The organism is Mesorhizobium argentiipisi (SeqCode) (assembly GCF_037179585.1).
In the GTDB taxonomy this organism is placed as follows: Bacteria; Pseudomonadota; Alphaproteobacteria; order Rhizobiales; family Rhizobiaceae; genus Mesorhizobium; species Mesorhizobium argentiipisi.
Map to the genome: position 1 here is coordinate 1 of NZ_JAPYKO010000030.1, position 57,262 is coordinate 57,262.

Here is a 57,262-nt window from a genome sequence, read left to right on the forward strand (position 1 = left end):
GGAAGGGACCGGGCCATGCCACGGCCTGTCCGAAAGGACGACCAGGATCCACTCGGTCTCCTTCCCACTTCAACCATACACCAGAACCAACACACAGGATTCTATGGTCTGCGCCGCGTCGCTTCGCTCCTTGCTCCGCTATAGAATGACGACACGATAGGCGGTCAGGCTATTCACCGAAGTATGTAGCCGCCAACACAACATGCGGGCCATCAAGACCTCAAGCCGAGGCACGCGACGGCTGGCTGGCACGTGACAGTCCGGTGGCCCACTTGTTCCCGTTGCCTTGCGCGAAAGCGCGCCTAGGTTGGTAGCCAAAGCGGCTGCCCGATTTCAAAGGCAGCCGAAGGGCCGCACCATGCATCTTGCCGTTTCGCTCAACATCGCCGCCGCCGACGGACAAGACATCCTGGACTTCGGCCGGATCAGCGCTTTCGTGCGGAACCTGGAAGCGGCGGGCGTCGACATGGTCATCATCTCCGACTCCGCGGATGCGCCATCGAGCAGCCCGTTCGAAGCGACCACGCTGCTGGCCGCGCTGGCGACCGTGGCCGAAAAGATCGGCCTCGTCGCAAGCGCCTCGACGCTCGCCCACCAGCCCTACAATCTGGCGCGCCGGTTTGCTTCGCTCGACATCATCAGCCATGGCCGCATCGGCTGGAACGCGACGCTCAGGCAAAATCCGCGCGAGGCGGCAAATTTCAGCCGACCCGAGGGTTTCTCGGATGATGATTTTCGCCGTCGCGCGGAAGAATATATCGACATCGTCCAGGGCCTATGGCGCGGCTGGGATGCCGACGCCTTGCTGTTCGACAAGGCGGGCGGGAGGTTCCACGATCCCGACAAGATGCATGTTCTCGACCATAAGGGCGAGTTCTTCGCGGTGCGCGGGCCGCTGAACATCGCCCGCTCGCCGCAGAACACGCCAGTGCTGGTCATGTCCGCCTCAGGCGGAGCCGATCGTGATTTTGCGAGCCGTGTCGCCGACGTCATCCTGATCGAGGAACAGTCGATTGAGGCTGCCAATGCTGTTAGCGCCGAGCTGAGACGCCGGGCGCTTGCCGCAGGCCGCAAACCGGCGACCGTGAAGGTGCTGCTGACGGTCGCCATTGGATCCGAGCCCAATGTCGACGGCCTTCGAACCTTGCTGGGCTCGAGCGGTTGTGACGGCCTCCATCTTGCTTTGCCGGCTGACCTTCAGGGACCTCAGAGTTTTACCGACCGCGTTTTGCCGGAGATCCGCCGCTACGAACTGGCCGGCCAGAGCCGGCAAGGCGCGACGCTGCGTGCCCGTCTCGGGCTCGGCGAAGGGGGCGTAAAATGAGCGCGCGCCAGATGAAGCTCGGCCTGTTTTTGTGGGCGACCGGCCATCACATCGCCGCCTGGCGTCATCCGGACGCGCATGTCACGGCCGGCATCGACATCGGCCACTACATACAACTGGCCCGCACGGCCGAAGCGGCGAAGTTCGACATGGTGTTCTGCGAGGACGCCGCCGGCTTGCGCGAAGCCAATGTCCAGATCGCCAGCCAGACGTCGCGCTCGATCGGCTTCGAGCCGATCAGCCTGCTTTCCGCCCTTGCCATCCAGACCGAGCGTATCGGCCTCGTTTCCACGGCATCGACCAGCTACAACGAGCCCTACGGCCTGGCGCGGACTTTTGCTTCGCTCGACAATCTGAGCGGCGGGCGCGCCGGCTGGAACCTTGTCACCTCGGCGAGCCCAATCGAGGCCGCGAATTTCGGCGCGACGGGCCTCAGGCCGCATGCCGACCGCTATGCGCGGGCGCGCGAGTTCGCCACGGTGGTCACCGGCTTGTGGAACCGGCGCGCAGCCGGCCATGATGGCGAGAGCTTCTCGGTGCGCGATCCGCTCGACATTCCGCCCTCGCCGCAGGGCGCGCCGGTGATGGTGCAGGCCGGCGCCTCCGACGACGGCAAGGACCTTGCCGCCCGCACGGCCGATGTCGTGTTCTCGGCGGCGCAGACTTTCGACGAAGCCAAGGCCTTCTATGGCGATCTCAAAGGGCGGCTCGCCGCTTATGGGCGCCAGCCGGACGATGTGAAGATCATGCCCGGCGTGGCGCCGATCGTCGCGGCGACGAAAGCCGAGGCGCAGGCCAAATACGATGCGCTGCAGGAAATGATCCCTGACGATGTCGGCGTGGCGCTGCTCTCCAGCTATCTCAGCATCTCCGATCTCGGCCGCTACCCGATCGACGGGCCGTTGCCCGAACTGCCGGAGAGCGAAGGCATGAAGAGCCGGCAGGCGCTGGTGATCGAGCAGGCGCGCCGGGACGGGCTCTCGATCCGCGAGCTTGCCCGTTACTTTGCCGGCGCGCGCGGCCATTGGCGCGTCGTCGGCACGGCCGAGCAGGTCGCCGACGAATTGCAGGCCCGTTTCGAAGGCGGCGCGGCCGACGGCTTCAATGTGATGCCATCCTGGTTCCCGGGCGAGCTCGACGCCTTCGCAACGCTGGTGGTTCCGGAATTGCAGCGGCGCGGCCTGTTCCGCAAGGACTATGAGGGCCGCACTTTACGCGAGCATCTCGGCCTCAAGCGGCCGGTTAAGGGCTTTAATCCATCAGCCGCGCTGTGCCGGACACCCTGATCGAGCTGCCGGGCGACGGCGGAATGTCGGCATGAAGGCGCGAGCGCATGCCCATGTCTTCGCCCTGGACGATGTCGATCGCGCCGCCATGCGGCCAGCCGAGATCACGCAGATAGCCGGCAAAGGCAGCGGTCGCGGCACCCGTCGCCGGGTTCCTCGTAGACGCCGCCGGACGCGAAGGGATTGCGCGTGTGAAAGAGGCGCGGTGTCTCGGCATAGGCGAGCAGGATGGTGACCAGGCCTTCGCGCCGCATGAAGGTCTGGCCCTGCTTGAAGTCATAGGCCATGGCGGCCAACGCCTCGCGCGACTTCAGCGCCAGCACGAGATGATCGGCGCCGCCATGGATGAGCGCCGGTGGAAGGGCAGGATCAAGATCGCCCGGCTCATATCCAAACAAGGCGAGAGCCTCCCCGACCAGTTCGGCCGACGCAGGCCTGCTGCGCGTCGGTGGCGACTGCAACGCGGCGGCGAAGTTGGCGCCATCATGAAACCCTTCGACGGTGATGTCGGCCTGGTTGAGGGTCAGCTTGAAGACGCCGTCGCCGAACTTTCTGACCAGCGCCGCGCCGAGCGCGATGGTGGCATGGCCGCAGAACGGCACTTCCGACTCCGGCGAAAAATAGCGCACGCGCCAGCCGTCGCCCTCGGGCGCCGCGAAGGCAGTTTCGGAAAAACCGACTTCGGCCGCGACGCGCTGCATGTCGACGGCGTCGGGCAGCGTCTCGCCGATCACCACGCCGGCGGGGTTGCCGCCGGTGTTCCCGTCCGAAAAGGCTGCGATCCTCGATACGTCCATGTTCCTGGCCTCGTTGTCCCGTGAGGCGCAACAAACACGTTCGAGCCGTTTTGGGAAATGAAGAAAGCGGTGAGCAGCGGTGAGCGCCAGTCACACCTGCAATCGGAGTGGTGCGCTCCAATCTGATGCGGAACGAAATTCGACCCACCGCCGTTTTGACGGTTGGCGGTCATTCAGGCCGCCTACCAGCTCTCAGCCAATCGATGCAGCCGCGACAGGAGCCGACCATGGATGCCATCGTCACCAAGAACGACCTTAAATCCGATGCCAAGAAGGAATCGATCGATCTGCTCAACGCCAGGCTTGCCGACGCCATCGACCTGGCGCTGATCACCAAGCAGGCGCATTGGAACGTCAAGGGTCCGCAATTCATCGCCATCCATGAGATGCTGGACGAATTCCGCGAGGAGATCGACGGCCATGTCGACATCATCGCCGAGCGCGCCGTGCAGCTCGGCGGCACCGCGCATGGCACCTCGCAGGAGGTGTCGAAGGCGACCAGGCTGAAGCCTTATCCGACCGACATCCACAAGACCAAGGATCATCTGGCGGCGTTGATCGACCGCTACGCCACGGCCGCCAAACTGACCCGCGAAGCAATCGACGAAGCCGACGACGCCGGCGATCGCGATACGGCGGACATCTTTACCGCCTATTCGCGCTCGCTCGACAAATTGCTGTGGTTCCTCGAGGCGCACACGCAGGAAACGGAATAGCCACGCGGCTTTCCGGTTCTCACAGCATGGTCGGCCAACTTAGCCGGCCATCGCCTTGTCAGCGCCGGCCGAGCTTGGCGCTTCCGTGGCGTGCGACACCAACGCCGTCATGATCTCGGCGGCCGCAAGTGCTGCAATCACCGGCGGGCGCTTGTCATTCACCGCATTGCCGCCGATCGGCGAGACGAGCCGGCCGAACTGCGCTTCGCTGCCCTCGGCGGATTTCAGCAACCAGTTCCTGAAGGTTGCCTTCTTGGTCTTCGAGCCGATCATGCCGACATAGGCGCTGTCCTCGCGCCTCAGCGCCTCGGCGACGATCAGGAAATCCAGCGCATGGTCGTGGGTCAGGATGGCAAAGGCCGAGCCCGCCGGCGCCTCGCGCACCACGGCTTCGGGCATTGGCGTCAGCCGCGTTTCCACCGTCTCCGGCATGCCTTCCAATGCATCGGATCGGGTCTCGACGACGACCACATGGATCGGCAGCAATGCCAGCGACGCGGCCAGCGCCTGGCCGACATGGCCGCCGCCGAAGAGATAGACATGCGGCAGATGCGCTTCTTCCGATTCAGCCTTGGCGATCAGTTGCTGCTCCAGCGAAGCGTCGACGAGGCGGATCAGCACCTCGACGCGGCCGCCGCAGCATTGGCCGATTTCCGGCCCGAGCGGGACGTCAAGCGTGGCGCAGACTTCATCAACCTCGATGCGGGCTTCATTGGCGGGAGATCGCGGCCGCGACCTTCCACCCAGAATCTGCCGCGCCTTGTCGATCGCCATGTATTCGAGCTGGCCGCCGCCGATCGTGCCGAAAATGGCCGATGCCGAGACAAGCATGAAGGCGCCAGCCTCTCGCGGGGTCGAGCCTTTCGTGGCCGCCACCTCGACGAGGGCGACCCGGCCAGCTTGGCTGAGAAATACCTTCAGGCTTTGCGCTTTCGAGTTCATCGTCTGCATTCCTAGACCGTGATGGCATTTCGTTGAATCGCCCTCACGATCTAACTCTTTGTTGGAGCATGATCTTTCTCCGAAACCGGTTCCCACTTTTCGGGATCATGCTCTAGCGCCGAAATATAGTGTTTTTCGGCCCGAATTGCACGTTTCAAGCCGGATTCGCGGCTTCCCGCTTCAATCGCTCGATCGCCATCAGCACCCGTTCCGGCGTCGCCGGAGCATCGAGACGTGGACAGATCTTGTGATCCGCGACGCTCGCAACCGCGTCCGACAGCGCATGCAGCACCGACATGCCGTGCGGCAGCGGCGGCTCGCCGACAGCCTTGGAGCGGTGGATGGTCGGCTCATAGGCCGACGACCAGTCGGTCAGCTTGACGTTGAAGATCTTTGGCCGGTCGGAGGCAAGCGGGATCTTGTAAGTCGACGGCGCATGCGTGCGCAGCCGGCCGCTATTGTCCCACCAAAGCTCCTCCGTCGTCAGCCAGCCCATGCCCTGGATGAAGCCGCCCTCGACCTGGCCGAGATCGATCGCCCGGTTCAGCGAACGGCCGGCGTCGTGCAGGATATCGGTGCGCTCGACGACATATTCGCCGGTCAGCGTGTCAACCGAGACTTCCGAGCAGGCCGCGCCATAGGCGTAATAGTAAAAGGCATGGCCGCGGCCCTTGCTGCGGTCCCAATGGATCTTGGGCGTCTTGTAGAAGCCGGCCGCCGACAACTGGATACGGTTGATATAGGCCTGCTTGACCAAGTCGTTGAAGGCCACTTCTTGATTTCCGATGCGCACGCGGTTGGGCAGGAACACGATCTGGTCGTGCGGCACCTGATATGTATCGGCGGCGAAATCGGTCAGCCGCTTGCGGATCTGGCGGGCGGCGTCCTGCGCTGCCATGCCGTTGAGGTCGGCGCCGGAAGACGCGGCCGTCGGCGAGGTGTTCGGCACCTTGGCGGTGGTGGTGGCGCTGATCTTGACCCGGTCGAGGTCGATCTGGAACTCCTCGGCCACGACCTGCGCCACCTTGAGATGCAGGCCCTGGCCCATCTCGGTGCCGCCGTGGTTCATATGGACCGAACCGTCGGCATAGACATGCACCAGCGCGCCGGCCTGATTGGCCTCAGTCTTGGTGAAGGAGATGCCGAACTTGACCGGTGTCAGCGCCAGGCCGCGCTTGATGAAGCGGCTGTTGTTGTTGAAGGCGCTGATCTCACGGCGGCGGCGCGCATAGTTCGCGCTTTCCTCCAGCTCGGCCACGATGCGCTGGATGATGCAATCCTCGACCTTCTGGTGGTAGGGCGTGACGCTTCGCTCGCCGATGGCCTCCATCGGATCGTAGAAATTGAGCTTGCGGATTTCGAGCGAATCCTTGCCGACGGCGAAGGCGACCTCGTCGATGACGCGCTCCGCGCCGACCATGCCCTGCGGCCCGCCGAAGCCGCGGAAGGCGGTGTTGGAAACTGTGTTGGTGTAGAGCGGCGCCGACTTCGCATGCACAGCCGGATAGAAATAAGCGTTGTCGCAGTGAAACAGCGCGCGGTCGCCGACGGGACCAGAGAGATCGGCGGAGAACCCGCAGCGCAGCGCGTAGGTGAAGTCGACGCCACGGATATTGCCCTCGTCGTCGAAGCCGACCTCGTAGTCGATGGCGAAATCATGCCGCTTGCCGGTGGCGGTCATGTCCTCGTCGCGGTCGAGCCGGATTTTCACCGCGCGCTTGAGCTTCTTGGCGGCAATGGCGGCGATCGCGGCGCACTGGTTGGCCTGGGTTTCCTTGCCGCCGAAGCCGCCGCCCATGCGGCGCACTTCGACTGTCACCGCATGGCTCGGAACGCCGAGCGCATGGGCGACCAGATGCTGCGTCTCGCTCGGCCCCTGCGTCGAGCAATAGACGATGACCTCGTCGTCCTCGCCGGGAATGGCGAGCGAAACCTGGCCTTCCAGGTAGAAATGGTCCTGTCCGCCGAGCCACATGCGGTTCTTGATACGGCGCGGCGCGGCGGCAATCGCCGCAGCCGCATCGCCCCGCTTCAGGATCAGCGGGGTGGTGACCTGCTTGTCCTTGACCGGGTCGAGGTTCCAGATGTCGATGACGGCCGGAAGCTCGTCATACTCAATCCTGGCCAGGCGCGCCGCGCGGCGCGCTTCCTCGCGCGTCTCGGCAACCACGGCGAAGATCGGCTGGCCGTAAAACTGAACCTTGCCTTCGGCTAACACCGGATCGTCATGCATGTTGCTCGGCGAAACATCGTTCTCGCCGGGAACGTCGGCATAGGTCAGAACGTCGACGACGCCCGGGGCTGAGCGCACCGCCGACAGGTCGACGCTTTTCAGCGTGCCATGCGCGATTCTCGACAGGCCAAGGCCGACATGCAGCGTGCCGGCAGGCTCTGGCATGTCGTCGATATAGACTGCGGCGCCGCTGACGTGTTTATGCGCGGAATCGTGCCGCTGGTCAGTAGCGACGCCGCCTGCGATCTTTTCGGCCTTGAGGTTAGGAGTGGCGTGCTTGTTCATTCAGCCTCCTTCCCTTCTCCCTGTTCACGGGGAGAAGGTGGCCCGAAGGGTCGGATGAGGGGCACCGCCGACGTCGACGAGTTTGCAGCGACTAGCCGGAGTCGGCGCCGCCCCTCATCTGCCTGCCGGCATCTTCTCCCCGTCAACGGGGAGAAGGGCGCTACCGGCGACCGTTTGCTCGCGTTGATTTGCATCAGGCCGCCTCGTCGCGCGAGACCTGGAACGGCGCCTTCGTTCCGGTCGTCTCGATATAAAAGCGCAGCAAGAGGTTCTTTGCCGCGAGCGCCCGGTATTCGGCGGTCGCGCGCATGTCGGTCAGCGGCGTGAAGTCCTTGGCGTATTGCGCCATCGCGGCCTCCACCGTCGCTTCATTCCAGGCCTTGCCGATCAGCGCCTTCTCGACCGCCGCGGCGCGCTTCGGCGTCGCCGCCATGCCGCCATAGGCGATGCGGATGTCGGCCACCGTGCCGTCCTTAGCCAAGGTCAGGTAGAATGCCCCGAGCGTCGCGGTGATATCCTCGTCCCGGCGCTTGGTGACCTTGTAGACGGCAAACTTCGTTCCTTTTTCCGGCACCGGCACATGCACGGATTCGACGAATTCGCCGGGCTGACGGTCCTGCTTGCCATAGGCGATGAAGAAGGTTTCGAGCGGTATCGTGCGGCGGACTTGACCTTTGCGCAAGGTGAGCTGCGCGCCGAGCGCGATGAACGGCGGCGGCGTGTCGCCGATCGGCGAGCCGTTGGCGATGTTGCCGCCGATCGTGCCCATGTTGCGCACCTGCGCGCCGCCGATGCGGTCGACGAGCGGTCTCAATGCCGGGATACGCTTTGACAGCGTCTCGAAGACTTCGGTGTAGGTCACGCCAGCGCCCATGGTGATGATGCCGTCTTTCTCCGAGGTGGTACGCAAGCCGTCGAGGCCGCCGATGAAGATCGCCGGCGAGATGTCGCGCATGTTCTTGGTGACCCACAGGCCGACATCGGTCGAACCGGCGACGATGGTGGCGCCCGGTTCCCTTTCGAGCAAAGCGGCGAAATCGTCGACGTCGGCCGGCACGATCAATCGCGCCTTGCCCGACCCGATCTCGACCCTAGCGCCATCGCGCAGTGCCTTCAGCCGTGCCGTGATGCCCTCGCGCTCCACGGCCAGCGGATCCTTAGCCGACTTGCCATAGCTCGAAATGGCATGCGCGGCGCGCATGATCGCCTCATAGCCGGTGCAGCGGCAGAGATTGCCTTGCAGCGCCTTTTCGATCGCGGCGTTGGACGGATCGGGAGTCTTCATCCACAGGCCGTAGAGCGACATGATGAAGCCCGGCGTGCAGAAGCCGCATTGCGAGCCGTGAAAATCGACCATTGCCTGCTGCACGGGGTGCAACTTGCCAGGCTCGCCGCGCAGATGCTCCACGGTGACGACATGCGTGCCGTCGAGCGAGCCCATGAAGCGGATGCAGGCATTGACGCTTTCATAGACGAGACCTTCGGCGGAGAGCTTGCCGACCAGCACCGTGCAGGCGCCGCAATCGCCCTCGGCACAGCCTTCCTTGGTGCCGCGCAGCGAGCGGTTGAGCCGCAGCCAGTCGAGCAGAGTCGCATCGGGCGCGACATTGGTCAGCGCCACGTCGGCGCCGTTCAGGATGAAGCGTATCTCGTTGCGGATCTCTGGCATGTCTCAGCTCCCCCGATAGGTCGAGTAGCCATAGGGCGAAATCAAGAGTGGGACGTGATAGTGCCGTTCTTCCGCCATGCCGAAGCGGATCGGCACGATGTCCAAGAAAGCGGGCTCAGGCAGGTTGATGCCTTGGCCGCGCAGATAATCGCCGGCGGCGAAGACCAGCTCATATTCGCCGGTGCGGAAATCGGCGCCGGCAAGCAGCGGCGCGTCGCAGCGGCCATCGTCATTGGTGGCGACCGTCTTAAGATGCGTGCGGTTCTGGCCCTCGATGCGGAAAAGCCCGATCGACAGACCCTTTGCCGGCCGACCGGTCGCGGTGTCCAGCACATGGGTCGTCAGGCGCCCGCCATCGGCTTTCGACGTTTCTGCCACTGGCCGCCTCCCATCCCAGGTTCAGTTCAGGTCAATTGTGCGCCAATTAAAGGCGATGCATAAGCCCGGGTCGAGCGGAGTGCGGCAAAAAGCACTTTCAAAAATTTTCGGGGGAATGCAGCAGCACTCCTTTCGATATCTTCAATGCAGCAATCGGGCAGGAGCGGCAATGCGTTACGAACGGGACATGCGCGGTTACGGGGCCAATCCGCCGGATCCGAAATGGCCGGGCGGGGCCCATGTCGCGGTGCAGTTCGTCGTCAATTACGAAGAAGGCGGCGAGAACTGCGTACTACATGGCGACAAGGCTTCGGAGGCTTTCCTGTCGGAGATCGTCGGCGCGGCGCCCTGGGTCGGCCAGCGCCACTGGAACATGGAATCGATCTATGAGTACGGCGCGCGGGCCGGCTTCTGGCGGCTCCACCGGCTGTTCACCGACGCGCAGGTGCCGGTGACCTGCTATGGCGTCGCCACCGCGCTCGCGCGCTCGCCCGACCAAGTGGCCGCCATGCAGGAGGCTGGCTGGGAGATCGCCTCGCATGGCCTGAAATGGATCGACTATCGCGACCACTCGGCCGAGGACGAGCGGCGCGATCTCGAAGAGACGATCAAGCTGCATTACGAGGTGACCGGCGCGCGGCCGACCGGCTGGTACACCGGCCGCACTTCGGTCAACACGGTGCGGCTCGTCGCCGAGGAAGGTGGCTTCGACTATGTCTCCGACACCTATGACGACGAGCTGCCCTATTGGTTCGACCGCGACGGGTTGCAGAAGCCGCAGCTCATCATCCCCTACACGCTCGACGCCAACGACATGCGCTTTGCCACACCGCAGGGCTTCAACTCCGGCGACCAGTTCTTCGCCTATCTGAAGGACAGTTTCGACACGCTCTATGCCGAGGGCAAGGCGGGCAGGCCGCGCATGATGAATATCGGCCTGCATTGCCGGCTGGTCGGCCGTCCCGGACGGGTCGCGGCGTTGAAGCGCTTCGTCGACTATGTGAAGTCGCACGACAAGGTTTGGCTGACGCGGCGCATCGACATCGCCAAACACTGGCGCGAAACGCACCCCTACGAGGCGCCGGCGCTGCGGCCGTCGCGGATGGGGTTCGAGGACTTCGTGCATGCCTTCGGCGGCGTTTTCGAGCATTCGCCCTGGATCGCCAAGCGCGCCTACGAACTGGAACTCGGCCCTGCGCATGACAGCGCGGGCGGCCTGCACAACGCGCTCTGCCGTGTCTTCCGCGCCGCGACGGAGGCCGAACGGCTTTCCGTGCTCAACGCCCATCCGGACCTTGCGGGCAAGCTGGCGGCAGCCAAGCGGCTGACGCCGGAATCGGCCAAGGAGCAGGCCTCCGCCGGGCTCGACGCGCTGACCGACAAGGAGCGCGAGCTGTTCTCGAAACTCAACGCCGCCTATGTCACCACCTTCGGCTTCCCCTTCATCATCGCGGTCAAGGGCAAGACCAAGGACGAAATCCTGGCGGAGTTCGAGGCGCGGATCGGCAACAGCCGCGGCACCGAGTTGGAAACCGCCTGCAAACAGGTCGAGCGCATCGCACTGCTTCGCCTGAAAGACATGCTCCCGCAATAACGCCAGGGATCCCCATGGATATGATCAAGACTGCCGAGCGAACCTATTACTCACCGCATGGCGGCCATCCCGGCCAGAACGAACTTTTGACCGGCCGCGCCGTCTTCACTGAGGCCTATGCCGTCATTCCCAGGGGCGTGATGCAGGACATCGTCACCAGCCCGCTGCCCTTCTGGGACGAGACGAGGGCCTGGATCATCGCAAGGCCGCTCTCGGGCTTCGCCGAGACCTTCTCGCAATATATCGTCGAGGTCCTGCCGGGCGGCGGCAGCGACCGGCCCGAACTCGACGCCGGCGCCGAGGGTGTGCTGTTCGTCGTCGAGGGCGAGCTCACCGTTTCGCTTGCCGGCAAAAAACATGTGCTTGCCCCCGGCGGCTTCGCCTTCCTGCCGCCGTCGAGCGGCTGGACGGTGCGTAACGAGAGCAGCACTGCTGTCCGCTTCCACTGGATCCGCAAGGCCTATGAGGCGGTCGATGGGCTCGACGCGCCGGAAGCCTTCTTCTCGAGCGACCATGACGTGGCGCCAAGCCCGATGCCGGGCACGGAAGGGCGCTGGGCAACGACCCGCTTCGTCGACCCGGCCGACATGCGCCACGACATGCATGTCACCATCGTGACGCTGAAGCCGGGTGCGGTCATCCCCTTCGCAGAGACCCATGTCATGGAGCATGGGCTATATGTGCTGGAAGGCAAGGCGGTCTACCGCCTCAACCAGGACTGGGTCGAGGTCGAAGCCGGCGATTTCATGTGGCTGCGCGCCTTCTGCCCACAGGCCTGCTATGCCGGCGGCCCCGGCAATTTCCGCTACCTGCTCTACAAGGACGTCAACAGGCACGCCAGGCTTGGCGGCTATCTTGGGGGCAAGGCACGGTGAGCCGCATCGTCGCCCGACCGCTGACCCGCGAGAACTTCGCGCCCTTCGGCGACGTCATCGACATGGGCGGCGACAACCGCTACCCGATCAATGGCGGCAAGGCGATGCGTTATCACGACCTCGCCACCGCCGAGGCCGCAGGCCCGAATGCGCGCGTGCTGATCTCGATGGTGCGCGGCACGCCCTATGAGATGCCGCTGAAGCTCACCATGGTCGAGCGCCATCCGCTCGGCAGCCAGGCCTTCATCCCGCTGTCGCCGCGGCCTTTTCTGGTGGTCGTCTGCCATGACACGAAGGACGGCCCGGGTGAACCGCATGCCTTTCTCGCCGGCCCCGGACAAGGCATCAACTATCGCCGCAACCTCTGGCACGGCGTGCTGACGCCGATCGGCGAAGAACAGGATTTCCTCATCGTCGACCGCGGCGGCGACGGCTCCAATCTCGAGGAATTTTATTTCTCGCATCCATACGAGATCCACCTCTCCTGAAAGCTTACGATTTCATGACCGACGTTTCGCTGATCGACCGCCTGCTCGATGTGATCGAGCACGACATCGTGCCGAAGACGGCGCAAGGCGTTGCCCACGGTAACAAGCTGTTCGGCGCCGCGATCCTGCGGAAGGACGACCGGTCGCTGGTGCTGGCCGAGACCAACAACGAAATGGAAAATCCGCTGTGGCATGGCGAAGTGCACTGCTTGAAGCGTTTCTACGAGATGCCCAAGGCCGAGCGCGTCGATACAAAAGATGCGCTGTTTATCGCCACGCACGAGCCCTGCTCGCTCTGTCTGTCGGCGATTACCTGGACCGGCTTCGACAATTTCTACTACCTGTTCAGCCACGAGGATTCTCGCGACAGTTTCGCCATCCCGCACGATCTGAAAATCCTGAAAGAGGTCTTCACCCTCGACCCCGGCGGTTACAATGCCGAGAACGCCTATTGGAAGAGCTTTTCCATACGCCGGCTGGTTAGGGCTTTGCCCGAGGCTGAGCGCAAGCGGCTTGAGGCTAGGATCGGCAGGATTGCGGCGCGCTATGACGAGCTTTCGGACGCCTATCAGGCAAGCAAGGCCGACAACGACATCCCGCTGAGCTGACGCGGCTTTCCCGATCTTGAATTGCCACCTTTATGGTGGCATATTGGCTTATGGAGAAACGCAGGCCCACTTACGATCTCGATGCGATCAAGACGACGTTCGGGTCTGTCGATACATTGGCCATCACTACGTCAGCTCTGCGTGACGCGGCTGGCCTTGGTTTCGATCGCGCCGGCATTGTCGAGGTGATCGGTGGCATGACGCGGAAGATGTTCGTGAAATCGATGACGACCTTCGCCGATCACCGGGTCTGGCAGGATGTTTATCATGTGCCGGCGCGCGACCTGCTTCTCTACGTGAAATTCCAGGCCGATGTCGTGACCGAGTTCACAGTCATGGCATTCAAGGAGAAATGACCATGGCAAGAGAAACCAGTGAAACCATGATCTTTCCCGAAACCGGGGAGGCGCTGACGCGCGGCGTGCGTCCGTTCACCGTGACCTACAAAGGCGAGAGCATGGTTGTCGACCTGCCGGGTTACTATCCGGCTTCGGACGGAGACGGCGTGCATGTCGGGGACGACATGGCTGCCGTCGATGCCGCTCTGCGCATTCTCAAGGAAAAGATCGACGGCGTGCCGGCGCCAGAAACTATCCGGCGCATGCGCGCAAAGCTCAACCTGTCGCAGCGCGAGGCGGGTTCCCTGTTCAAGGTCGGAGAGAATGCTTTTGACAAATATGAAAGAGGCCTCATCGAGCCGAGCGGGCCGACCATTCAGTTGATGACGCTGCTCGAAAAACATCCCGAATTGCTCGACGAATTGCGCTAACGACCCAGGTCGCAATTTTTGGTGCTCCAGTCGCGAATGGCGATTGAAAGTCACCGCGCCGCGGAGCGTTATGCACGGTCATGAAAATCGTCACCGAATTCCCCCGCAAAGTCGTCGAGTTTCCCGATATGGACATCGTCATGCCGGATGGTTGCCGGCTGTCGGCGCGTATCTGGATGCCCGAGGACGCGACTGGCGATCCGGTGCCGGCGATCCTCGAGCACCTGCCCTACCGCAAGCGCGACGGCACTATCTTCCGCGACCAACTGACCCATCCCTATTTCGCCGGCCACGGCTACGCCTCGATCCGCGTCGACATGCGCGGCAATGGCGATTCCGAAGGGCTGATGGACGACGAATATTCCGAGCAGGAATTGCAGGATGCCTGCGATGTCATCGCCTGGGCAGCGGCGCAGCCCTGGTGCAACGGCAATGTTGGCATGATGGGCATTTCCTGGGGCGGCTTCAACTGCCTGCAGGTGGCGGCGAAGCAGCCGCCGGCGCTGAAGGCGGTAATCAGCCTGTGCTCGACCGTCGACCGCTATGCCGATGACATCCACTACAAGGGCGGCTGCCTGCTCTTGGAAAATTTCGGCTGGGCCTCGACGATGCTGTCCTATTCGTCGCGGCCGCCGGATCCGGCGATCGCCGGCGGCAATCGCTGGCGGGATTTGTGGCTTAGCCGGCTGGAGAACCAGCCCTTCCTTCTGCCACTCTGGCTCAGCCACCAGCATCGTGACGCCTATTGGAAGCGCGGCTCGATCTGCGAGGATTTTTCAGCTGTTCATGCGGCCGTGCTGTCGATCGGCGGCTGGCATGACGGCTACCGCAACACGATCTCCAATCTCGTCACCAACATCCAGTCGCCGGTCAAAGGCATCGTCGGTCCCTGGATCCACAAATACCCGCACTACGCCGGACCCAAGCCGGCGATCGGCTTCCTGCAGGAGGCGCTGCGCTGGTGGGACCGCTGGCTGAAGGGGGCGGAGACCGGCGTCGAGGCCGATCCGGCCTATCGTGCCTATGTCATGGACAGCGTGCGGCCGGCGCGCTGGCACCCGGAACGGCCGGGCCGCTGGGTGGCGGAGCAGGAATGGCCGTCGCCGAACATCAAGATCGAGGCGATCGGCCTCATCCCCGACGGCGCCAAACCCTCGATCGTCGCTTCGCCGCAGACCTGCGGCCTTGCCGGCGGCGAATATTTTCCCTTCACCTTCGGGCCGGAACTGCCTGGCGACCAGCGCCCCGACGATGCACTGTCGGTGTGCTTCGACCAACCGCAGCTCGGCGAAGCGATCGACATCGTCGGGGCGCCGGAGCTCGAGGTCCGGCTTGTCTCCGATCGGCCGCAGGCCAACATCGCGGTGCGACTTTGTGACGTGCATCCGGACGGCGCCTCGGAGCTGATCTCCTATGGCGTGCTCAACCTGACCCACCGCAACTCGCATGAGTTCCCCGAACCGTTGGTTCCCGGGGAGACCGTTTCGGCGCGCGTCGTGCTCGACCAATGCGCCTATCGGGTACCGGCCGGCCACAAATTGCGCGTCGCCGTTTCGACCGCCTACTGGCCGATGATCTGGCCTTCGCCGCAGCCGGTGCGTCTTGGTCTCGCGCAGGCGACGCTCAAGCTGCCGCTGCGCCCGCTGGCGAAAGGCAATGAGGTTTCGTTCCCTGAGCCGGAAGGCGCAAAGCCGTGGGCGATCGAGACGATCCGGCCGGCCAATTCCGAACGCCATGTCGACCGCGACGAGAAGACCGGTCTTGTCACGCTTTCCATAAGCGACGATTTCGGCGAGGTGCGCGACCTCGACCACGGGCTGGTCAATGGCAGCATCGTGCGCGAGACATGGACGATCCATCCCGACGACCCGGTGTCGGCCACCGGAGCCACGCATTGGACGCAGACCTTGTCGCGCAATGAATGGTCGGTGCGGACCGAGACTTTCGCTCAGATGCGTTCGGACGCCGCAAACTTCATCGTCAGCGCCAGAATCGAAGCCTATGAGAGCGAAAAGCTAGTCTTCGAACGCGACTTCGAGCAGACGATTCCCCGCTCCATGGTTTGAGCCGAAGCAAGATTGGTCCAAATGCGACGTACGATTTACGCCACCGTATGTCGCATTCGGTCTTGCCTGCCGCTTTCCCTTACGGTCATTATCTCCTCCAATACCAAGAAACGACCATAAGGTCGGATACCCAGAGTGAGGAACCATAATGTCTAACGAACTCGACTATCTCAGCCGGCGAGTCGCGGCCGGAAAACTTAGCCGTCGCGATTTTCTCGGTCGCGCCGCCGCGCTCGGCGTTACCGCCGCCTTCGCCAACTCGCTGCTCTCCAGCGCCGTGCGCGCTGCCGGCCCGGTCAAGGGCGGCACGCTGAAGGCCGGCCTGGTCGGCGGTGAATCCACCAACAGCCTCGATCCGGCCCTGTTCATGACCCAGGTGCCCTTTGCCTTCGGCAAGATGTGGGGCGAATTGATCGTGGAACTCTCGCCCGACGGCAAGCTGGAGAACCGCATCGCCGAGGAGATCGGCTCTTCGGACGACGCCAAGGTCTGGACGCTGAAAATCCGCGACGGCATCGAATTCCACAACGGCAAGACGGTTACCGCAGAAGACGTCGCTGCCACGCTCGAGCGTCATTCGGACGAGAAGTCCAAGTCCGGCGCGCTGGGCTACATGAAGGGCATCGACACCATCAAGGTCAACGGCAAGGAAGTCGTGCTGACGCTGAAGGAGCCTAACGCCGACCTCCCCTACCTTCTCAGCGACTATCACCTGATAGTCCAGCCGAACGGCGGCAAGGACAAGGCCGATGCAGGCATCGGCGCTGGCCCGTACAAGGTCAAGGTCAATCAGCCCGGCGTGCGCCATGGCGGCGAACGCTTCGCCAACTACTGGCAGGGCGACAAGATGGGCCACGCCGACCAGATCGAAATCATCGTCATCAACGATGCGACAGCGCGCACGGCGGCCTTGCAGGGCGGCCAGGTCAACATGATCAACCGCGTCGAGCCGAAGATCGTCGATCTGATCAAGCGCGTGCCTGGCGTCACCATCCGCAACCACTCCGGTCCGGGCCACTACGTGTTCATCATGCATTGCAACACGGCGCCGTTCGACAACAACGATCTCAGGATGGCGTTGAAGCTGGCGATCGACCGCGAGGAGATGTTGAAAAAAGTGCTGCGCGGCTACGGCTCGCTCGGCAACGATTTCCCGATCAACGCCTCCTACCCGCTATTCACCGAGATCGAGCAGCGCAAGTACGATCCGGACAAGGCCAAATTCCACTACAAGAAGTCCGGCCATGACGGCGCCGTGCTGCTTAGGACCTCGGACGTCGCCTTCCCGGGCGCTGTCGATGCATCCCAGCTTTTCCAGCAGAGCGCCGCCAAAGCCGGCATCAAGATCGAGCTCAAGCGCGAGCCCGGCGACGGCTATTGGAACGAAGTCTGGAACAAGCAGCCCTTCTGCGCCTCCTATTGGGGCGGCCGGTCGACACAGGACCAGATGTACTCGACCGCCTATCTGTCGACCGCCGACTGGAACGACACGCGCTTCAAGCGCCCGGACTTCGACAAGATGGTGCTGGCCGCGCGCGCCGAGCTCGACGAGGCCAAGCGCAAGGCGATGTACCACGACATGGCCGTCATGGTGCGCGATGAAGGCGGCCTGATCCTGCCGATGTTCAATCAGTTCATCGACGCAACAGGCCCCAAGGTGGCGGGCTGGGTGGAGGATCCGCATCAGGAGCTTTGCAACGGCTACGCGCTGGCGAAGTGCTGGCTCGAAGCCTGAGCACGGCCTTGCGGAGATGTCCTCACCCATCGTGAAACTGGTGGCCCAGCGCATTGCGCTGGGCATCCTCCTTCTGCTGGCCGTTTCGGTCCTGATCTTCGCCGGCACGCAGATTCTGCCCGGCGACGTCGCGCAAGCCATCCTTGGACAATCGGCGACCCCGGAGTCGCTGGCCAATCTGCGCGAGCAGCTCGGGCTCAACCAGCCTGCCTATATCCGTTACTTCCACTGGCTGGGCGGCGTGCTGACCGGCGACCTCGGCACCGCCATGTCGAGCGGCCAGGACATCGCGACATCGATCAAGGAACGGCTGTGGAATACGCTGTTCCTGGCCTTCTGGGCGGCCATCGTGGCTATCCCGCTGGCGATCACGCTTGGGCTGATCGCGGTGCGTTACCGCAATGGCTGGGTCGACAAGCTGATCTCCGGCGTGGCGCTTGCCTCGACCTCCTTCCCGGAGTTCTTCATCGGCTATCTGCTCGTCTTCTACTTCGCGGTCCAGCACCAGTGGTTCCCGGCCATCTCAACCGTCTATGACGGAATGCCTTTGGGTGAGCGCCTGCAGGCTATCGCGCTGCCTGCGGCGGCGCTGACTCTGGTGGTGCTCGCCCACATGATGCGCATGACGCGCGCGGCGATCCTGAACGTCATGCAGTCGGCCTATGTCGAGACCGCGGAACTCAAGGGGTTGTCGGCCGCTGCCGTTATCCGCAAGCATGCCTTCCCGAACGCGATCGCGCCGATCATCAATGTCGTCATGCTCAACCTTGCCTATCTGGTGGTCGGCGTCGTCGTGGTCGAGGTGATCTTTGTCTATCCAGGGATGGGCCAATATCTGGTCGACCACGTCACCAAGCGCGACGTGCCGGTCGTGCAGGCGGTCGGCTTGATCTTCGCCGCCGTCTATATCACCCTCAACATCATCGCGGACATTGCGGCGATCGCCGCCAATCCGCGGCTCAGGCATCCGAAGTAGGGGCGGCCGATATGCTCGATATCAGACGCATCCCCCTGCCATCGCTGGCCGGCCTGGTGCTGACCGCGCTGTTCGTGCTGGCGGCAATCTTCGCGCCCTTGATCGCGCCGCACGGCAACGCCGAGATCGTCGGCGACGTGTGGGAGCCGATGTCGGCCGCGCACTGGCTGGGCACCGACAATCTCGGCCGCGATCTGTTGTCGCGCATGATCTATGGCGCCCGCATCACGCTGTTTATAGCGGTGCTGGCGACGGCACTGTCCTTCTCGCTCGGCGCCATTCTCGGCTTTTCAGCGGCGGTATTCGGCGGCTGGTACGACACGATCCTGTCGCGGCTCGTCGACCTCCTCATGTCGATCCCGACGCTGATCATGGGCCTCGTCGTGCTTTCGGTGCTGCCGTCGAACCTGGTGACGCTGATCCTGGTCATGGGCATCCTCGATTCGACCCGCGTCTACCGACTGTCGCGCGCGGTCGCCGTCGACATCAACGTCATGGACTATGTCGAGGCGGCGAAGCTGCGCGGCGAAGGCAGCGGCTGGATCATCTTCCGCGAGATCCTGCCCAATGCGCTGTCGCCGCTGGTCTCGGAACTCGGCCTGCGCTTCATCTATGCCGTGCTGTTTCTGTCGACGCTGTCCTTCCTCGGCCTCGGCGTGCAGCCGCCGGATGCCGACTGGGGCGGCATGGTGAAGGAGAACAAGGACGGCATCGTGTTCGGCATTCCGGCGGCGCTCATCCCGGCGGCGGCGATCGCGGCACTGGCGATCTCGGTCAATCTCGTCGCCGACTGGGTGCTCAATCGGACAACAAGCCTGAAGGGAGGACGCGGCTGATGGTTGACGGCAAGGCAAAGTCCGGCCCCCTCCTCGACATCCGCAACCTACGCATCGAAGCGACGGTCTATCCGCCGGATGAAGCACCGAGGACCATCACGCTTGTCCACGACGTCTCGCTGACGCTGGAGAAGGGCAAGGTGCTTGGGCTGATCGGCGAGTCCGGCGCCGGCAAGTCAACCATCGGCCTGTCATCGATGGGCTATGGCCGGGGTGGCCTTCGGATTACTGGCGGCGAAGTCATCCTCAACGGCCGCGACATACTGAAAGGCGGCAAGGAAGGCCTGCGCAAGCTGCGCGGCCGCGAAGTGTGCTACGTCGCGCAGTCGGCGGCGGCCGCCTTCAATCCGGCACACCGGCTGATGGACCAAGTGGTGGAGGCCACGCTCCTGCACGGCACCGCGACCCGCGCCGAGGCCGAGAAACGCGCCGTCGCCCTGTTCAAGAAGCTCAGCCTGCCCAACCCCGAAACGATCGGCGAGCGTTTCCCGCACCAGGTGTCGGGCGGCCAGCTGCAGCGCGTAATGACGGCGATGGCGTTGTGCTCGGAACCTGACCTGATCGTCTTCGACGAGCCGACGACGGCCCTCGACGTGACGACGCAGATCGACGTGCTGTCAGCGATCAAGGACGCCATCCGCGACACCCATGTAGCGGCCCTTTACATCACCCACGATCTGGCCGTCGTGGCACAGGTGTCCGACGAGATCATGGTGCTGCGTCACGGCCGGCTGGTCGAATGGGGCGGCACCCGCCAGATCATCAAGGAGCCGCGCCAGGAATACACCAACGCCCTGGTCTCGGTGCATGAGATCGAACACCAGGAACAGCAGCCGGGCACGGCGCCGATGCTGTCGGTAAAGAACGTGACGGCCGCCTATGGCGGCGGTCACGTCAAGGTGCTGAAGAACGTCTCGGTCGACATCTATCCGGGACAGACGTTAGCCGTGGTCGGCGAGAGCGGTTCCGGCAAATCGACGCTGGCGCGCGCCATCACGGGTCTCTTGCCGCCCGAGCAAGGTAGCGTCGTCTTCGACGGCCGCACGCTTGCCAACAGGCTTGCCGACCGGCCGAAGGAGGACCTTCGCCAGCTGCAGATGATCTACCAGATGGCCGACGTGGCGATGAATCCGCGCCAGACGGTGGGTACCATCATCGGCCGGCCGCTGGAGTTCTATTTCGGCATGAAGGGCCGCGAACGCGACAAGCGCGTTGCCGAGCTGCTCGATGAGATCGAGATGGGCAAGGGCTTCATCGATCGCTATCCGGCCGAGCTTTCCGGTGGCCAGAAGCAGCGCGTCTGCATCGCCCGCTCGCTCGCCGCCAAGCCGAAGCTGATCATCTGCGATGAGGTGACCTCGGCGCTCGATCCGCTGGTCGCCCACGGCATCCTCAAGCTCTTGCTCAACTTGCAGCAGATCGAGAAGGTGGCCTACCTCTTCATCACCCACGACCTCGCGACGGTGAAGTCGATCGCCGATTCGATTGCGGTGATGTATCGCGGTGAAGTGGTGCGCTACGGCCCCAAGGGCAAGGTGCTGACGCCGCCCTTCGACGCCTATACCGACCTTCTGTTGTCCTCTGTGCCCGAGATGGAAATCGGCTGGCTGGAGAAGGCCATCAAGGGACGGCGCATGGAAAGCGCCGGAAACTGACGCAATTCCCGCAGAACTGTTAAGCGGCTTTCCGCACGGAATTGCGTCGCCGCCAAGACCAAGAAGGTCGATGGTTGGGTAAAAACCCAATGGCCAGATGATGGACGGCTACAGCCTCTGCCAGTGCTGGTTGAACGCCTGATATCAGGCTATCCAAAGCAGCGCCGCGTGTCCGCGCGATGCGCGGCGCTTCTGTTTCGAAAAGCAACCACAGGGACGTCCCGTGCCGCTCAAATCCAAACTGCTGCTCATCATCCTCGATGGCGTGCCCTACCGCAACTGGCGCCGGCTGATGGGCAATCTCGAGGGCTGGGCGCAATCGGGCGAGGCGCAAGTGTGGAAGATGCGCTCGGTGCTGCCGTCGACGTCCGCCTGCTGCTACGCCTCGATCCACACCGGGGTGACCCCGCAAGTGCACGGCATTCTATCCAACGAGAACCGCTTTCGCGTCACGCAACCGGACATTTTTTCGGAAGTGAGCAAGTCCGGCGGCAAGACGGGCGCGGTGACCCATTCCTACTGGTCGGAATTCTTTCGCTCGTATCCATTCGACCTTGTCGAAGACATGGAGTTCGACGAGCCGGGCGGGCCGATCACGCATGGCCGCTTCCACACCATGACCGGCTACAATCTCAAGAACCAGATGACGCCAAGCGACGTCGACCTGTTCGCGACGCTGACGATGCTGACCAAACGCCATGGCATCGACTACGGCATCCTGCACACCTGCACGCTGGACTCGATGGGCCATCGCTTCGGCCATGACTGCCACGAAATGGATCATGCCTGCTACGCGATGGACGGCATGCTCGCGGCCTTCCTGCCGCAATGGCGCCAGGCCGGCTATGAAGTGATCGTGACGGCCGACCATGGTCAGACCGGCCGTGGCCACCATGGCGGCCATGACGACGAGATGCAGGATTTCGCGCTCTATTATTTCGGTCCGGCCAAGGGGCCTGAGGCCGACACGCTGCTCGACCAGCTGCAGCTCGCGCCGACAGTGCTGAGCCGGCTTGGTGTGGCGATACCTGCGACGATGAAGGCCAAGGTGTTTTTGGGGTAAACGCGGCCTTGCCTTCTCCCCTTGTGGGAAAAGGTGTCGCGAAGGCGACGGATGGGGGGTGCCCAGGGAAAGCCGACCTCTCACTCCGCTGGAACACCCCTCATCCGTCTCGGCGCTATCGCGCCGATCCACCTTCTCCCACAAGGGGAGCAGGAGAAACCCTGCCCTCTGGCAACACTCACTTTCTTCAGTTAGCCTCCAAGAAATCCTTGGCGGAGGGTGAACCTTTTTGGACCGATCAGCGACAGAGCTTCGAGGAGCCAGGCGGCTCGACCGGCCATGAATGCGACGACCGAAACCGATCGCGCGCTCGTAGACCGGGTCGCGAAGGGCGACCGGGCTGCCGTTCGGCTCCTGTTCATGCGTCACCACGCGCGGATCTACCGCTTCGTGGCGCGCCAGACGGGATCGGAAATGATGGCCGACGATATCGCGAACGAGGTTTTTCTCGAACTGTGGAAGCAGGCGCCCGGCTTCGAGGGCCGCTCCGAAGTCTCGACGTGGCTGCTCGGCATCGCCCGCTTCAAGGCGCTGTCCATGTTGCGCAAGAAGAAGGAAGACTGGATCGACGACGACGATGCGGCGCAGGTTCCCGACGGCGCCGACACGCCGGAAGTCGTGACCATGAAAGAGGACAAGGCAGCCGCCTTGCGCCGCTTCGTCGATGCCTTGGCCGAGGAACACCGCACGGTGATCGACCTTGCCTATTACCACGGGCAGTCGGTGAGCGAGATCGGCGAGGTGCTCGGCATTCCGGCCGCGACCGTCAAAACCAGGATGTTCTATGCCCGCAAGAAACTCGGCGAAGCCCTGAAGGCCGCCGGTTACGACAGGGGATGGCCATGAGCGCCGCTGAAAAGATGTCGCGTCGCGACGAGATGGAGATGCTGCTGCCGTTCTACCTGAACGGCTCGCTGGAAGGCGCCGAGCTGGAGGCCGTCGAGGAATGGCTGGCGACCGATCCGGCGGCGCTTGCCGCCCTTGGCGAGGCCGAGGCCGAGTTCTCCGGCACCGCCGCCGCCAACGAAGCGATCCGCCCGCCCGCCGATGCGCTCAGCCGTTTTACCAGGGCGCTCGACGCCGAGGCCGGGCCGGTGCGCGCGCCCGGCCAATCCTGGCTGGCAAAGGTCTTCGGCCGGGTGACGGCAATGCCTGCCGGCGTCGCCTGGGCGGCTGCCGCGGCGCTGCTTGCGCTGGTCATCGTGCAGTCCTTCGAACAGCCGGGCGGCAGGGGCAACGATTTCGAGGTGGCCGGCGCCCAGGACGATCTGGCGAAGCTGCCTTTTGTGCTGGTGAAGTTCAAGCCGGATGCGAAGATGGCCGATATCGCCGCCTTCCTCGGCCAGAACGGGTTGAAGATCGCCGGCGGCCCGACCGCCGACGGCGTGTTCCACCTGGCGATCCCGGCCAGGACGGCGGCCGATTACGACAAGCTTGTCGGCCTTATTGCCGCCCAGTCCTTCGCGGAGGCTGTGGTGCAGGGAAGGAAACCGGCCGATGGCGGCTAACCCAATTCCAGGAAACGCGCGCCGCGGCCGGGCTCGGCGACTTCGCCGTAACCTTCCGCCCGGAATTGCGTCGAGGCCGAGCGTCATTCTTCATGCGGTGATCCTCGCGGCGGCTTTTGTCGCCGCGCCCGCTTTCGCGCAGACCAACGACCCCAATCTGACGCAAAAGCAGCTCGATTGCCTGAACCGCACGACGTCGGCCGGCGGCTGCGACAAGGACGGCGGCGCCAAGAATGGCGCCGGGATGTCGGGCCCGGCCACAAGCGGCGCGGTGCTCCTGCCGGCGCTGATCGTCGATCTCTTTCCGAACTCGCCGGCGCCCACGGCCCCGCAAACGCCGGCACCGTCCAACGGAACATCGTCGTCGAACGGTTCGAACAACACGCCGCCACCCGCTCCGGCGCCGAGCGGGCCGGTCACGGTGCCGCAAGGCCTCAACCTGGCGGAGCCGCCGCGCGCGATCGCCGGCGAGTTCGTGCCCGACGAGGTTCTGGTGACGGTCGACGGCGGCGCCGGCGTCGTACAGCAGATCGCCAATTCCTTCGGCCTGCAGGTGCGCTCGCAGCGCCAGTCGCGGCTGCTCGGCGCGACCCTGGTGCGCTTCGGCATCACCGACGGGCGGCCCGTCGGCGTGGTACTGGCGCAGCTTGCCGCCGACGGCCGCACGCGGCGCCGCGAGCCTAACCATATCTACACGTTGCAGCAGGCGGCCGGCATCGCGAACTATGCCTTCGACCGCATCGCGCTCGACGCCAAGCAGGCAAGTGGCGAGAATGTGCGCATAGCGGTCATCGACACCGGCATCGACGATACCAATCCCGCGCTCGCCGGCGTGATTGCCGGCCAATACGACGCCATGCCCAATGTGCCGATCGAGAAGCGCGACCACGGCACCTCTGTCGACGGGCTTATCGCCGGCGTCGGTCCGCTGGAAGGCATGGCGCCGGGCGCCAGGATCTATCACGCGCGCGCCTTCGAAGGCGGCAAGTCGACCATGGACGTCATCCTCTCGGCGCTCGACTGGGCGGCCGAGCAGAATGTGCGCATCATCAATATGAGCTTCGTCGGGCCGAAGAACGACCTGCTCGGCACCGCCTGCCGCAATGCGCGGGCGATGGGCATGGTGCTGGTGGCCGCCGCCGGCAACAACGGACCGAAAGCGCCCTATGGCTATCCGGCCGCCTTCGACGGCGTGATCGCGGTGACCGCCACCGACGCCAAGGACGGGCTGATGCCGCAGGCCAACCGCGGCGCCTATGTCTTCATCTCGGCGCCGGGCGTCGAGATGGTGGCGCCGAGCGGCGCCGGCTCGGACGTCGTCACCGGCACCTCCTTCGCCGCCGCGATCGTGTCCGGCGCCATCGCCAATCTGATCCACGCCGCGCCCGACCGCTCTGCCGACGACATCGAGAAGGCGCTGGCGGCGACGGCCAAGGATCTTGGGCCTAAGGGGCGGGACAATGACTTCGGCTATGGGTTGCTGGACATCAAGGCGGCCGGAGCGGCGAAGGAGTGAGTCCAGGCAGTCGACTATGCCGATCGCCGAGATGGGAACAACCAGTTGCCCATTTAAAGAGCCGGACCTAGCCGGACAGGGCTTCCATCATAGAAACGCGACAGTCGAAAACGGCTGAGATCGTGCCCGGTTTCATTTCCCTGGATCATGTCGGAGACGACGCGACCGATGCCGGGCCCGATGCCGAATCCGTGGCCGCTCATGCCCGTTGCGACGAAAAGACCGCCGACTGCCCGCACCTGATCCACGACGGGGACGACGTCGGGCATCGCGTCGATCATACCGCCCCAGCCGGCCTTCAAGCGAACCGATTCGAACTGTGGAAACAGGCGTTTGAAATTGTGTTCCACCGAACGCAGACCGGCGGGCTCAGGGGCCGGGTTGAGCACGCGCATTTTTTCGAAAGGGCTTGCGGAATCCGGCGCCCAATCGCGCGGGGTCGACCAGCCATCGGGGTAGCCCGATGGAGCGAACGGAAAATAGCGTGTTCCGAACGGATTGTCCCTGAGGGCGGGAAGGTATTGCGTGGCGTGCCGGAATGCGTCGGGGCCTAGGTAAAGCAAGTGGCTGCCACCTGCGGCGAGCGTGTATCCGCCATCCTGCCTGCGCCTGAAAGCGATGTGGTCGTCGGCCGCCGCACCTGAATAGACCTCAGGCATGGGTTCTGTGGCAGCTACGGTTACTCTGACGCTGAGCTGGGGGATGGCTACGCCGTGTCTTCGCAAGAAGAGGGATGACCAGGCGCCGCCCGCGACCAGCACGCTGGAGGTCTCGATATATCCCGCCTCGGTCCACACGCCCTTGACCCTGCCGGCCGAGATTTCGAGAGCGCGCGCCGCGCAGTTCTCGACGATCCTGGCGCCCTTTCGCACGGCAAGCCTGGCGAGCGCCGGCACCGCCAACCAAGGCTCGGCGCGCATGTCGGAGGGTGTCGTCATCGCACCCTTGAACCTGCGCGACATGCCGCTGATGAGTTTTGCGGTTTCGTCAGCGTCCAGAAGGCGCGTGTCGAGTTCATGGATCGCGGCGATCTTCATGAATTCCTCGAACTTGGCCATGTCCTTGTCGGAGTTCGCCAGGTAGGTCACGCCCGTCTGGTTTAGCCCGATGTCTTCGCCGCATTCATCGGCCAGTTGCCGCCACAGGCGAGAAGCCTCGATGACGATCGGCAGTTCATCCGCGTCTCGTCCCTGCTTTCTGATCCAGCCCCAGTTTCGCGAGGACTGTTCGGCTGCGACGCGGCCTTTTTCCAGCAGCGTCACCGGAATGTTGCGAGAGGCAAGGAAAAGGGCCGTCGTTACGCCGATAATGCCGCCACCGACAATCACCACCTGCGACGTCTTCGGCGGCGGCCCAGGATATTGGATTGGATCCGCTTCGGTGAACGGGAATGTCAGCAAAAGGCGTACTCTGCAGAACCGGTTGACCGCTCTGGCTTACCGGTTGTCACGGTCCAACATCAGGAGCAGCCGAAGGCGGACCGTTGTCCCACGACGGTAGCCCGGAAGGCGGCGGAGGCGAGGCTGTAGGATTGGGCCCTATACCGGCGCTCCCGCCACCGATCCCCGCACCACCAGATCCACCGGCCAGACCTCGCCGCGCGCGCCCTCTTCCAGTCCCGATATGCGCGCCGCCAGCCGTTCTGCCACACGCGCGCCGGCGAGGCGGATCGAGGAGCGTGTCGTCGACAGCGGCACCGGGAAATTCTCAGGCCGCAGCCACGGGAAGACGTCGTCATGGGCAATCAGCGAGAGGTCGCCCGGAATGGCGAGGCCGAGATCGCGCACCGCGCGCACGACGCCCAGCGCCATGATCAGGCTGGAGCAGACGATCGCCGTCGGCGGCTCAGCCTCCTCGAGCAGGCGGCGGGCGGCGCGGTAGCCGTTTTCCTCGGTCATGGTTACCGAGCAGATGTGGCGTTCGCCGAGCGTCAGCCCGCTCGCGGCAAGCGCGCGGCGCATGCCCCGCTCGCGGTGGATGGCGAAGGTCTCGCGCTCGTTGCCGTTGATTAGCGCCAGGCGCTTGTGGCCAAGCTGGACCAGCAGGCGCGCCGCTTCGTGGAAGGCGCCCTCATTGTCGATGTCGAGATAGGGATAGTCGAAGTCGAAACCTTCGCTGCGGCCATGGACGATGAAGGGAATGCCCAGCGTGTTGACCAGCGCCAGCCGCTTGTCGGCCGGACGCGGCGAGGAAAGGTAAACGGCGTCGACCTGGCGGTTGGCGACGATGCGCCGGTAGGTCGTTTCCTCATCGTCGGCATCGGCGGGCGACAGCACGAGGTCGAGCTCGTGCGAACGGGCATAGTCGCCGAGACCGGAAAGGAATTCGACGAAGTGCGGATCGATGTCGACGGCCGCACCCGTCGGCAGCACATAACCGATCATTCCCGACTTGCCGGTGGCGAGCCGGCGCGCGCTGGGGTTCGGCCGATAGCCGTGGCGCTTGGCGGCATCCATCACCCGGCGCCGGGTTTCCTCATTGACCTCGGGATAGCCGTTCAGCGCCCGGCTCACCGTGGTTTGCGAGAGCGACAGCATATGCGAGAGTTGCTTGAGGTTCATCGGAGGCCTCCAACCTCAAAGCGCTTTCAAATTTGGATCGATCCGATGATTGTTGGCAAAGCCGTCAAGTACAACCGGACTTTAGAGGTCTGCCCGCGTAGTTTGAAGTAAAATTGCTGCTGCAGCGCCAAAAAAGCATGCTGCGGTGCACTTTCCGCAGCCGATCCCGTGGGATTTAAATCGATTAACGAACTCTCCCCCTTGACTCTCCGGCGATTCAATGGCGAGATCAAAATAGCCAAAGCGCTTTGGAAGTCTCTTCGAAAGGTTGCGGTTGCCCTTTCGTTGAGTCACAGTTCCGCGGGCGTCGGCGGACGAAATGGAGGTTTCGTCCTGTTTGTGACCACTGGGAGGACTTGCGATGAAGAAAATGCTTCTCTTGGGTGCGGCGTTCGCGGCACTCACCCTCAGCCTGCCGGCGCAAGCCGAACTGAAGTTCAAGCCGGGCGAGGATTCGAAATTTCATTGGGCGAACTACGACGACCTCAAGAAGGTCGACCTCAAAGGCGAGACGCTGACGATCTTCGGACCGTGGCGCGGCGAGGACGAGGCGCTTGTCCGTTCCGTTCTCGACTATTTCCAGGAAGCGACCGGCGCGGACGTGAAATATTCCTCGTCCGAGAACTATGAGCAGCAGATCGTCATCGACACCCAGGCCGGCAGCCCGCCCAACATCGCCGTCCTGCCCCAGCCCGGCCTCATCCAGGATCTTGCTTCCAAGGGCGTGCTCACCCCGCTGGGCGACGACGTCGCGGCCTGGATCAAGGAAAACTACGCCGCCGGCGACTCCTGGGCCAAGCTCGGCACCTATAATGGCAAGGACGGCAAGCCGGGCTTCTACGCCTTTCCCTACAAGATCGACGTGAAGGGGCTGGTCTGGTACTCGCCCGACAATTTCGACGAGGCCGGCTACAAGGTGCCGAAGACCCAGGAAGAGCTCGCCGATCTCGAAAAGAAGATCATCGCCGATGGCGGCAAGCCCTGGTGCATCGGGCTGGGTTCGGGCGGCGCCACCGGCTGGCCGGCGACCGACTGGGTCGAGGACATTATGCTGAGGACGCAGCCGCCGGAGGTCTACGATAAGTGGGTCAAGAACGAGATCCCGTTCACCGATCCGGCCGTAGTCAACGCCATCGATATCTTCGGCAAGATCGCCACCGACGACAAGATGGTGGACGGCGGCGCCAAGGCGGTTGCGGCGACCGACTTCCGAGACAGTCCGAAAGGCCTCTTCACCGTGCCGCCCAAGTGCTACATGCACCATCAGGCATCGTTCATCCCGTCCTTCTTCCCGGAAAACGTGAAGCTCGGCCAGGACGCCGATTTCTTCCCCTACCCGCCTTACGCCTCCAAGCCGGAACTGGGCACGCCGCTGGAAGTGGCCGGAACGCTGGTGATGATCACCAAGGATTCCAAGGCCTCGCGCGAGTTCATCAAGTTCCTCGAAATGCCGCTCGCACATGAATTGTGGATGGCGCAGAAGAGCTTTGTCACCCCGTTCAAGGCGGCCAACAAGGATGCCTATGGCAGCGAGGCGCTGAAGAAGCAGGGCGAGATCCTGGTCGGCGCCACGACGGTGCGGTTCGACGGATCCGACCTGATGCCCGGCAAGATCGGCGCGGGTTCGTTCTGGACCGGCATGGTCGACCTGGTCGGCGGCAAGTCCGCGCAGGACGTCGCCGCCGACATCCAGAAAAGCTGGGACGGCATCAAATAGGTCGCCGCGCGACCCAGATTTTATACGCAATCCGGGGCGGAAGCCTACGGCGAAGTCGCCGAACCTAACCGTTACCGCTTCTCCTTGAATTGCTCTGAAATCCTCCTCATCCTCCAACCGGATCCGGGCCACGGCCCGGGTCCGACCGGCGGCCACGCCGGAAGCCTTCGCGTTCGATTGTTCCGAATAACCGAAAGTCGGTGCATCTGATCGCCAGCCCCGGCTGGGCGGTCATGCGCAGGGAGAGGGACCCATGGCGGCTCAGATTTTCTCGGCCATATTCGTCATTATCATCGGCGTCGGCGGCTGTGTCGCCTATTTCTGGGGCGCCAACAGACTGCTCGACCTCATTTTCCCCTCACGCGGGGTATCCGGCGCCGCCGCCATCAACAATCTGCGCCGGCAGGGATATGTCCGGCCGTGGCTGTTCGTCGGCCCGGCGCTGATCATCCTTGCCGTCTACCTGATCTACCCGGTGGTCGCGACGCTGTGGCTCTCTTTCTTCGACCGCGGCGGCACCAGTTTCGTCGGGCTCGCCAATTATGAATGGGCGGGCGGCGATCACGATCTGCGCAACTCGATCTTCAACAACCTATTGTGGCTGGCCGTGGTGCCGGCCGCCTGCACCTTCCTCGGCCTGATCATCGCCGTGCTCACCGACAAGATCTGGTGGGGCACCATCGCCAAGAGCCTGATCTTCCTGCCGCTGGCGATCTCCTTTGTCGGCGCCAGCGTGATCTGGAAATTCATCTACGAGTATCGCGGCGAGGGTCAGGTGCAGATCGGCCTGATCAACGCCATCATCCAGTATTTCGGCGGCCAGCCCCAGGTGTGGATATCGCTGCCGTTCTGGAACAATTTCTTCCTGATGGTCATCCTGATCTGGATCCAGACCGGCTTCGCCATGGTGATCCTGTCGTCGGCGCTGCGCGGCATTCCCGAGGAGACGCTGGAGGCCGCGGTGATCGACGGCGCCAATCCCTTCCAGATCTTCTGGAAGATCATGGTGCCGCAGATCTGGGGCACGATCGCGGTGGTGTGGACTACCATCACCATCTTGGTGCTCAAAGTGTTCGACATCGTCCTGACCATGACCAACGGCCAGTGGAACACCCAGGTGCTCGCCAATCTGATGTTCGACTGGATGTTCCGGGGCGGCGGCGATTTCGGCCGCGGCGCGACCATCGCCATCATCATCATGATCGCGGTCATCCCGATCATGGTCTGGAACATCCGCCAGGCCAACAAAGAGACGGGAGGGCACTGAGATGGCGACCAAGACCGGAAAGTCCTTTATCGGCCGCTTCGGCGTCCATATCGCCGTGCTCGTCTTCGTGGCGATCTGGACAATCCCCACCCTCGGCATTCTCGTCTCGTCGCTGCGCGACAAGGACCAGATCGTTGCGTCGGGCTGGTGGAACTCCTTTGCCAGTTCCAGCCAGAGCGAGGCAGGACGGTTGCCGGGCGCGTCGGCGCAAACCCAGAAGGACGGCAAATACGTCATCGAGGGCAACATCTTCGGCGATGGCCCCAAGCGCGAGATCAGCGCATTCGGCGTAAAATCTTCGGCGCCGACGCAGTACAAGGCGGGATCGGTTGCCGACCTCAATGACGGCGTCACACTGCAGATGAATGCCGACGGCGGCTTCGTGCTGTCGTCACCGAAGGCTTTCGAGGGCGACCGCGGCCAGCGCGTCTATTTCGCTTCCTCGGCGCCGCCGAAATTCACCACGGACAACTACGACGCCGTGCTGTTTTCCGAAGGCATCGGCCGCTCGTTCATGAACTCGCTGACGGTGACCATTCCGGCGACCGTGATCCCGATCCTGATCGCCGCCTTCGCCGCCTACGCGCTGGCCTGGATGCGCTTTCCCGGCCGGGCGCTCCTGATCGCGGTCATCATCGGCCTGCTGGTGGTGCCGCTGCAGATGTCGCTGATTCCGCTGCTCAGGCTCTATAACGGCGTCGGCGCCTTCTTCGGCGTGCCCTCCAAGACCTATCTCGGCATATGGCTGGCGCATACCGGCTTCGGCCTGCCCTTCGCCATCTACCTGCTCAGGAGCTATATCGCCGGCCTGCCGCGCGAGATCATGGAATCGGCGCGCATCGACGGCGCCAGCGACTTCGAGATCTTCGTCAAGATCGTGCTGCCGCTGTCCTTCCCGGTGCTTGCCTCCTTCGCGATCTTCCAGTTCCTGTGGGTATGGAACGATCTGCTGGTGGCGATGGTTTTCCTCGGCACGGGGCCCGATCAGATCGTGCTGACGGCCAAGCTCAACGCGCTGCTCGGCTCGCGCGGCGGCAAGTGGGAGATCCTGACCACATCGGCGTTCATCACCATCATCGTGCCGCTGTTCGTGTTCTTCTCGCTGCAGCGCTATTTCGTCCGCGGGCTGCTTGCCGGCTCGGTGAAAGGAGGTTGAAGACATGCAATCGGCTTTGAAGGCGACGTCGCAACCGGACCCCGCCGTCGACCGCGACTGGTGGCGCGGCGCGGTGATCTACCAGATCTATCCGCGTTCCTATCAGGACTCGAACGGCGACGGCATCGGCGACCTGAAGGGCATTGTTCAGCGCCTGCCCTATGTCGCTTCGCTTGGGGTCGACGCCATCTGGATCTCGCCCTTCTTCAAATCGCCGATGAAGGATTTCGGCTACGACGTGTCGGATTATTGCGACGTCGACCCGATGTTCGGCACGCTGGCCGATTTCGACGCGCTGGTGGCGGAAGCCCATCGCCTGGGCCTCAAGGTGATGATCGACGAGGTGCTGTCGCACACCGCCGACATCCACCCCTGGTTCAAGGAAAGCCGTTCCAGCCGCAACAATCCGAAGGCCGACTGGTATGTGTGGGCCGACGCCAAGCCCGACGGCACGCCGCCCAACAACTGGCTGTCGATCTTCGGCGGCTCGGCCTGGCAGTGGGACACCAGCCGCCAGCAATATTACATGCACAACTTCCTGGCTGAGCAGCCGGACCTCAACTTCCACAATAAGGAGGTCCAGGACGCGCTGCTCGACATCACCCGCTTCTGGCTGGAGCGCGGCGTCGATGGCTTCCGGCTGGACACGATCAATTTCTACTTCCACAGCCAAGGGCTGGAGGACAATCCGCCGCTGCCGCCGGAAGAGCGCAACGACCAGACGGCGCCCGCGGTCAATCCCTACAATTACCAGGATCATCTCTACGACAAGAGCCGACCGGAGAATCTCGGCTTCCTCGAGCGTTTCCGCGCGCTTCTCGACGAATATCCGGCGCAGGCCGCCGTCGGCGAGGTCGGCGACTCGCAACGCGGTCTGGAAGTGGTGGCCGCCTACACCGCCGACAGCAAGCGCGTGCATATGTGCTATTCCTTCGACTTCCTGGCGCCGGAGAAGATCAGCGCGGCGAAAGTGCGCGCGGTGCTGGAGGCCTTCGGCCGGGTTGCCAGCGACGGCTGGTCGTGCTGGGCCTTCTCCAACCATGACGTGATGCGGGTCGCCTCGCGCTGGGCCGCCAACGAGGCGGATCCGGCCGCCTATCTGAAGGTGATCTCGGCGCTTTTGATGTCGCTGCGCGGCTCCGTATGCATCTATCAAGGGGAAGAGCTCGGCCTTGGTGAAGCGGAGCTGAAGTTCGAAGACCTGCAGGACCCCTACGGCATCCGGTTCTGGCCGGAGTTCAAGGGTCGCGACGGCTGCCGCACGCCGATGGTGTGGGATGCAGCCGCCAAGAATGGCGGTTTCTCGACGGCCAAGCCTTGGTTGCCGGTGCCGGGCAAGCACCTGTCGCAGGCCGTCAACGTGCAACAGGGCGATGCGAGCTCGCTGCTTGAGCACTATCGCCGCTTCCTCGCCTTTCGGCGCCAGCATCCGGCGCTGGCCAAGGGCGACATCGACTTTATCGAAAGCGATGGCGACACCGTCGCCTTCACCCGCCGCGAGGGCAATGAGCGGATCGTCTGCGCTTTCAACCTCGGCAGCAAGCCCGCCGAGGTCGATCTCGGCAAAGGCGCGCTGCAACCCTTGCCCGGGCATGGCTTTTCGGGACAGACTGGCAGCGGGCCGGTCCGCCTCGGCGGCTACGGCGCCTGGTTCGGACGCATCGACTGAACTTGCAAACAGAGATCAACGGGAGAGGAAAAACATGGCCGATGTCACGCTCAACCAGGTGAAGAAATCATACGGCAACCTCAACATTCTCCACGGCATCGACCTCGACATCAAATCGGGCGAGTTCATCGTCTTTGTCGGGCCATCGGGTTGCGGCAAGTCGACCTTGCTGAGGTCGATCGCCGGCCTTGAGGAGATCACCTCGGGCGAGCTGAAGATCGACGGCGAGGTGGTGAACGACGTGCCGCCGTCGAAGCGGGGCATCGCCATGGTATTCCAGTCCTATGCGCTTTATCCGCATATGACGGTTTACGACAACATGGCCTTCTCGATGAAGATCGGCAAGGAAAGCAAGGCCGAGATCGACAAGCGGGTGCGCCAGGCGGCGGAGATCCTGCAGCTGACCAAGTATCTCGACCGCCTGCCCAAGGCGATGTCGGGCGGCCAGCGCCAGCGCGTCGCCATCGGCCGCGCCATCGTGCGCAACCCGAAGGTGTTCCTGTTCGACGAGCCGCTGTCGAACCTCGACGCAGCACTTCGCGTCGCCACCCGCATCGAGATCGCCAAGCTGAAGGAGCAGATGCCCAACACGACGATGATCTACGTCACGCACGACCAGGTCGAGGCGATGACGCTGGCGGACCGCATCGTGGTGCTGAAGGAAGGCGTTGTCGAGCAGGTCGGCACGCCGATGGAACTCTACAAGCGTCCAGGCAATCTGTTCGTCGCCCAGTTCATCGGCTCGCCGGCGATGAACATATTGCCGGCAAAGATCGAGAAGGCCGGCAATCCGACCGTGGTCAGCCATGTCGGTGGCCGCAAGGCGACGGTGCCGATCGCGACGCCCGTCTCGGCGAATGGTGCGGCGGTCAGCTTCGGAGTGCGGCCGGAGGATCTCGCGATCGCCACAGGTGCGGACTATCTGTTCGAAGGCAAGGTCGACTATATCGAGCAACTCGGCGAGGTTCAGCTCGTCTATATCGATATCGGCCGCACCGATCTGCCGCTGGTGACCAAACTGCCGGGCAATGTCGAGGTCAAGCGCGGCGAGACGCTGCGGCTCAACGCCAGCGCCGGCGATCTGCACATCTTCGATGCCGACGGCCATTCCTTCACGCTGCATCGCGAGGAAGCGAAAGCGGCCTGAGGCCAGCGGCAGGCTGGCTTTCCCGGCAAAGGAGAGAGCGGCGGGCCAAGCCCGCCGCTCTCTCCTTCAAATCACGGTCGGCTGTCAGTGGTTGCCGAAGTGGTTGCGGTCGCTGCCCTGAGGGGCCGACTTCTGTACGTCGCGCGACGAGTTCAGCAGCTTGTAGACAGGCGAGTCGGTGCTGATCGACGACGTGCGGGTGGTGTCGACTGCCGGGGCAGGCTGGTTGACGCCACTGTTGCTGTAATTGTCGCTGCCCGCAAAAGCGGCACCGGAAACGGCCAGCAGGGCGGCCGTGGCAAGAACGATCTTCTTCATTTCAGTGCTCCTGAATCTTGTGATCCGACCGATGCGGCGGGCTAGTCCGCCGCCGGTTCAAGGTCGGTTGTTAGTTGTTGCCGAAAAGGTTGTGGTCGGCGCCCGTGGTGACAGGCTTCTGGTCGGCCGGTTCGGACTTGTGGACCGAGGCGGTGTACGACGAATCAACCGTGGCCGGCGGATTTGCAGCCTGCGAACCATAATTGTCGCTGCCAGCGAAAGCGCTGCCGGAAATTGCCAGAAAGGCTGCGGCAGTGAGAACAATCTTTTTCATTTTTGCTACTCCAGTATCTTTATATTCCGTCCGTCTAGCGGCGTGTCTTGGGAATGAAATCGCGTCGTTCGGACAGCGCTGATTTGGGTGAGCCGAGTGCCGGATTCCAATCACGAAGTTTTTCCGTCTGGACCATGAATCCGCCTCTTGAAGTTTTCATAAGCATGCCTATGACTCTATTTTTATCTAACTTAATCAACACGTTGTTCGGATCCGACAGTTGGCTCACCAAATGTATCTGAGCACCGGCGTTCACAACGTCCTGCACGCACCGTCAACAGAAACGAACCGTTCAGTTCGATTTTAGAATCCCCTAACAGTCACTTTTCGATACTATTAACCATCCTGCTCCTGTTCCAAGGGCCGATTCGGCTCGCTTCAATCCGCGTTCTGGCTGATAACCGAGGGGGTTCCTGCCGGATGGGGCAGCGGCGTGGTGCTGGGGGTCGGCAGTCCAAGCTCTTCTATCAAACACCGTAACGCTCGGTGCGGATAATCCCCGCCGGGACGCCGGCGCCGATCAAGGCATCGGCGGCGGCTGAGACGAACGCGTTCGAGCCGCAGACATAGGCGAGCCTCGGGGCCTTCGGCAGGCGCTCGACGGCCTGCACCATCATGCGGGCGTCGATGCGTCGGGAATAGTCGGACGGCCGTCTCGCCGGTTCGCGGGTCAGCGTCAGCACGAGATCGAATCCGTCGCGGCGATCGTCGAGGCCGATCAGCTCGTCACGGAAAATCACCTCGTCCCAGACCCGCGCCGAGAACACCAGCACAACGGGCACCGCCGTGTTGCGCAGCATACGATGGCGCACCATCGCCATGAGCGGCACGATGCCCGAGCCGCCGCCGACCAGAAGGATCGGCCCGCCGTCGCTCTCCTCCCAGATGAAATGGCCGCCCAGCGGCCCGCGCAGCTCGATCTCGTCGCCGACGGCAGCCACGTCGTGGAAGAAGGGCGAGACCTCGCCGTCGTCGAGCCGCTCGATGGCGAGCTCGACGCCGCCACCCGGCGCGGAAGCTATGGAATAGGAACGGCGCGCCTGATAGCCGTCCGGCGCCGTCAGCCTGACGTCGACATGCTGTCCGGCCAGATGGGCGAAGGGCCGCGACAGCTGGAACCAGAAACTTGTGACGCGTGGCGTGCGCTTTTCGATGCGGGTGATCGTGGCTGCCTGCCAGGGCGATTGCGGCGACGGCTCGGCACTCATCGATTGCTGCTCACAAATCGCCCCTCACGGGTCACTGGAATAGCGCTGCTCGCGCCAGGGGTCGCCATATATGTGATAGCCGCGCAGTTCCCAGAAGCCCGGTTCGTCGCGGTCGGTGAACTGCAGCCCGTTCACCCATTTGGCCGATTTCCAGAAATAGAGATGCGGCACCAGGAGCCGCGCCGGCCCGCCATGGTCCGGCGTGATCGGCTTGCCTTCATAGAGCAGCGCCACCATCGCCTTGCCGGAGACGAGGTCCTTGGTCGGCACATTGGTGGAATAGCCGTCGAAAGACAGCGCCAGCGTGTAGGCCGTCGGCGGCTCGATGCCGGCATCGGCGAGGATGTCGTCGATCATCACGCCTTGCCAGGGCGTGTTGAACTTGGTCCAGGCCGTGACGCAATGGATGTCGCGCGTCATCTTGCTCTGCGGCAGGGCGTTGAACTCGGCCCAGTTCCATTTCTTGAGCGGTCGCGGCCCCTGCTTCAAGGTGAAGGACCAATCCTCGGTGCGCACCCGCGGGGTCGGCCCGGCCGAGAGAACAGGGAAACCCTGTTCCAGGTACTGGCCCGGCGGGATGCGCGCGTCGGTGTCGGAAGGAGGACGCCGTCCGGAAAAGAAGCCGCGCGTGACCATCGAGACGCCTCCTGCACCGGTGGAACGATGCGGGAAGTGTTCTCGAAGACGCCTTCCGGGGCAACAGAAATCTTGGCGACCCGCCTTGCAACCGGCAGGTCGCCACGAAGTCGTCAGCCGGCCGCGAACGGGACCGCGACGAAGATTTGCTGGTCGCCGCGATCGACAAGCAGCAGCACCGACTTCTTGCCCGACTTGGCTGCCTCGGCGATCGCCTGGTTCGCCTGTCTGGCGTTCTTTACGGGCGTCTGGTCGACGCCGACGATCACGTCCCCGGGCTGGAGGCCCGCTGCAGAAGCCGCCTTGTCCGGATTGACACGCTCAATCACGGCGCCGTGCTGGTTGTCGGCAAGGTTGAGCTCCTGCCGGATATCGGGAGTGATGTCGGTCAGCCCGAGGCCGAGCGACGGCACGCCCTGGCCCGCCGACGGCTTGCCGCCTTCGCCATTCGAGGCGGTCTGCACCTCGTCGGTGTTGCGGCCGACGTCTGCGGAGACCTGAACCGCCTTGCCCTTACGCCAGATATCGACCGTTTCCTTGTTGCCGGGCGGGACATCTGCAACGGCGCGCGACAGGTCCTTCGGATCCTTGATCTCCTGGCCGCCAAAGCCGGTGATCACATCCCCGACTTCAATGCCCGCCTTGGCCGCAGGCGAGCCCGGCGTGACCGACGAGACCAAGGCTCCGGCAGGATGGTCGAGGCCAATGGCGCCGGCAACATCGGGTGTGACCGGCTGGATCTGAACTCCAAGATAGCCGTATTCGATGTCGCCGCCCTTCATCAGCTTGGCCACGACTTTCTGGGCCTGGTCCGACGGGATGGCGAAGCCGACGCCAACGCTGCCGCCGTTGGGCGAGTAGATGGCGGTGTTGATGCCAATCACATTGCCATGGATGTCGACCAGCGGACCGCCCGAATTGCCGTGATTGATGGGCGCGTCGATCTGAATGAAATCGTCGAACGGCCCGCTATGGAGGTCGCGGCCGCGCGCCGAGACGATGCCGGCGGTAACCGTGGTGCCGATGCCGAACGGGTTGCCGATCGCCAGCACCTGGTCGCCGGTCATCAGCTTGCTGGAATCGCCCCACTTGACGGTCGGCAACGGCTTGTCTGCCTTGATCTTGAGCACAGCCAGGTCATGCTTCGCATCGTGGCCGACAAGCTTTGCCGGAAGCTCGGTGCCGTCGTCGAGCGTCACCTTGATCGAGGTGGCGCCGTCGATGACGTGGTTGTTGGTGACGATTGTGCCATCCGCGCTGACGATGAAGCCGGAGCCGAGCGCCTCGCTACGTGGTGCTCGCTGAGGCGGCGTCTTGGGCATCGGCATGCCCTGGTCGCCAAAGAATTGCCGGAAATATTCGTCGAAAGGCGAGTTGCCGTCGAAGGGCGAACCCTCGCTCATGGCGTCCGGCTGGCCCTTCATCATTGTTGTGACTGTTACGACTGCCGGCTTTGTGGTGGCAACGATGGGAGCGAAGGAGCCGTTAGGCGCGGTGACGCCGGCGGCGGGAGTTTGCGTGGTGGCGACGGCGTTGCTCAATCCGGCGTTGTTCGTGCTCTCGGCAAAGGAACCAATAACGGGAGAAATGATCAGCGCAGCGCCCAACAGGGCCGCGACGCGATGTCTGCGAAGAATGTTCATGGGTGACATGGTCGTTTCTGTCCGGGCGAGAGGTTGATCCGGCGCCCCGGATGGCTCTCGAAGCACGCATCCGTTGGCGTGTCGGCGACCGGGATTGCCTGCCTCGCCTTGCATGGGAGCCGGCCGGATCGACAATCAGGATTTAGGGTGCGGAATGGCCTGAATCAGGGCCATTGGATGACCTTACGAAGATTTAATTCAGAGAGCGCTTACGAACCGCTCTCTCCGGCGCAGATAAGCGGAGGCGATCTCACGCATTCGCTGGCCGGTAAAACTCGGGCCATGGCCGCCATGGCCGATGCGTACCGGCAGGTCGAGCAGGCGCTGCATGGTGCGGCAATAGGCGGCGCGGTCCGAATCCGGCAGATCGTCGATCAGCATGCCGTCATAGATGGCGTCGCCGGCAAAGAAGACGCCATCGGCCTCGTCGAACAGCGCGATGGAATCCGGCGAATGTCCCGGAAGATGCAGCACGCGGAATTCCCTGTCGCCGAGATCGACGACATCGCCCTCATCGAGCGTGCGGGTCAGCGGCGCGGAAGGAATGCGGTAATCGGCCGCCTTCCAGCCCGGCGCCGGCAGCTTCGAGACCGCGCCGTCGAGATTGTGGAACATGTAGGCGTAGGTAACGGCATCATTCATGCCGTCGAACTGCGCCGCGCTCATCTTCGGGCCCATACGCAGCGGGAATTCGTGCAGCGAGCCGACATGGTCGAGATGGATGTGGGTGGCGACGACGATGAGCGGCTTGCCGGGCGGCGTGTCGATCTCAGGCGCCAGCGGGCGGATACCCATGCCGGTATCGACCAGCAGATCGGCGTCACGGCCCTTCAGATGCCACATATTGGCGCGCACGAATTCATGCACGAAAGGCTCGGTCAGCATCGTCGTGCCGGCATCGACTTTCGCCTTGTCGAACCAGTCGCCAACCTCAAGCTCGGGCATCGGGCCGCCGCCCATCAGACGAACGGCTTCCCGACCTTGTATTTTTCCGGCACCAGCCGCTTCAGATAGGCCATGCCGGCGTCCGAAAGCTGGTTGACGTCCGGCTTCATGAAATCGTCGGGCATATGGCGGGTCTTGCCGGCCACCGCCTTCAGCGGCACCTTCTTCAACACCGTCTTCGACCCGTCATATTGCAGCGCGACCGAGCCGCCGCCTTCGCCTGCGACAGCAACCGCGAAAGCGCCGGCGTCGAAGGCTTCCTTGGCGTCCACGGCGCTGATCGCGCCGACATAGCCGCGCGGCATGTAGCCCAGCGCGTCGACCCGCGCCCGCTTGCCGGGCAGACCTTCGGCCAAAGCCCGTTCGAGCGCCGCCGGCAGGTCGCTGCCCGACAATTTGACGTTGCCGTGCTGGTCGCGCTCCAGCTTTTCCGGCGGCACCAGGCTTTCGACCAGCGCCTTGCCGTCGGCAGTGCTGACGCCCTCCGAGACAGCGACGATGCAGCGCTTGTGGCGGTCCAGCTTTTCGCGCACTTCCTCGATGAAGCGCTTCGCCGAGAAGGCGCGCTCCGGCACGTAGACCAGATGCGGCCCGCTGTCGGGATCGAGCTGCCATGCGGCCGCGGCGGCGGTCAGGAAGCCGGCATGCCGGCCCATGACGATGCCGACATAGATGCCGGGCAGGGCGCGGAAATCGAGGTCGACGGAGAGGAAGGCACCGGCGACGAATTCGGCAGCCGAGATGAAGCCCGGCGTGTGGTCGTTCTCCTCGAGGTCGTTGTCGATGGTCTTAGGCGCGTGCACGAAGGCGATCGAACCGCCGGCGGCATCGGTCAGGATCTGCTGCGTGCCCGAGGTGTCGTTGCCCCCGATATAGATGAAGGCGTCGGCGCCGGCCTTTTTCAGGCCGTTGAGGATGACCTCGCAATAGGCGGCGTCCGGCTTGTCGCGGGTCGAGCCGAGGGCGGCGCTTGGCGTGCCGGCGATCAGCCGCAGCCGGTCCTCAGGGATGGCGGAGAGATCGACATAATTGCCGTCGCGGATGCCGCGCACGCCATGGAGCGATCCCAGCACCTTGGCGCCGGGATGGCGCTTGCGGATTTCCAGCGTGGCGCCGACGACCGTCTGGTTGATGACGGCGGTCGGGCCGCCGCCCTGCGCGATGACGAAGGTTCCAGACATGCTCGATTTCTCCCGAAGCGAAGGTTTTCAGGTACCTTGGCCTGTCTTGCGGCATCGCGCAACGGAAGAAACGGGATCGCGAAAAGGCGGCCGGACAGGTCGCCTGGAAAGATCAGACCACGACGACCGGGTTCTTCTTGGAAACGCGGCTGTAGAGGTCGATGATGTCCTGGTTGATCAGGCGCACGCAGCCCGACGACATCGCCTGGCCGATGCTCCACCATTCGGGCGAGCCGTGGATGCGGTAGCCGGTGTCCTTGCCGTTCTGGTAGATATAGAGCGCCCGCGCCCCGAGCGGATTGGTGAGCCCGCCGGGCTGGCCGCCCTGCCATTTCACCAGTTCCGGCTTGCGCTGGACCATCTCCGGCGGCGGCGTCCAGACCGGCCATTCGCGGCCATACTGGATGTTGGCGCGGCCCGACCAGCGGAAGCCGTCCTTGCCGATGCCGACGCCGTAGCGGATGGCGTCGCCGCCCGGCTGGACGAGATAGAGCATGCGCTCCTCAAGATGGACGACGATGGTGCCGGGTGCCTCGCCTGTCTTGTCGACGACGATCTGGCGGCGGAACTGCGGCTTGACCTTCTGCCACGGCACGGCCGGAACCTGGAAGCCGCCATCGGTGAGCGAGGCGTACATGACATCGGGGCCGGTGACATTCCTGTCGACGCTGATCGCCGGGCGCATGGGCGGCACGGAACCGGTGACAGTGTTGTCGAGCTGCATCTGCGGCAGGTCGAGCGTGTCGGTGGTGCTGCAGCCGGCCAGGCTGAGCAGCGCGATGGCGCCCGCGCCCGAAAGCACGGCGCGGCGGGAAAGCTGAATTTCGGTATCGATTGCGGCGCCGTCGGAAGGCGGCGTCAGACGTTGCGGCAACTCGCGCATGCACCAAACCCTACGCTGCCGGCGGGAAGCACGGTCCGGCCGGATGGCAGGCATTTTCGTCAGTCATGGTTGAAAAAGGGTGAAGGACCGGAAGCCGGACTTAACCCTAACGGGCCGTTGCGGTGGTCGCTGGGCCTGCGGCCCGGGCACCGAAGATTTTTCCAGGTGGCCCCTTTACATTCCCGACGACCCCAGGATTTATCCTTTTCTTTGCGCTCAAGGAGCAGGGAAATGTCCTTCGAAAACTGGGCCGCCTTCGCTGCCGCCTCTTCCATCCTTCTTGTCATTCCGGGCCCGACGATCCTGCTGGTCGTCTCCTACGCGCTTGGCCAGGGCTGGCGCACCGCGCTGCCGATGGCGGTCGGCGTCGCGCTGGGCGACTTCACCGCCATGACGCTGTCGATGCTGGGCATCGGCGCGCTGCTCGCGGCGTCGGCCACCGTATTCACCGTCCTCAAGGTGATCGGCGCCGGCTACCTCGTCTATCTCGGCATAAAGCTGTTCCGCGCCGGCGGCGCGCTGAAGGCGGAACCCCGCACCGACGCGGTCTCGGCGGCAAGGATGATGGCGCATGCCTGGCTGGTGACGGCGCTCAACCCGAAGAGCATCACCTTCTTCGTCGCCTTCCTGCCGCAGTTCCTCGACCGGCATGCCGATTTCTGGACGCAGATGCTGATCTTCGAGACGACCTTCCTGACCCTGGCCTTCGCCAACGCCTTCGGCTACGCGCTGGTCGCATCCAGGGCCCGGGCGATCGTGCGCAACCCGAAGGCAATCCGCATCTTCAACCGCACCGGCGGCACGCTGCTGGTCGGCGCCGGCATCGCCACGGTGGCGATGCGGTCGGCCAACTGAAGCTATGAAGGACGCATTCGGTCTGACTTACTCGGGCGCGACCGAAGCCGGGTTTTCGTCCTACGCCCGCGCCGTGCATGAATTGCAATGCTTCATCGGCGACCCGGTCGGCTCCATTGACCGCGCTATTGCCGATGACCCCACATTTGTCATGGCGCATGTGTTCAAGGGCTATCTGTTCGGCCTCGCCACCGAGCGGGATGCGATGGCGGTCGCCCGATCGAGCCATCAGGCGGCGTTGCCCCTTGCCGCCACCGCGCGCGAAGCGGCGCATGTCGCGACGCTTGGCAACCTCGCCGAAGGGCGATGGCATGAAGCCGCCCGTATCCTGGAGGACATCGCGATCGACAATCCGCGCGATGCGCTGGCGCTGCAGGTCGGGCATCAGATCGATTTTTTCACCGGCAATGCGCGCATGCTGCGCGACCGCATCGGCCGGGCGCTGCCGGCCTGGCAGAAAGACATGCCGGGCTACCACGCCATTCTCGGCATGCAGGCCTTCGGGCTGGAGGAAATGGGCGATTACGCCCGTGCCGAATCCTTGGGCCGAGAAGCCATCGAGATCGAACCGCGCGACGGCTGGGCGCAGCATGCGGTCGCGCATGTCATGGAAATGCAGAGCCGGCAACGAGACGGCATCGCCTGGATGCTGGCCAATCCCGGCTCATGGTCGACGGACAGCTTCCTAAAAATCCACAATTGGTGGCATCTGGCGCTGTTCCACTATGACCTCGGCGAGACGAACGAGGTGCTCAAGCTCTATGACGGGCCGATCTACGGCGACCGCTCGACATTGGCGCTCAACATGGTCGATGCCTCGGCCATCCTGTGGCGCCTCATTCTCGGCGGCGTCGATGTCGGCGACCGTTGGGCGACGCTTGCCGCCAACTGGATGCCGAAAGCCGCCGCCGGCAATTACGCCTTCAACGACGCGCATGCGATGATGGCCTTTGTCGGGGCAGGGCTGGAGGCGCCGGCGAAAACGCTGCTCGAGACGCAGCGCGAAGCGATGCGCGGCAGCGACGACAATGCCGCCTTCACGCGCGATGTCGGCCACCCGCTGACGCTTGCGATCAAGGCCTTTGGCGAAGGGAACTACGGCGAGGCCGTGCGGCTAATCCGGCCGATCCGCTCGATCGCGCACCGTTTCGGCGGCAGCCATGCGCAGCGCGACGTGATCGACCTGACGCTGATCGAGGCCGCGTTGCGCGCCGGCGATACGGCGCTGGCGCGGGCGCTGACGGCTGAACGGCGGCTCGCCCGGCCCGACAGCCCGCTGTCGGCGCTGTTCTTACGCCGCGCATCCGATTTGTCCGAGAATTGACCCCAAGCGGATCTTGTCTTAAAAACTGCCGAGCCAGATTTTTTCGAGATCCGAAAAAATTAATGGCAATGGGAGGAAATCATGTATCTCGGCCTCGACCTGGGCACTTCGGGCGTCAAGGCGCTGCTGATCGACGATGGCCAGAAAGTCATCGGCTCCGGCCATGGCTCGCTCGACGTCTCGCGGCCGCATCCCGGTTGGTCGGAACAGGATCCGGCGCATTGGATCGAGGCCTGCGAGACGGCGATTGCCGAACTCAACGCTTCGCACCCGAAGGAGCTTGCCGCGGTCAAGGGTATCGGCCTTTCCGGCCAGATGCATGGCGCCACCCTGCTCGATACCTCGGACAAGGTGCTGCGCCCCTGCATCCTGTGGAACGACACGCGCAGCCATGTCGAGGCGGCGGCGCTCGATGCCGATCCGCGCTTCCGCAAGCTCACCGGCAACATCGTCTTTCCTGGCTTCACCGCGCCGAAGCTTGCCTGGGTGAAAGAACACGAAGCCGCGACCTTCGCCGCCGTCGCCAAAGTGCTGCTGCCGAAGGACTATTTGCGGCTCTGGTTGACCGGCGAGCACATCTCCGAAATGTCGGATTCGGCCGGCACCTCGTGGCTCGATGTCGGCAAGCGCCGCTGGTCGCCGGAACTGCTGGCGGCGACATCGCTCGACGAGAAGCACATGCCGTCGCTGGTCGAAGGCACGGCCAAGGCCGGCGCCTTGCGGAACGAGCTCGCGTCGAAATGGGGCATCGCGGCGGGAATTCCAATTGCCGGCGGCGCCGGGGACAATGCGGCCTCGGCCTGCGGCATGGGCACGGTCGGCGCCGGGCATGCTTTCGTCTCGCTCGGCACGTCGGGCGTGCTCTTTGCGGCAAACGCCTCCTATCTGCCCAATCCGGAAAGCGCGGTGCACACGTTCTGTCATGCGCTGCCCGACACCTGGCACCAGATGGGCGTGATCCTGTCGGCCACCGATTCGCTCAACTGGCTGTCGGAGATCACCGGAAAGGGCGCCGGCGACCTCACGCGTGAACTCGGCGATATGCTGAAGGCGCCGACGGGCGTCACCTTCCTGCCCTATCTCTCGGGCGAGCGCACGCCACACAATGATTCCGCCATCCGCGGCTCCTTCACCGGCCTGGCGCATCAATCGAGCCGGGCCGCGCTGACGCAGGCGGTGCTCGAAGGCGTCGCCTTCGCCTTCCGCGACAGTCTCGAAGCGCTGAAGACGGCCGGCACGACGCTGAGCCGGGTGACCGCGATCGGCGGCGGCTCGCGCTCGCGCTATTGGCTGAAGGCGATCGCCACCGCGCTGCAGGTGCCGGTCGATATTCCCGCCGACGGCGATTTCGGCGCCGCCTTCGGCGCGGCGCGGTTGGGGTTGATCGCCGAGACCGGCGCCGATCCGCTTGCCGTCTGCACCGCGCCGGCTACGGATGCGACGATCGAGCCGGATGCAGGGCTTGGTGGTGCTTATGCTGATGCCTATCAGAGGTATCGCGCGCTCTACCCGGCGATAAGGGCGGTAATCGCGTGACTATGCGCGAGGCCCCCCTCTCTGCCCTGCCGGGCATCTCCCCCTCAAGGGGGGAGATTGGCAGTTGGGACGCCCCGCGCATTCCTGCAATGCTGGAGATTAGCGAAAGCCGACTCGACACCCGATCTCCCCCCTTGAGGGGGAGATGGCCGGCCGGCCAGAGGGAGGGGACGCGCACCGCTCCTCCTAATTTAGCCTCACTGCGCCGGCACCTTGTCCAAAAACCCGGTGACGCTCTTCAGGCGACCATCCTCGATAACGCCAATGTCGGTGCCTTCGATGACGGACTCGCTGCCTTCCGGTCCCAGATTCCACGAGAAGCGGATATTGTCGCCGAAACCGTCCGGCTCGCCCTTCAGCGAGAAGCGGAAGCCGACGAGGCGTTGCTGGACGCCGTCGATCAGTGCCGCGACGCCTGCATGGCCGTCGCCCTGCATGACCGGGTCGCGATAGCTGATATCCTTGGTGAAGGCCGCGTCGAGCAGCGCCTTGCGGCGGGCCACATCGCTCTCGTTCCAGGCGGCGATGTAGTTACGGGCGATCGTGTTGAGGTCGGTCATTGTCATGTTCCTTCGTTGGATCGTTTCGACATGACGCTTTTCGCGCCCCGCAAGAGCGAAACCAATTACGCCTGAGGTAATCAGGCAAAGCACCCGGAGAGGAAGGAAACCATGAGCAGCGGATTTTTCGGCGACATCAAGAAGATCAAATATGAAGGGCCGGAGTCGACCAATCCGCTGGCCTACCGGTTCTACAATCCCGACGAGGTGGTGGCCGGCAAGCGGCTGGAAGACCATTTGCGCTTCGCCGTCGCCTATTGGCATTCCTTCGCATGGCCGGGCGGCGACCCCTTCGGGGGCCAGACCTTCGACCGCCCTTGGTTCGCCAAGTCGGGCGGCATCGACACGATGGAACTGGCCAAGCTCAAGGCCGACGTCGCCTTCGAAATGTTCGCGCTGCTCGGCGCGCCCTATTTCTGCTTCCACGATGCAGACGTACGCCCGGAGGGCAAGGATTTTTCGGAGAGCGCCGCGCGCCTCGACGAGATCGCCGACTATTTCGCAACCAAAATGGAAGAGACCGGCGTCAAGCTGCTCTGGGGCACGGCGAACCTTTTCTCGCACCGCCGCTTCATGTCGGGCGCAGCCACCAATCCCGATCCGGATGTGTTTGCCTATGCTGCGGCGACGGTGAAGAGTTGCATCGACGTCACCAAGAAGCTCAAGGGCGAGAACTATGTGCTGTGGGGCGGGCGCGAGGGCTATGAGACCTTGCTCAACACCGACCTTGCCCGCGAGCAGGAGCAGGCCGGCCGCTTCCTCAGCCTCGTCGTCGATTACAAGCACAAGATCGGCTTCAAGGGCACGATCCTGATCGAGCCGAAGCCGCAGGAGCCGACTAAGCACCAGTACGACTATGACGTCGCCACCGTCTATGGCTTCCTCAAGCGCTTCGGGCTGGAGAAGGAAGTAAAACTCAACATCGAGCAGGGCCACGCGATCCTTGCCGGCCATTCCTTCGAGCACGAGCTGGCTTTGGCGAATGCACTCGGAATCTTCGGTTCGATCGACATGAACCGCAACGACTACCAGTCGGGCTGGGACACCGACCAGTTCCCCAACAATGTGCCGGAAATGGCGCTGGCCTATTACCAGGTCCTGCAGGGCGGCGGCTTCAAGACCGGCGGCACCAATTTCGACGCCAAGCTCAGGCGCCAGTCGCTCGACCCGGACGACCTCCTGATCGGCCATATCGGCGGCATGGATGCCTGCGCGCGCGGCCTCAAGGCGGCGGCCAAGATGATCGAGGACAAGGCGCTGTCCGGCCCGCTCGCCGAGCGCTATGCCGGCTGGAATACCGCCGAAGGCAAGGCGATGCTCTCGGGCGAGCGCACGCTGGAGGAGATCGCCGAGCGCGTGGTGAAGGAGAAGATCGAGCCGCAGCCGCGCTCCGGCCGGCAGGAACTGCTGGAGAACATCGTCAACCGCTACGTCTGATCGCTCAGGCGGAATGCCCGACCGTATTGCATTCGCGCGGGGCAGAACTTCACGACAAGGTTTTGCCCCGAGCCGCCCCTCAATCGCCCCGCTCTTGCCTTCAAACAGCCGTCACGGAACTCGTATAAACGTGGCTCCTGTGGCGGGTGAAGAAGAAGGAGGCGAACCGATATGCAGCATGAACGCGAAATCGACGCCCTGCTTTCGTCCGGCGAAACCGGATCGATCATCGACCGGCTGATGGCGTTGCCGCATTCGAAAGACGGCGGCCGCAAGACCAATGAATGGGACCGCGCGGTCGCCGCGCGGTTGGAAACGGCGCTGGCCAAGAGCATGCGCACGCGCATCGTCGGCGAAGGCCGTGACGCCGCCTGATCCTTCCACGGCTGCTTCTTTCTTGGCCTGATTCCTCCGCGGCCCGATACTTCCACGGCCCGATCCTTCCGCGGTTTGACGAACGCAGACTGTTTCTTCATCCTGCGTCTATGATACGCGCGGTGCTCCTGGATCTTCTGGGTGTCGTCTGTGATGGCGACACCCCGATAGCGGGAGCGGCGAAGGCAATTAAGCGTCTGCGCGATGCCGCCTTGCCGCTGCGTTTCGTCAGCAACACGACACGCTCACCGCGCAGCAAGATCGTCGCGCAACTTGCCGCCATGGGCATCAAAGTTGCGGATGAAGAATTGCTGACGCCAGCGCAGGCTGCGATCGAATGGTTGCGCAGGCATGGCCGCCAGCCGCATCTGCTCGTCCATCCCGATCTCGAAGCAGAGTTTTCGGGTCTGGAGGGAGGAAGCAGCAAGGCGGTCGTCGTGGGCGATGCCGGCGAGGCATTCGGCTACGCCAGCCTCAACCGTGCTTTCCGCGAGTTATCCGCCGGTGCCGATTTTGTGGCTTTGGCCACCAACCGCACCTTCAAGGATGCGGATGGCCAACTCAGCCTCGACACCGGCGCCTTCGTTGCGGCTCTCGAATTCGCCAGCGGCCGAAGCCCAGTCGTGCTCGGCAAGCCGTCGGCGGATTTTTTCCTTTCGGCGCTCGCCGATTTGAACTGCCCTGCGACCGATGCGGTCATGGTCGGCGACGACGCGGAGAGCGATGTCGCTGGCGCGCTCAGCGCCGGGCTTGGCGCGGCGCTGCTCGTGCGGACCGGCAAATACCGCCCCGGCGACGAAACGCGATTCGATCCGGCTCCCACGGCGTTGGTCGATGACCTCGCCGCCGCGACAGACTGGATTCTCAACCGCGCCGCAGCCTGACCGGCGCCTCGCCGAAAGCTCTTGAAAATGCCCTGGAAAATGCCGCGGCGGAGGAAAAGCCGGTACGTCCGGCAATGTCGGCCATGGCAATGCGCGTATCCACCACCAGGCGGCGGGCGGCGCTGAGGCGCAGCCTCAGATAATAGGCGCCCGGCGTCTCGCCGATCGACTTGCGAAAAATGCTTTCCAGCGTTCTTGCCGTGACGCCGGCGCGTTTGGCCACGGCGTCGATGGTGAGCGGCTGGTCGACATGCGCTTCCATCAGCCGGATCGCCTGGGCAAGCCTAGGATCGTAGCCGTCGAGCCGGCCGAGCGAGACCAGCGGCTGCGCGTCGGTCGCGGCTCGCGCCTGATCGTAGATGAAGACGCTCGCCACATCGAGCGCGGCGGCCATGCCGAGCCTCGTGCGGACCAGATGCAGCATCAGGTCGAAGGTCGGCGAGGCGCCGCCGGAGGTGAAGACCGGCCCGTCGATGACGTAGCGGTCCGGCCGCACATCGACGCCCGGGAAAGCGGCGGAGAAATCCTCCATGTCTTCCCAATGCGTGGTAGCGCTGCGGCCCTCGAGCAGGCCGGCGCGCGCCACCAGCCAGGTGCCCGCCTCGACGCCGCCACAGGCGCGTGCGGCGCGAGCAGCGCGGCGCAGGCCGGCAAGCAGCGCCGACGTGGCATAGTTCTGCGTGCCGAAGCCGGCGACGACGACCAGCATGTCGGTGGCCTCGGCCGCGTCGAAGCGGCCGCTGACAGCAACGGGAAGGCCGCATGTCGTGACCGGCGCCTCGCCCGTGACCGAGACCAGCTTGAAGTCGAACAGCGTCTCGCCCGAGATACGGTTGGCGGCGCGCAGCGGGTCGACCGCCGAGGCCACGCACATGATCGAGGACCCCGAGAACACGAGGAACGTCACCTTGAGCGTCTCGCGCTCGGACCGAAAGATGGCCGGCTTTTCGCTTTTGATCATGAGAGCTTCGTAAAACGCAAAACAGTTTCCGGCAAGTCGGGCATTCTTGGTGAATTCCTATGCATGCCGTGCCAATGTCGGCTCCCGCTTCTGGGTGGCATGCATGGCCGATCGAATCTGGGAGGATCAAGATGCCGCTTGCGATGAACCGCGAGGTCTTCATTACCTGTGCCGTGACCGGCTCCGGCGGCACGCAGGACCGCAGCCCGCATGTGCCGCGCTCGCCCAAGCAGATCGCCGATTCAGCGATCGACGCCGCCAAGGCGGGTGCGGCGATCGTCCATTGCCATGTGCGCGACCCCGAGACCGGCAAGCCCAGGCGTGACGTGCATCTCTACCGCGAGGTGACCGAGCGCATCCGCGAGGCGAACGTCGACGTGGTGCTGAACCTCACTGCCGGCATGGGTGGCGACATGGTGTTCGGCTCGCCGGAAGCCCCGCTGCCGCTCAACGACAAGGGCACCGACATGGGCGGCGCCTCCAACCGCATGGAGCATGTGCGCCAGTGCCTGCCGGAAATCTGCACGCTTGATTGCGGCACGATGAATTTCGCCGAGGCCGATTATGTGATGACCAACACGCCAGGCATGCTGCGCGCCATGGGCGGCATGATGACGGCGCTGGGCGTGAAGCCCGAGATCGAGGCCTTCGATACCGGCCATCTATGGTTCGCCAAGCAGTTGGTCGAGGAAAAGGTGCTCAACCCGGACGCGCTAGTGCAGCTCTGCATGGGTGTGCCGTGGGGTGCGCCGGACGACCTCAACACCTTCATGGCGATGGTCAACAACGTGCCCTCGACCTGGAACTGGTCGGCCTTCTCGATCGGCCGTAACCAGATGGCCTATGCGGCGGCGGCTGTGCTTGCCGGCGGCAATGTCCGCGTCGGCCTGGAGGACAATCTGTGGCTCGACAAGGGCGTTTTGGCCACCAACGCGCAGCTCGTCGAACGCGCGGCCAGCATCGTCACCAATCTCGGCGCCAGAATCCTTGGGCCGGAAGAAGTGCGCAAGAAGCTCAACCTCACCAAGCGGGCGCCGATCGCTGCCGCGGCTTAAGCATGATCCCGAAAAGTGGGTACCGGTTTTCGGACAAGATCATGCTCAAACAATACACCGGGAGTTGAGCATGGCTACCGTCAAATTCACCGCTATGAAGGACGGCGACAGGGAAGATTATGAATTCCTGACCGCCCATGAGATCGACTACGCCGCCAAGACCGGCGACCGGCTGCTCGACGCGCTCGTGCAGCTGGACGAAGGTCTGTCGGGCTATAAGATCACCCGGCTCGGCCATTCGCTGCAGGCGGCGACGCGCGCCTGGAAGGATGGAGCCGACACCGACTGGATCGTCTCAGCGCTGTTGCACGACATCGGCGACATCTACGCACCCTACAATCATGACGAATATGCCGCGACGATCCTAAAACCCTTCGTGCGCGAGCAATGCACCTGGGTGGTGGAAAAGCATGGCGACTTCCAGCGCCTCTATTACGCGCATCACCTGGGCGGCAACCGGCATGCCCGCGACCGCTTCGCCGGCCACCTCTATTTCGATGACTGCGACCAGTTCTGCGAGCGCTGGGACCAGTCGAGCTTCGACCCCGACTATGAGACGCTGCCGGTCGAGTTCTTCCGGCCCTTCGTGCTCGAAGTGTTCGCCCGCAAGGCCTACGACCCGGCGGTGATCCGCGCCGGCGAGCGCGTGGCCCTCACAGATCCCGAAACAGCCAAGACGAGAACCGGAGCCTGACCATGAGCATCATCAACAAGGCGGCCGCCATCGGCGGCGGCGTCATCGGCGCCGGCTGGGTGGCGCGGCTGCTGCTGAATGGCATCGACGTCTCGATCTTCGATCCGGATCCGGAAGCGTCGCGCAAGGTTGGCGAAGTGATGAAGGGCGCGCGCCGCGCCTATAGGCAGATGCTGCCCGGCGGCCTGCCCAAGGAAGGCAAGCTCACCTTCGCCAAGACGATCGCCGAGGCGGTGGCCGACGCTGATTTCATCCAGGAAAGCGTGCCGGAGCGGCTCGACCTCAAGCACAAGGTGCTGGCCGAGATCGACCAGCATGCGCCGGCCAACGCCATCGTCGGCTCGTCCACCTCCGGCATCAAGCCGACCGACATGCAGGTGGCGATGAAGAAGCATCCCGAGCGGCTGGTGGTCGGCCATCCGTTCAACCCGGTCTATCTGCTGCCGCTGGTCGAGATCGTCGGCGGCGAGCAGACCTTCCCCGAAGCGATCGAGGTGGCCAAGGAGCTTTACGCCTCGATCGGCATGAAGCCGGTGGTGGTGCGCAAGGAGATCGAGGCCTTTGTCGGCGACCGCCTGCTCGAAGCCGCCTGGCGCGAGGCGCTTTGGCTGGTCAAGGACGGCATCTGCACCGTCGAGGAACTCGACGACATCATGCGCTATTCCTTCGGCCTGCGCTGGGCTCAGATGGGCATGTTTCAGGTCTATCGCGTCGCCGGCGGCGAGGCCGGCATGCGCCATTTCATGGCGCAGTTCGGGCCTTGCCTGAAATGGCCGTGGACCAAGCTGATGGACGTGCCCGAGTTCAACGACGAGCTGGTCGACCTGATCGCCACGCAGTCGGACGAGCAGGCGCATGGGCTGTCGATCCGCGAACTGGAGAAGATCCGCGACGACAATCTGGTAGCGATCATGGAAGCGCTGTCGAAGCAGAACAAGGGCAAGGGCTGGGGCGCCGGCGCGCTGCACAAGGACTATACCAGGCAGCTTGCCAAGCTGGCGGCGAAAAAGGCCTCCACCAAGGCTCCCGCGAAGGCCAAGCCGGCGAAGAAAGCCGCAAAACCGGCAAAGGCTGAAAAGCCGACAAAGGCTGGGAAGCCAGCCAAGGCCGATAAGGCGAAGAAGGGCAAGAAGAAGGGTTGAGGCGATGAATTTCGGTCTTTCGGAAGAACAGAAGCTCATCGTCGAGACGACGCGCGCCTTCGTCGAGAACGAGCTCTACCCGCATGAGCGCGAGGTGGAGCGTACCGGCGAGCTGCGCCGCGAGCTGATCGACGAATTGAAGGCGAAGGCGATCGGGGCCGGGCTTTATGCCGCCAACATGCCGACCGATGTCGGCGGCGCCGGCCTCGATACGGTGAGCTGGCTGCTTTATGAGAAGGAGCTTGGCCGCGCCAACTACGCGCTGCACTGGACCTGTGTGGCGCGTCCCTCCAACATCCTGCTCGCCGGCACGCCGGAACAGCGCGAGAAATATCTCTTTCCCTGCATCCGCGGCGAGAAGTGGGACTGCCTGGCGATGACGGAGCCCGGCGCCGGCTCCGACCTGCGCGGCATGAAGGCGACCGCGGTGCAGGACGGCTCGGACTGGGTGCTCAACGGCACCAAGCACTTCATCTCGCATGCCGACATCGCCGACTTCGCCATCGTGTTCATGGCTTCGGGCGAAGAGGATTCGCCGCGCGGCAGGCGCAAGAAGATCACCGCCTTCTTCGTCGACAAGGGCACCAAAGGCTTCACGGTACGCGACGGCTATCGCAATGTCTCGCATCGCGGCTACACCAATTCGATCCTCGAATTCGACGATTGCCGGCTACCGGCTTCCCAGGTGCTCGGCGAAGTGCATAAGGGCTTCGATGTCGCCAACTCCTGGCTCGGCGCCACGCGTCTCCAGGTTGGCGCCACCTGCCTTGGCCGTGCCGAACGCGCGCTCTCGCACGCCATCGAATATGCAGCACAGCGCCAGCAGTTCGGCCAGCAGATCGGCAAGTTCCAGGGCGTGTCGTTCAAGCTCGCCGACATGGCGACGGAATTGAAGGCCGCGGACCTGATGGTCTTCGAAGCCGGCTGGAAATACGATCAGGGCACCGTCACCGACCAGGACATGGCGATGGCCAAGCTGAAGGCCACCGAGATGCTGGCCTTCGTCGCAGACGAGGCCATCCAGATCCATGGCGGTATGGGACTTATGGACGACCTGCCCCTGGAGCGCATCTGGCGCGACGCCCGCGTCGAGCGCATCTGGGAAGGCACGTCGGAGATTCAGCGACATATTATTTCGCGGGCGCTGCTGCGTCCGTTCGGAGCTTAGAGCATGATACGCCAAGGCCCGGATCCGGCCTTGGACAAGATCGCGCTCAAACGAAAAGATGGCCATGCATAAACTCGAACGTCTCCTGCGCCCGAAATCGATCGCCGTGTTCGGCGGGGCACAGGCCGCCGCCGTCGTGGCCCAGTCGATCAAGATGGGCTTTGCCGGCGAAATCTGGCCGGTGCATCCGACCAAGGACGAGGTCGCCGGCCGCAAGGCCTACCGCTCCGTCGCCGACCTGCCGGGCGCGCCGGACGCCGCCTTTGTCGGCGTCAACCGGCATCTCACCATCGAGGTGATCAAGGCGCTGGCCGAGCGCGGCGCCGGCGGCGCCGTCTGCTTCGCGGCCGGCTTCCTGGAGACCGAGGCCTATGACGAGGACGGCGAGCGGCTGCAGGCCGAGCTCGTTGCCGCCGCCGGCCAGATGCCGATCATCGGTCCAAACTGCTACGGCCTGATCAACTATGCCGACGGCGCGTTGCTTTGGCCCGACCAGCATGGCGGGATCAGGCTGCCCGAGGGCGGCAGGGGGGTCGCCATCATCACCCAGTCGTCCAACATCGCCATCAACATGACGATGCAGAAGCGCGGGCTGCCGATCGCCTTCCTGATGACCGCCGGCAACCAGGCGCAGACCGGCCTCTCCGAAATGGCGCTCGGCCTGATCGAGGACGAGCGCGTCACCTCGCTCGGCCTGCATATCGAGGCCTTCGATTCGGTCGCCGGCTTCGAGAAGCTGGCGGCCCGCGCGCGCGAATTGAAGAAGCCGATCATCGCCATGAAGGTCGGCCGCTCAGAGCAGGCAAGGCAGGCGACGGTGTCGCACACCGCTTCGCTGGCCGGCTCGGACGCCGCCTCCGGCGCGTTCCTGAAGCGGCTCGGCATTGCGCGCGTCGATTCCATTCCGGCCTTCATCGAGGCACTGAAGCTGCTGCACATCATCGGCCCCCTGCCCGGCTACAAGCTTTCGTCGATGAGCTGCTCCGGCGGCGAGGCTTCGGTGATGGCCGACAGCGCCGAGGGGCGCTGGGTGCATTTTCCGGCACTGACGGCCGAGCACCGCGCGCATGTCAAATCGACGCTCGGGCCGCTGGTCGCCGTCGCCAATCCGCTCGACTACCACACCTTCATCTGGAACAACGAGCCGGCGATGACGGCCACCTTCACCGCCATGGTGTCGGGCGGCTTCGACCTCAACATGCTGGTACTCGACTTCCCGCGCCCGGACCGCTGTTCCGACGTCGACTGGTGGGCGACGCTGCGCGCCTTCGAGGCGGCGCTGAAGACCAACAAGGCGCAAGGCGCGATCGTCTCCTCGCTGCCGGAAAACCTGCCGGAGGAATACACCGCCGGCCTGATGGCGCGCGGCATGGTGCCGTTGTTCGGCATCCCGGAAGCCATGGACGCCGCCCAGGCCGCCGCCTTCATCGGCTGGGCCTGGCGCGAGCCGCAGGCGCAACCGGTCGACACCACCGCGGCAGGCGCGGCCGAAGCCAAGCGCGTGACGCCGGACGAAGCCGAAGCCAAGGAGAGGCTGATCAAGGCCGGACTGCCGGTGCCGAAGGGCGAGCGCGCCTCCAATGCCGTCGAGGCGGTGATCTCGTCCATGACGCTGGGCTTCCCGGTGGCTCTCAAGGCGCTCGGTGTCACGCACAAGTCGGAAGTCGGCGCTGTCAGGCTGAACCTCAAGGACGCCGAATCCGTCAGCGCCGCCGCGCATGATTTGCTGCCGCTCGGCACCGGGCTCTATGCCGAGCGCATGGTGCGCGACGGCGTCGCCGAGTTGATCGTCGGCTTCACCCGCGATCCGATGTTCGGCGTGGTGATGACGCTCGGCACCGGCGGCGTGCTGGTCGAGCTTTTACGCGACAGCGTGACCCTGATGCTGCCGGCGACCCGCGACGACATCGAGGCGGCATTGCGTGGGCTCAAGCTCTATCCTCTCCTCGAAGGCTATCGCGGCCGGCCCAGGGCCGACGTCGACGCCGCCATCGACGCCATCGCCGGCATTGCCGACTTCGTGCAGAAGAACGAGGGCGAGATCGAGGAACTCGACATCAACCCGCTGATCGTCTGCGCTAAAGGCAAGGGCGCCTGGATCGCGGATGCCCTGCTCGTGCTTGGAGAAAAGAAGAATGGCTGACGTCATCACCACCCGCCGCGAAGGGGCGATCCTCGAAGTCACGCTCGACCGGCCGAAGGCCAATGCGATCGACCTCAAGACGTCGCGGCTGATGGGCAAGACCTTCAAGGCGTTCCGGGACGATCCGGAGCTGCGCGTCGCCATCGTGAAGACCGCCGGCGACAAGTTCTTCAGCGCCGGCTGGGACCTGAAGGCGGCGGCCGCCGGCGATGCGGTCGACGGCGACTATGGCGTCGGCGGCTTTGCCGGGCTGCAGGAGTTACGCGACCTGAACAAGCCGGTGATCGCCTGCGTCAACGGCATGGCGGTTGGCGGCGGCTTCGAGCTGGCGCTGTCCTGCGACCTCATCTACGCCTCCGACCATTCCTCCTTCGCGCTGCCCGAGATTCGCGCCGGCACGCTGGCCGACGCCGCGACGATCAAGCTGCCGAAGCGCATTCCCTACCATATCGCCATGGACCTTCTGTTCACCGGCCGCTGGATGGATGTCGCCGAGGCGCATCGCTGGGGCTTGGTCAACGAAGTGCTGCCCAAGGAAAAGCTTGAGCAGCGCGTCTGGGAGATTGCCCGGCTTCTGGCCAGCGGCCCACCGCTGGTCTTCGCCGCGATCAAGGAGACGGCTCGCGTGGCCGAGGCGCTGACCTTCCAGGACGCCATGAACAAGGTGACGCGCCGGCAGCTGCCGACGGTCGACAAGCTCTACGGGTCGGAAGACAATATGGAAGGGTTCCGCGCTTTCGCGGAGAAGCGCGAGCCGGTTTGGAAGGGACGATAACATCGGAGATGACGGCGCGAGGCACCCCCCTCTGGCCTGCCGGCCATCTCCCCCGCAAGGGGGGAGATTGGCAGGTTCGTCGCCGGCACCTCTCCTCCAACATCCGCGATTGGCGAAAGCCTTCGCGACATCCAATCTCCCCCCTTGCGGGGGAGATGGCCGGCAGGCCAGAGGGGGGTGACTGGGCTCGATCTTCAAAGTCGGTCCAACCGCGATGACCGACTACAAAACTCTCATCGACGCAGAAACCTGGGCCTTCATCGAGAAGACCAACTCCTACTATCCGCCGGACACGATCGACTACACGATCGAAGAGCAGCGCGCGGTCTACGACCGGATGTGCCGTGAGTTCTTCGCCGGATATCCGCAAGGGGTGACGGCGGAGACGACTGCCGCTGCCGCACCAACCAACAGCATCTCGATCCGCAT

Annotated in this window: 52 protein-coding genes and 1 pseudogene (1 of these 53 cut by a window edge); 36 read left to right on the forward strand and 17 right to left on the reverse strand. The window is 64.0% G+C overall.

Translation table 11 applies throughout. From position 1 onward, the window contains the following. Positions 1-358 precede the first annotated feature (358 nt). The gene (locus O7A05_RS28340) at positions 359-1,324 is read left to right on the forward strand and encodes an LLM class flavin-dependent oxidoreductase (protein WP_337096393.1); all 966 of its coding nucleotides are present in this window, start codon (positions 359-361) and stop codon (positions 1,322-1,324) included. Then, positions 1,321-2,610 carry an LLM class flavin-dependent oxidoreductase gene (locus O7A05_RS28345; RefSeq protein ID WP_337096394.1) on the forward strand — a complete coding sequence of 430 codons (1,290 nt, stop codon included), beginning with the start codon at positions 1,321-1,323 and terminating at the stop codon, positions 2,608-2,610. The genes O7A05_RS28340 and O7A05_RS28345 overlap by 4 nt, the downstream gene beginning before the upstream one ends. Here O7A05_RS28345 and O7A05_RS28350 read toward each other — a convergent pair. Continuing rightward, positions 2,576-3,407, reverse strand: a pseudogene (locus tag O7A05_RS28350) (PhzF family phenazine biosynthesis protein). The gene O7A05_RS28345 and the pseudogene O7A05_RS28350 sit on opposite strands and share 35 nt — an antisense overlap. Positions 3,408-3,634: 227 nt before the next feature. On the opposite strand from O7A05_RS28350, the gene dps reads away from it, so the two are divergent. Beyond that, a complete protein-coding gene (gene dps, locus O7A05_RS28355; RefSeq protein WP_337096395.1) occupies positions 3,635-4,123 on the forward strand; it encodes a DNA starvation/stationary phase protection protein Dps in 489 nt (162 codons plus the stop codon). Positions 4,124-4,162: 39 nt separating this feature from the next. Here the strand turns inward: dps and xdhC are convergent, their stop codons facing one another. The 4 genes from xdhC to uraH form a co-directional block, all read right to left on the reverse strand. Next, complete coding sequence (gene xdhC / locus O7A05_RS28360; RefSeq protein WP_337096396.1) at positions 4,163-5,065, reverse strand: xanthine dehydrogenase accessory protein XdhC; 903 nt, start codon at positions 5,063-5,065, stop codon at positions 4,163-4,165. Between the two features lie 154 nt (positions 5,066-5,219). Continuing rightward, on the reverse strand, positions 5,220-7,583 hold the full coding sequence (gene xdhB, locus O7A05_RS28365; protein WP_337096398.1) for a xanthine dehydrogenase molybdopterin binding subunit: 2,364 nt from the start codon (positions 7,581-7,583) through the stop codon (positions 5,220-5,222). A 193-nt stretch (positions 7,584-7,776) separates the two neighbouring features. Further along, positions 7,777-9,252 (reverse strand): xanthine dehydrogenase small subunit, encoded by a 1,476-nt coding sequence (gene xdhA / locus O7A05_RS28370; RefSeq protein WP_337096399.1) that lies wholly within the window; start codon positions 9,250-9,252, stop codon positions 7,777-7,779. Positions 9,253-9,255: 3 nt separating this feature from the next. Beyond that, positions 9,256-9,630, reverse strand: a complete 375-nt coding sequence (gene uraH / locus O7A05_RS28375; protein ID WP_337096400.1) for a hydroxyisourate hydrolase — start codon at positions 9,628-9,630, stop codon at positions 9,256-9,258. Positions 9,631-9,799: 169 nt separating this feature from the next. On the opposite strand from uraH, the gene puuE reads away from it, so the two are divergent. The 15 genes from puuE (at position 9,800) to O7A05_RS28450 (ending at position 25,319) form a co-directional block, all read left to right on the forward strand. Further along, a complete protein-coding gene (gene puuE / locus O7A05_RS28380) occupies positions 9,800-11,224 on the forward strand; it encodes an allantoinase PuuE (protein ID WP_337096401.1) in 1,425 nt (474 codons plus the stop codon). 14 nt (positions 11,225-11,238) lie between these two features. Next, positions 11,239-12,099 (forward strand): bifunctional allantoicase/(S)-ureidoglycine aminohydrolase, encoded by an 861-nt coding sequence (locus O7A05_RS28385; RefSeq protein ID WP_337096402.1) that lies wholly within the window; start codon positions 11,239-11,241, stop codon positions 12,097-12,099. Continuing rightward, on the forward strand, positions 12,096-12,587 hold the full coding sequence (locus tag O7A05_RS28390; RefSeq protein WP_337096403.1) for an ureidoglycolate lyase: 492 nt from the start codon (positions 12,096-12,098) through the stop codon (positions 12,585-12,587). The genes O7A05_RS28385 and O7A05_RS28390 overlap by 4 nt, the downstream gene beginning before the upstream one ends. A 14-nt stretch (positions 12,588-12,601) precedes the next feature. Continuing rightward, positions 12,602-13,195, forward strand: a complete 594-nt coding sequence (locus O7A05_RS28395; RefSeq protein ID WP_337096405.1) for a nucleoside deaminase — start codon at positions 12,602-12,604, stop codon at positions 13,193-13,195. 50 nt (positions 13,196-13,245) lie between these two features. Further along, on the forward strand, positions 13,246-13,551 hold the full coding sequence (locus O7A05_RS28400; protein WP_337096407.1) for a type II toxin-antitoxin system MqsR family toxin: 306 nt from the start codon (positions 13,246-13,248) through the stop codon (positions 13,549-13,551). Between the two features lie 2 nt (positions 13,552-13,553). After that, on the forward strand, positions 13,554-13,964 hold the full coding sequence (locus tag O7A05_RS28405) for a type II toxin-antitoxin system MqsA family antitoxin (RefSeq protein WP_337096408.1): 411 nt from the start codon (positions 13,554-13,556) through the stop codon (positions 13,962-13,964). A gap of 80 nt (positions 13,965-14,044) precedes the next feature. After that, complete coding sequence (locus tag O7A05_RS28410; protein WP_337096409.1) at positions 14,045-16,030, forward strand: CocE/NonD family hydrolase; 1,986 nt, start codon at positions 14,045-14,047, stop codon at positions 16,028-16,030. Positions 16,031-16,178: 148 nt separating this feature from the next. Next, positions 16,179-17,765: an ABC transporter substrate-binding protein gene (locus tag O7A05_RS28415; RefSeq protein ID WP_337096410.1), complete on the forward strand. Its 1,587-nt coding sequence runs from the start codon at positions 16,179-16,181 to the stop codon at positions 17,763-17,765. A 16-nt stretch (positions 17,766-17,781) separates the two neighbouring features. Then, positions 17,782-18,741 carry an ABC transporter permease gene (locus O7A05_RS28420; RefSeq protein WP_337096411.1) on the forward strand — a complete coding sequence of 320 codons (960 nt, stop codon included), beginning with the start codon at positions 17,782-17,784 and terminating at the stop codon, positions 18,739-18,741. An 11-nt stretch (positions 18,742-18,752) separates the two neighbouring features. After that, complete coding sequence (locus O7A05_RS28425) at positions 18,753-19,577, forward strand: ABC transporter permease (protein WP_224511772.1); 825 nt, start codon at positions 18,753-18,755, stop codon at positions 19,575-19,577. Continuing rightward, complete coding sequence (locus tag O7A05_RS28430) at positions 19,577-21,232, forward strand: ABC transporter ATP-binding protein (protein ID WP_337096413.1); 1,656 nt, start codon at positions 19,577-19,579, stop codon at positions 21,230-21,232. Before O7A05_RS28425 ends, O7A05_RS28430 begins: the two co-directional genes overlap by 1 nt. A 223-nt stretch (positions 21,233-21,455) precedes the next feature. Beyond that, positions 21,456-22,295, forward strand: coding sequence for an alkaline phosphatase family protein (locus O7A05_RS28435; protein WP_337096414.1), 840 nt, complete (start codon positions 21,456-21,458; stop codon positions 22,293-22,295). Positions 22,296-22,574: 279 nt separating this feature from the next. Next, a complete protein-coding gene (locus O7A05_RS28440) occupies positions 22,575-23,141 on the forward strand; it encodes a sigma-70 family RNA polymerase sigma factor (RefSeq protein WP_337096415.1) in 567 nt (188 codons plus the stop codon). Beyond that, a complete protein-coding gene (locus tag O7A05_RS28445) occupies positions 23,138-23,803 on the forward strand; it encodes an anti-sigma factor (protein WP_337096416.1) in 666 nt (221 codons plus the stop codon). The genes O7A05_RS28440 and O7A05_RS28445 overlap by 4 nt, the downstream gene beginning before the upstream one ends. Next, positions 23,793-25,319, forward strand: a complete 1,527-nt coding sequence (locus tag O7A05_RS28450) for a S8 family serine peptidase (RefSeq protein ID WP_337096417.1) — start codon at positions 23,793-23,795, stop codon at positions 25,317-25,319. The genes O7A05_RS28445 and O7A05_RS28450 overlap by 11 nt, the downstream gene beginning before the upstream one ends. A 53-nt stretch (positions 25,320-25,372) precedes the next feature. On the opposite strand, the gene O7A05_RS28455 is transcribed toward O7A05_RS28450, so the two are convergent. Next, entirely contained in the window at positions 25,373-26,719 is a 1,347-nt protein-coding gene (locus O7A05_RS28455) for an NAD(P)/FAD-dependent oxidoreductase (RefSeq protein ID WP_337096418.1), read from the reverse strand. A 138-nt stretch (positions 26,720-26,857) separates the two neighbouring features. Next, positions 26,858-27,880, reverse strand: coding sequence for a substrate-binding domain-containing protein (locus O7A05_RS28460; RefSeq protein ID WP_337096420.1), 1,023 nt, complete (start codon positions 27,878-27,880; stop codon positions 26,858-26,860). Between the two features lie 361 nt (positions 27,881-28,241). Here O7A05_RS28460 and O7A05_RS28465 point away from each other — a divergent pair, with 361 nt between their 5' ends. The 5 genes from O7A05_RS28465 to O7A05_RS28485 all read left to right on the forward strand — a co-directional run bounded on the left by O7A05_RS28465 (position 28,242) and on the right by O7A05_RS28485 (position 34,836). Next, positions 28,242-29,597, forward strand: coding sequence for an ABC transporter substrate-binding protein (locus tag O7A05_RS28465; protein ID WP_337096421.1), 1,356 nt, complete (start codon positions 28,242-28,244; stop codon positions 29,595-29,597). A gap of 253 nt (positions 29,598-29,850) precedes the next feature. Next, complete coding sequence (locus O7A05_RS28470; RefSeq protein WP_337096422.1) at positions 29,851-30,864, forward strand: carbohydrate ABC transporter permease; 1,014 nt, start codon at positions 29,851-29,853, stop codon at positions 30,862-30,864. A 1-nt stretch (position 30,865) separates the two neighbouring features. Further along, positions 30,866-32,020: a carbohydrate ABC transporter permease gene (locus tag O7A05_RS28475; RefSeq protein WP_337096423.1), complete on the forward strand. Its 1,155-nt coding sequence runs from the start codon at positions 30,866-30,868 to the stop codon at positions 32,018-32,020. 4 nt (positions 32,021-32,024) lie between these two features. Then, positions 32,025-33,689 carry a beta-galactosidase BglA gene (bglA, locus tag O7A05_RS28480; RefSeq protein ID WP_337096424.1) on the forward strand — a complete coding sequence of 555 codons (1,665 nt, stop codon included), beginning with the start codon at positions 32,025-32,027 and terminating at the stop codon, positions 33,687-33,689. 34 nt (positions 33,690-33,723) lie between these two features. Continuing rightward, positions 33,724-34,836, forward strand: coding sequence for an ABC transporter ATP-binding protein (locus tag O7A05_RS28485; RefSeq protein ID WP_337096425.1), 1,113 nt, complete (start codon positions 33,724-33,726; stop codon positions 34,834-34,836). An 84-nt stretch (positions 34,837-34,920) separates the two neighbouring features. On the opposite strand, the gene O7A05_RS28490 is transcribed toward O7A05_RS28485, so the two are convergent. The 8 genes from O7A05_RS28490 to O7A05_RS28525 form a co-directional block, all read right to left on the reverse strand. Continuing rightward, entirely contained in the window at positions 34,921-35,154 is a 234-nt protein-coding gene (locus O7A05_RS28490) for a DUF680 domain-containing protein (RefSeq protein ID WP_337096427.1), read from the reverse strand. 70 nt (positions 35,155-35,224) lie between these two features. After that, entirely contained in the window at positions 35,225-35,428 is a 204-nt protein-coding gene (locus tag O7A05_RS28495; protein WP_224588484.1) for a DUF680 domain-containing protein, read from the reverse strand. A gap of 467 nt (positions 35,429-35,895) precedes the next feature. Then, the gene (locus O7A05_RS28500; protein WP_337096428.1) at positions 35,896-36,636 is read right to left on the reverse strand and encodes a ferredoxin reductase; all 741 of its coding nucleotides are present in this window, start codon (positions 36,634-36,636) and stop codon (positions 35,896-35,898) included. Positions 36,637-36,660: 24 nt separating this feature from the next. Continuing rightward, positions 36,661-37,272, reverse strand: a complete 612-nt coding sequence (locus tag O7A05_RS28505; RefSeq protein ID WP_337096429.1) for a sulfite oxidase-like oxidoreductase — start codon at positions 37,270-37,272, stop codon at positions 36,661-36,663. A gap of 113 nt (positions 37,273-37,385) precedes the next feature. Then, a complete protein-coding gene (locus tag O7A05_RS28510; RefSeq protein WP_337096431.1) occupies positions 37,386-38,924 on the reverse strand; it encodes a DegQ family serine endoprotease in 1,539 nt (512 codons plus the stop codon). Positions 38,925-39,113: 189 nt separating this feature from the next. Continuing rightward, entirely contained in the window at positions 39,114-39,860 is a 747-nt protein-coding gene (locus O7A05_RS28515; protein ID WP_337096432.1) for an MBL fold metallo-hydrolase, read from the reverse strand. A 14-nt stretch (positions 39,861-39,874) separates the two neighbouring features. Further along, on the reverse strand, positions 39,875-41,041 hold the full coding sequence (locus O7A05_RS28520; RefSeq protein ID WP_337096433.1) for a diphosphate--fructose-6-phosphate 1-phosphotransferase: 1,167 nt from the start codon (positions 41,039-41,041) through the stop codon (positions 39,875-39,877). Positions 41,042-41,153: 112 nt separating this feature from the next. After that, positions 41,154-41,924, reverse strand: coding sequence for a L,D-transpeptidase (locus O7A05_RS28525; protein WP_337096435.1), 771 nt, complete (start codon positions 41,922-41,924; stop codon positions 41,154-41,156). 231 nt (positions 41,925-42,155) lie between these two features. Between O7A05_RS28525 and O7A05_RS28530 the strand changes: the two genes are divergently transcribed. The 3 genes from O7A05_RS28530 to xylB all read left to right on the forward strand — a co-directional run bounded on the left by O7A05_RS28530 (position 42,156) and on the right by xylB (position 45,639). Then, complete coding sequence (locus O7A05_RS28530; protein ID WP_337096437.1) at positions 42,156-42,779, forward strand: LysE family translocator; 624 nt, start codon at positions 42,156-42,158, stop codon at positions 42,777-42,779. A 4-nt stretch (positions 42,780-42,783) separates the two neighbouring features. Continuing rightward, positions 42,784-44,103, forward strand: a complete 1,320-nt coding sequence (locus O7A05_RS28535) for a tetratricopeptide repeat protein (RefSeq protein ID WP_337096438.1) — start codon at positions 42,784-42,786, stop codon at positions 44,101-44,103. 81 nt (positions 44,104-44,184) lie between these two features. Then, positions 44,185-45,639 carry a xylulokinase gene (xylB, locus tag O7A05_RS28540; protein WP_337096439.1) on the forward strand — a complete coding sequence of 485 codons (1,455 nt, stop codon included), beginning with the start codon at positions 44,185-44,187 and terminating at the stop codon, positions 45,637-45,639. Between the two features lie 197 nt (positions 45,640-45,836). Here the strand turns inward: xylB and O7A05_RS28545 are convergent, their stop codons facing one another. Continuing rightward, positions 45,837-46,199 (reverse strand): nuclear transport factor 2 family protein, encoded by a 363-nt coding sequence (locus O7A05_RS28545; protein WP_337096440.1) that lies wholly within the window; start codon positions 46,197-46,199, stop codon positions 45,837-45,839. 111 nt (positions 46,200-46,310) lie between these two features. Between O7A05_RS28545 and xylA the strand changes: the two genes are divergently transcribed. From xylA to O7A05_RS28560, 3 genes are all read left to right on the forward strand, one after another. Next, the gene (gene xylA, locus O7A05_RS28550; RefSeq protein WP_337096441.1) at positions 46,311-47,636 is read left to right on the forward strand and encodes a xylose isomerase; all 1,326 of its coding nucleotides are present in this window, start codon (positions 46,311-46,313) and stop codon (positions 47,634-47,636) included. A 171-nt stretch (positions 47,637-47,807) separates the two neighbouring features. After that, on the forward strand, positions 47,808-48,011 hold the full coding sequence (locus O7A05_RS28555) for a hypothetical protein (protein WP_095768166.1): 204 nt from the start codon (positions 47,808-47,810) through the stop codon (positions 48,009-48,011). Between the two features lie 122 nt (positions 48,012-48,133). Continuing rightward, a complete protein-coding gene (locus tag O7A05_RS28560; protein WP_337096444.1) occupies positions 48,134-48,895 on the forward strand; it encodes a TIGR01458 family HAD-type hydrolase in 762 nt (253 codons plus the stop codon). Here the strand turns inward: O7A05_RS28560 and O7A05_RS28565 are convergent. Continuing rightward, positions 48,876-49,856: a GlxA family transcriptional regulator gene (locus O7A05_RS28565; RefSeq protein ID WP_337096445.1), complete on the reverse strand. Its 981-nt coding sequence runs from the start codon at positions 49,854-49,856 to the stop codon at positions 48,876-48,878. The two genes, O7A05_RS28560 and O7A05_RS28565, sit on opposite strands and share 20 nt — an antisense overlap. Positions 49,857-49,987: 131 nt before the next feature. On the opposite strand from O7A05_RS28565, the gene bcoG reads away from it, so the two are divergent. The 7 genes from bcoG to O7A05_RS28600 all read left to right on the forward strand — a co-directional run. After that, on the forward strand, positions 49,988-50,911 hold the full coding sequence (gene bcoG / locus O7A05_RS28570; RefSeq protein WP_337096447.1) for a 3-dehydrocarnitine:acetyl-CoA trimethylamine transferase BcoG: 924 nt from the start codon (positions 49,988-49,990) through the stop codon (positions 50,909-50,911). 70 nt (positions 50,912-50,981) lie between these two features. Then, positions 50,982-51,605, forward strand: a complete 624-nt coding sequence (locus O7A05_RS28575) for an HD domain-containing protein (RefSeq protein WP_337096448.1) — start codon at positions 50,982-50,984, stop codon at positions 51,603-51,605. 2 nt (positions 51,606-51,607) lie between these two features. Further along, positions 51,608-52,747 carry a carnitine 3-dehydrogenase gene (locus O7A05_RS28580; RefSeq protein WP_337096449.1) on the forward strand — a complete coding sequence of 380 codons (1,140 nt, stop codon included), beginning with the start codon at positions 51,608-51,610 and terminating at the stop codon, positions 52,745-52,747. Positions 52,748-52,751: 4 nt separating this feature from the next. Then, on the forward strand, positions 52,752-53,915 hold the full coding sequence (locus O7A05_RS28585; protein WP_337096450.1) for an acyl-CoA dehydrogenase family protein: 1,164 nt from the start codon (positions 52,752-52,754) through the stop codon (positions 53,913-53,915). Between the two features lie 64 nt (positions 53,916-53,979). Continuing rightward, the gene (locus tag O7A05_RS28590; RefSeq protein WP_337096451.1) at positions 53,980-56,058 is read left to right on the forward strand and encodes an acetate--CoA ligase family protein; all 2,079 of its coding nucleotides are present in this window, start codon (positions 53,980-53,982) and stop codon (positions 56,056-56,058) included. Continuing rightward, positions 56,051-56,833 carry a carnitinyl-CoA dehydratase gene (locus O7A05_RS28595; protein WP_337096452.1) on the forward strand — a complete coding sequence of 261 codons (783 nt, stop codon included), beginning with the start codon at positions 56,051-56,053 and terminating at the stop codon, positions 56,831-56,833. The genes O7A05_RS28590 and O7A05_RS28595 overlap by 8 nt, the downstream gene beginning before the upstream one ends. Before the next feature lie 214 nt (positions 56,834-57,047). Further along, on the forward strand, positions 57,048-57,262 hold the beginning of the coding sequence (locus O7A05_RS28600) for an alpha/beta hydrolase (RefSeq protein WP_337096453.1). 727 nt of this gene lie beyond the right edge of the window; 215 of the gene's 942 nt are visible here — the first part of the coding sequence; the start codon lies at positions 57,048-57,050; its stop codon lies beyond the right edge, outside the window.

Excerpts from the sequence above, each read along its gene's own strand:
- O7A05_RS28340 (WP_337096393.1), top strand. The coding sequence starts at position 359 with ATGCATCTTGCCGTTTCGCTCAACATCGCCGCCGCCGACGGACAAGAC.
- O7A05_RS28345 (WP_337096394.1), top strand. The coding sequence starts at position 1,321 with ATGAGCGCGCGCCAGATGAAGCTCGGCCTGTTTTTGTGGGCGACCGGC.
- dps (WP_337096395.1), top strand. The coding sequence starts at position 3,635 with ATGGATGCCATCGTCACCAAGAACGACCTTAAATCCGATGCCAAGAAG.
- xdhC (WP_337096396.1), bottom strand. The coding sequence starts at position 5,065 with ATGAACTCGAAAGCGCAAAGCCTGAAGGTATTTCTCAGCCAAGCTGGC.
- xdhB (WP_337096398.1), bottom strand. The coding sequence starts at position 7,583 with ATGAACAAGCACGCCACTCCTAACCTCAAGGCCGAAAAGATCGCAGGC.
- xdhA (WP_337096399.1), bottom strand. The coding sequence starts at position 9,252 with ATGCCAGAGATCCGCAACGAGATACGCTTCATCCTGAACGGCGCCGAC.
- puuE (WP_337096401.1), top strand. The coding sequence starts at position 9,800 with ATGCGTTACGAACGGGACATGCGCGGTTACGGGGCCAATCCGCCGGAT.
- O7A05_RS28385 (WP_337096402.1), top strand. The coding sequence starts at position 11,239 with ATGGATATGATCAAGACTGCCGAGCGAACCTATTACTCACCGCATGGC.
- O7A05_RS28395 (WP_337096405.1), top strand. The coding sequence starts at position 12,602 with ATGACCGACGTTTCGCTGATCGACCGCCTGCTCGATGTGATCGAGCAC.
- O7A05_RS28400 (WP_337096407.1), top strand. The coding sequence starts at position 13,246 with ATGGAGAAACGCAGGCCCACTTACGATCTCGATGCGATCAAGACGACG.
- O7A05_RS28405 (WP_337096408.1), top strand. The coding sequence starts at position 13,554 with ATGGCAAGAGAAACCAGTGAAACCATGATCTTTCCCGAAACCGGGGAG.
- O7A05_RS28410 (WP_337096409.1), top strand. The coding sequence starts at position 14,045 with ATGAAAATCGTCACCGAATTCCCCCGCAAAGTCGTCGAGTTTCCCGAT.
- O7A05_RS28415 (WP_337096410.1), top strand. The coding sequence starts at position 16,179 with ATGTCTAACGAACTCGACTATCTCAGCCGGCGAGTCGCGGCCGGAAAA.
- O7A05_RS28420 (WP_337096411.1), top strand. The coding sequence starts at position 17,782 with ATGTCCTCACCCATCGTGAAACTGGTGGCCCAGCGCATTGCGCTGGGC.
- O7A05_RS28425 (WP_224511772.1), top strand. The coding sequence starts at position 18,753 with ATGCTCGATATCAGACGCATCCCCCTGCCATCGCTGGCCGGCCTGGTG.
- O7A05_RS28430 (WP_337096413.1), top strand. The coding sequence starts at position 19,577 with ATGGTTGACGGCAAGGCAAAGTCCGGCCCCCTCCTCGACATCCGCAAC.
- O7A05_RS28440 (WP_337096415.1), top strand. The coding sequence starts at position 22,575 with ATGAATGCGACGACCGAAACCGATCGCGCGCTCGTAGACCGGGTCGCG.
- O7A05_RS28445 (WP_337096416.1), top strand. The coding sequence starts at position 23,138 with ATGAGCGCCGCTGAAAAGATGTCGCGTCGCGACGAGATGGAGATGCTG.
- O7A05_RS28450 (WP_337096417.1), top strand. The coding sequence starts at position 23,793 with ATGGCGGCTAACCCAATTCCAGGAAACGCGCGCCGCGGCCGGGCTCGG.
- O7A05_RS28460 (WP_337096420.1), bottom strand. The coding sequence starts at position 27,880 with ATGAACCTCAAGCAACTCTCGCATATGCTGTCGCTCTCGCAAACCACG.
- O7A05_RS28465 (WP_337096421.1), top strand. The coding sequence starts at position 28,242 with ATGAAGAAAATGCTTCTCTTGGGTGCGGCGTTCGCGGCACTCACCCTC.
- O7A05_RS28470 (WP_337096422.1), top strand. The coding sequence starts at position 29,851 with ATGGCGGCTCAGATTTTCTCGGCCATATTCGTCATTATCATCGGCGTC.
- O7A05_RS28475 (WP_337096423.1), top strand. The coding sequence starts at position 30,866 with ATGGCGACCAAGACCGGAAAGTCCTTTATCGGCCGCTTCGGCGTCCAT.
- bglA (WP_337096424.1), top strand. The coding sequence starts at position 32,025 with ATGCAATCGGCTTTGAAGGCGACGTCGCAACCGGACCCCGCCGTCGAC.
- O7A05_RS28485 (WP_337096425.1), top strand. The coding sequence starts at position 33,724 with ATGGCCGATGTCACGCTCAACCAGGTGAAGAAATCATACGGCAACCTC.
- O7A05_RS28490 (WP_337096427.1), bottom strand. The coding sequence starts at position 35,154 with ATGAAGAAGATCGTTCTTGCCACGGCCGCCCTGCTGGCCGTTTCCGGT.
- O7A05_RS28495 (WP_224588484.1), bottom strand. The coding sequence starts at position 35,428 with ATGAAAAAGATTGTTCTCACTGCCGCAGCCTTTCTGGCAATTTCCGGC.
- O7A05_RS28500 (WP_337096428.1), bottom strand. The coding sequence starts at position 36,636 with ATGAGTGCCGAGCCGTCGCCGCAATCGCCCTGGCAGGCAGCCACGATC.
- O7A05_RS28505 (WP_337096429.1), bottom strand. The coding sequence starts at position 37,272 with ATGGTCACGCGCGGCTTCTTTTCCGGACGGCGTCCTCCTTCCGACACC.
- O7A05_RS28510 (WP_337096431.1), bottom strand. The coding sequence starts at position 38,924 with ATGTCACCCATGAACATTCTTCGCAGACATCGCGTCGCGGCCCTGTTG.
- O7A05_RS28515 (WP_337096432.1), bottom strand. The coding sequence starts at position 39,860 with ATGCCCGAGCTTGAGGTTGGCGACTGGTTCGACAAGGCGAAAGTCGAT.
- O7A05_RS28520 (WP_337096433.1), bottom strand. The coding sequence starts at position 41,041 with ATGTCTGGAACCTTCGTCATCGCGCAGGGCGGCGGCCCGACCGCCGTC.
- O7A05_RS28525 (WP_337096435.1), bottom strand. The coding sequence starts at position 41,924 with ATGCGCGAGTTGCCGCAACGTCTGACGCCGCCTTCCGACGGCGCCGCA.
- O7A05_RS28530 (WP_337096437.1), top strand. The coding sequence starts at position 42,156 with ATGTCCTTCGAAAACTGGGCCGCCTTCGCTGCCGCCTCTTCCATCCTT.
- O7A05_RS28535 (WP_337096438.1), top strand. The coding sequence starts at position 42,784 with ATGAAGGACGCATTCGGTCTGACTTACTCGGGCGCGACCGAAGCCGGG.
- xylB (WP_337096439.1), top strand. The coding sequence starts at position 44,185 with ATGTATCTCGGCCTCGACCTGGGCACTTCGGGCGTCAAGGCGCTGCTG.
- O7A05_RS28545 (WP_337096440.1), bottom strand. The coding sequence starts at position 46,199 with ATGACCGACCTCAACACGATCGCCCGTAACTACATCGCCGCCTGGAAC.
- xylA (WP_337096441.1), top strand. The coding sequence starts at position 46,311 with ATGAGCAGCGGATTTTTCGGCGACATCAAGAAGATCAAATATGAAGGG.
- O7A05_RS28555 (WP_095768166.1), top strand. The coding sequence starts at position 47,808 with ATGCAGCATGAACGCGAAATCGACGCCCTGCTTTCGTCCGGCGAAACC.
- O7A05_RS28565 (WP_337096445.1), bottom strand. The coding sequence starts at position 49,856 with ATGATCAAAAGCGAAAAGCCGGCCATCTTTCGGTCCGAGCGCGAGACG.
- bcoG (WP_337096447.1), top strand. The coding sequence starts at position 49,988 with ATGCCGCTTGCGATGAACCGCGAGGTCTTCATTACCTGTGCCGTGACC.
- O7A05_RS28575 (WP_337096448.1), top strand. The coding sequence starts at position 50,982 with ATGGCTACCGTCAAATTCACCGCTATGAAGGACGGCGACAGGGAAGAT.
- O7A05_RS28580 (WP_337096449.1), top strand. The coding sequence starts at position 51,608 with ATGAGCATCATCAACAAGGCGGCCGCCATCGGCGGCGGCGTCATCGGC.
- O7A05_RS28585 (WP_337096450.1), top strand. The coding sequence starts at position 52,752 with ATGAATTTCGGTCTTTCGGAAGAACAGAAGCTCATCGTCGAGACGACG.
- O7A05_RS28590 (WP_337096451.1), top strand. The coding sequence starts at position 53,980 with ATGCATAAACTCGAACGTCTCCTGCGCCCGAAATCGATCGCCGTGTTC.
- O7A05_RS28595 (WP_337096452.1), top strand. The coding sequence starts at position 56,051 with ATGGCTGACGTCATCACCACCCGCCGCGAAGGGGCGATCCTCGAAGTC.